This window comes from Kluyvera intermedia (assembly GCF_021440345.1).
Classification (GTDB): Bacteria; Pseudomonadota; Gammaproteobacteria; order Enterobacterales; family Enterobacteriaceae; genus Kluyvera; species Kluyvera intermedia_A.
Genome location: NZ_JAKCNS010000024.1, coordinates 1 through 57,305 on the forward strand (window position 1 = coordinate 1; position 57,305 = coordinate 57,305).

Consider the following 57,305-nt stretch of genomic DNA (forward strand, 5'->3'; position numbering starts at 1 on the left):
TGGGGGTGCTGATATTTCAATAGGAAATAATACCCCCTAAAGTACCCCCAAAAGCAACTTGATACGGGGTGAAGTCGGTTGACTTCTGGATACAAAGGAATCCTGATATACAAGGGATTAGAAGGGGTGGTTGACATCGGGAGAGTTCAGAAGATGTTAATTGGCGGAAGATCACAGGAGTCGAACCTGCCCAGGACCGCTGGCGGCCCCAACTGGATTTGAAGTCCAGCCGCCTCACCGGAGACGACGATCTTCCGCGCCTCGATTGCTACATGGAGGCGGGGCGCATTATAGCTACTTTCAATCATTTACCACATCCCCCCCGGCATATTATTTCTTGCCTGAATGGCGTTATGCGGCGGGTGTACGGATAAAACCCTTCCTTTTCCAGAGGTTACCTTTTTACGCTGCTGGGTAGCGTTCTTCACTCATGCTCATTATCTCGTCATGACCCCGACGATTACCGAAAATCTCCGCTAAATCGCCCATTTTTTAACCCTACCCGTCAACCTCAGGCGTAGCTTTTTGAGTCACTGGCCGCGCTGGTGTACGGCGTAAACGAAGCGGGACAGTGGCGATGTGTTTTAACTGCAGCAGGACGGACAATGAGCTTTGGTCAGGGGAAATTCAGTGACTAAACGGCAAACGAACAAGGGAGAAGAGGGCTGGAGCGTAGCGAATTTTGGCGGAGATCGCAGGAGTCGAACCTGCCGGGAGCCATTGGCGGCTACCACTGGAATTAAGAACCAATCGTCTCACCGGAGACGACGATCTTCCGCGCCTCGACTGCTACATGGAGGCGGGGCGCATTATAGCTACTTTCAATCAGTTACCACATCTTTACTTACCGTTTTCAGCATCTTTTTTCTGCCTGACAGACGGCATTGATAGAAACCTCAATAAATTCCGTAATTTACACTTCGACATACTCTATCCGCTATCCCAGATCACAGAAATTAAGAAACGTAATTTGATAACGAGATATCGCAATTCATCTTATGGCGCGGATGGTTTACAAAACGGTAACCGGTTCCGGAGTGGTCTCGGCGCAAAGGGGTTTGCAAGATGAAGAGTGAAATATTATCCGTCAAAGAAAAAATCGGTTACGGCATGGGCGACGCTGCCAGCCATATTATTTTCGATAACGTCATGCTGTATATGATGTTCTTCTATACCGATATCTTCGGTATACCCGCAGGTTACGTTGGCACCATGTTCCTGCTGGCGCGCGCGCTGGACGCCATTTCCGACCCGTGCATGGGGCTGCTGGCCGACCGTACGCGCAGCCGCTGGGGCAAGTTCCGCCCGTGGGTGCTGTTTGGCGCGCTGCCGTTCGGCCTCGTCTGCGTGCTGGCCTACAGCACACCGGATCTCAGCTATAACGGCAAACTAATTTATGCCGCCGTCACCTACACGCTGCTGACTCTGCTCTATACCGTGGTGAATATCCCGTACTGCGCGCTTGGCGGGGTGATCACCAACGACCCAACGCAGCGCATCTCGCTGCAATCCTGGCGCTTCGTGCTGGCAACCGCCGGTGGCATGCTCTCTACCGTGCTGATGATGCCGCTGGTGAATCTGATTGGCGGTGAAAACAAAGCGCTCGGCTTCCAGGGCGGCATTGCGGTGCTGTCGGTGATCGCCTTTATGATGCTGGCCTTCTGTTTCTTCACCACCAAAGAGCGTGTTGAAGCGCCGCCAACCAACAACTCGATGCGTGAAGACCTGCGTGACATCTGGCAAAACGACCAATGGCGTATCGTCGGCCTGCTGACCATCCTCAACATCATGGCGGTCTGCGTCCGCGGCGGCGCGATGATGTATTACGTCACCTGGATTCTGGGCTCCCCGGCGCTGTTTACCGCCTTCCTCACCACCTACTGCGTCGGCAACCTGATTGGATCGGCGTTGGCCAAACCGCTGACCGACTGGAAATGCAAAGTGAGCGTCTTCTGGTGGACCAACGCCATTCTGGCGGTGCTGAGCCTGGCGATGTTCTTTGTACCGATGAACGCCAGCGTGCTGATGTTCGCCTTCATCTTCGTGATTGGCGTGCTGCACCAGCTGGTGACGCCGATTCAGTGGGTGATGATGTCCGACACCGTCGACTACGGCGAATGGTGTAACGGCAAACGCCTCACCGGCATTAGCTTTGCGGGCACGCTGTTCGTGCTGAAGCTGGGCCTGGCGCTGGGCGGCGCAATGATTGGCTGGATGCTGGCAGGCGGCGGCTACAACGCTGCGGCAACCACGCAAAACTCAGCCACCATCAGCATCATTATTGCCCTGTTCACTATTGTACCGGCTATTTGCTACCTGCTGAGCGCCGTGGTGGCGAAGCGCTTCTACACCCTGAAAACGCCGTTCCTGGTCAAGATGATGGCCGAACTGTCGCAGGGCGCGCACCGCAATCAGCAGGACTTTGAAAACGTATCCATGAAGCAATCTTTAGAGAATTAAGAGGACGAGCTATGAAAATCAGTGATGGAAACTGGCTGATCCAACCGGGCCTGAATTTAATTCAACCTGTTCAGGTGTTTGACGTTGAACAGCATGGCAATGAGATGGTGGTGTACGTGGCGCCACGTGATGTCCGCGAACGCACCTGGCAGCTGGATACGCCACTGTTTACCCTGCGCTTGTTCTCGCCACAGGAAGGGGTCATCGGGGTGCGTATCGAGCACTTCCAGGGCGCGCTGGAGACCGGCCCGAACTATCCGCTGAACGTGCTGAAGGATGTGCACGTGGAGATGCAGAATACGGCTGAATTTGCCGAGCTGAAAAGCAGCAACCTCAGCGTGCGCGTCACCAAAGGTGAGTTCTGGGCGCTGGATTTCCTGCGAGACGGCGTGCGTATCACCGGTAGCCAACTGAAAAACAACGGCTACGTGCAGGACACTAACGATAATCGCAACTACATGTTCGAACGCCTGGATCTGGGCGTTGGCGAAACGGTGTATGGCCTTGGTGAGCGCTTTACCGCGCTGGTGCGCAACGGCCAGAACGTGGAAACCTGGAACAAAGACGGTGGCACCAGCACCGAGCAATCCTACAAAAATATTCCGTTCTACCTGACCAACCGTGGCTACGGCGTGCTGGTGAATCACCCGGAAAACGTCTCCTTTGAGATTGGCTCTGAGAAGGTGTCCAAGGTGCAGTTCAGCGTGGAAGGCGAGCATCTGGAATACTTCGTCATCGACGGCCCCACCCCGAAAGAGGTGTTGAACCGCTATACCCAGTTCACCGGGCGTCCGGCACTGCCGCCGGCCTGGTCATTCGGCCTGTGGCTGACCACCTCGTTCACCACCAACTACGACGAAGCGACGGTGAACAGCTTTATCGACGGCATGGCCGAGCGCGACCTGCCGCTGCACGTGTTCCACTTCGACTGTTTCTGGATGAAAGCCTTCCAGTGGTGCGATTTCGAATGGGATCCGGTGACCTTCCCCGATCCAAAAGGGATGATTCAGCGCCTGAAAGAAAAAGGGCTGAAGGTGTGCGTATGGATAAACCCGTACATCGGCCAGAAATCCCCGATTTTCAAAGAGCTGAAAGAGAAAGGCTATTTGCTTAAACGCCCGGACGGTTCTCTGTGGCAGTGGGATAAATGGCAGCCGGGGCTGGCGATTTATGATTTCACCAACCCGGAAGCCTGCGCGTGGTACGCCGATAAACTCAAAGAGCTGGTGGCGATGGGCGTCGACTGCTTCAAAACGGACTTCGGCGAGCGTATCCCGACCGACGTGCAGTGGTTTGATGGCTCCAACCCGCAGAAAATGCACAACCATTACGCCTTTATCTACAACGAACTGGTGTGGAACGTGCTGAAAGAAACGCTCGGCGAGAAAGAAGCGGTGCTGTTCGCCCGCTCTGCCTCGGTGGGCGGCCAGCAGTTCCCGGTGCACTGGGGCGGCGACTGCTACGCCAACTACGAATCGATGGCGGAAAGCCTGCGCGGCGGCCTGTCGATTGGCCTCTCTGGCTTTGGCTTCTGGAGCCACGATATCGGGGGCTTCGAAAACACCGCGCCGGCGGATGTGTACAAGCGCTGGTGCGCGTTCGGTCTGTTCTCCAGCCATAGCCGCCTGCACGGTAGCAAATCCTATCGTGTGCCATGGGCGTACGACAGCGAGTCCTGCGACGTGGTGCGTTTCTTCACCGAAATGAAGTGCCGCATGATGCCGTACCTGTACCGCCAGGCCGCGTTAGCCAATGAACAGGGCACGCCAATGCTGCGCGCCATGATGCTGGAGTTTCCGGACGATCCGGCCTGTGATTATCTCGACCGCCAGTACATGTTGGGCGATTCCCTGGCCGTTGCACCGGTCTTCACCGAAGCGGGCGACGTGCAGTTCTACCTGCCGGAAGGCCGCTGGACGCACCTGTGGCACAACGATGAGGTGCAGGGCAGCCGCTGGCATAAACAGCAGCATGATTTTATGAGTCTGCCGGTTTATGTCCGCGATAACACCCTGCTGGCGTTGGGCAACAACAGCCAGAAGCCTGACTATGCATGGCACGAAGGCACTGAATTCCAGCTGTTCCATTTGGAAGATGGGCGTGAAGCGGTGTGCGAAGTCCCGGCGCTGGACGGCTCTGTGGCCTTTACGCTGAGCGCCAAACGCCAGGGTAATGTCATCACCGTGAAGGGCAACGGCAAAGCAACCGGCTGGACGCTGTGCTTGCGCAATATCCAGCAGGTTGCTGGTGTGCAGGGGGGATCTCAGGCGGGTAGCGAGCTGGGCGTGGTGGTGACCGCACAGGGTAACGAGCTGGTAGTGACGCTTTAAGTCCGGAGACGCCCCCTCACCCTAACCCTCTCCCCGTGGGGGAGAGGGGACCGTTTTGTGCGGGTAGCGATTGCGGTTCACCCCTGTTGCTTTGCGTGAAACTTTTTGTGCGGCTTGCGGGTGGGGTCACCCTAGTTGCTTTGAGTTGAACTGTTTGTGCGGGTGGCGGGTGAGGTTTATGGGAGGAAGCCGTTTGGTACAGGTGTTGGAATTTGTGCACTGAATGGTTTGCTCCCTCTCCCTTTGGGAGAGGGCCGGGGTGAGGGGAAGCACGCACGCCCCCCCTTAATTCAGCCCGTTACTTCGTTTCAGAAACCACGCCGCCGACCATCTGCTGCGTGACTTCCTGTTTATTCATATTCACCGCGTGCAACTGTCCATTCACCGTGGGTTTCAGCGCGGCATTGGCCTGCACGCTGCCGCTGGCGGTGAGCTGAATATTACCGTCACCGTCAATCGACAGCGGCGGCCATCCCCACTGTTGCAGGATGTTGAGCGGTACGCCGCGTCCGTTAAGGGTCACGCTGGTGTGGCGCGGCGGCTGTTGCGATACCGTAGCGGTGGCTTCAAGAATGCCTTTTTCAGTAAAGGCGCTCAGCTCCGTCACGTTGACGTTCGAGGCATCAGCATTCAGCGCAATCGATGGGCGACGCACGTCGATGCGGTTGAAGGTCGCCGCCGCGCCGTTCAACGTTGCGCTACCGCTCCAGACGCCCCACTGACCATTTTTCGCCAGCTGGAGATTGGCACCGTAGCCGTCCAGCGCGGTGACCTGCCACGGGAATTCAGGATCGATGTCGATAACCAGGTTGCGGTTAGCGCCAAACTTTTTCAGCGTCACGCTTTGCAGCCATGCTGGCAGCGGCTCCATCCACAGCGTTTTCCAGTTTTGCGGCAGCGTATATTCCAGCCCCGCGAAAACCAAATCGTCCAGTACCAGCGCATTACCGGCGCGGAACCAGTTGCCGGCGCTGCGCACCATGCCGCCTTCCCAACGGGAGGTGAACTGGCGCAGCGCAATGCCCTGCTCGGAGAACTCGGCGTTGAGGATCGGGTCGAGCAGATGCAGCGAGCCGTAGATAAACTCGCTCGCGTTCAAGGATATCTTACCGTCGGTGCTTTGCCATCCGCCGTTGCTGAGCGTCAGGTTGCGCAAATTCAGATCCAGGTCGGTTACCGCCCAGTCCGGACCTTGCAGGCTGGCATCGGTCACGTCGAGACGGCCAATTTGCAGCGACGGCACGGTAGTGAGCGGAGCGAGGAAGTCGAGCAGCGACTTGTCGCTTTGCAGACGAATATCGTTGAGGCGCAAATTATCCACTAACCAACTGCCGTCGCTATTGCGCCGCGCGTTGCCGGTGAGCGAGCCGCGCGCCATGTCGGCACCGACGGTGGTTAGGTTCACTTCACCGCCGTTGATATCGCCCTCAATCAGCGCATTGGTTGCCGGAATACCGTTCAGCGACAGCGAACCTGCGCTCATCTGGATATGCGCTTTTTGGCCGAGCACATTGCCTGCTTCCGGCGCCCACGGCATCACGCCGCCGAAAACACGCTGTGCGCTCAGCTCCCAGCCGGTTTCCGGGCTGTTTAGCGCCATATTCTTCAGCTGCAGGCGATCGGCGGCAAACGGCAGCGGTGCATTAGAAGGAGAGAGGTTCAGCGTGCCGTCCTGCAATAAAATCGTATCGACGTGCAGCGGGTCGGTTATCTGGCGGGAACTCAGGCCGATATCGACGTCTTTTGCGACCAGCGTGGCGGGCTTGCCGTCGCGGCCAAAGGTGACGTTTTTCAGCAGGATATGTGAAGGCGAAGAGAAGCGATGATCCATCGCGTCAAACGTGACCTGATAGGCGGTGTTGTCGGTTAACCAGTGGCTAATCTGACGGGCACCCCAGCGCGTTTGCAGCAGAAAATAGAAGGCTACAATCACCAACAGCAGGGCAATCAGCAGCCAGATAATGAGCTTTCCAAGAAATTTCATGATCTTCCGTCCTGAGAAGGGCACATAAACCTGTTATGCATGATTTATGCGCAATCCTCAAGGCAGGATTCGTATTATTCGATGTCAGCGGCAGTGGCGATGACCACTGCCGCATCGGGGTTACTCTTTTTCTGGCGGGAAGACGAGGTTCAGAATAATCGCCGTGATCCCACCGGCAGCAATGCCGGAAGAGAGCAGGTTTTTCAGCCAGTCCGGGGCGAACTGGAGGATTTGCGGCTGCTGGGAAACGCCGAGGCCGACGGCCAGCGACAGTGCAATAATCAGGATCGCGCGGCGGTTCAGCGGCTCGCGGGAGACGATGCGCACGCCGGATGCGGCGATGGTACCGAACATCACCAGCGTTGCGCCGCCGAGTACCGGTTCTGGAATATGCTGCACAAAACCGCTCACCGCCGGGAACAGGCCCAGTACGATAAGCATCAGCGCCACCACAAAACCAACGTAGCGGCTGGCAACGCCGGTCAACTGGATAACGCCGTTGTTCTGTCCGAAACAGGAGTTCGGGAAGGTATTGAATACCGCCGAAACGCAGGAATTCAGGCCGTTAGCCAGCACGCCGCCTTTCAGGCGCTTCATGTACAGCGGGCCAGACACCGGCTGCTCGGAGACGTCAGAGGTTGCGGTGATATCGCCGATGGTTTCCAACGAGGTGATCATAAACACCAGCATCAGCGGCAGCAGGAGATTCCAGTCGATGCCTAAACCGTAGTACAGAGGCGTTGGAACCATAATCAGGTTGCCGTTGGTCGGCGCGGTGTTTTCCGGCAGCATGCCGAGAGCCCAGGCCGTCAGGTAGCCTGCCGCCATGGCAATCACCAGCGAAGCGATACGCAGATAAGGGTTACGCTGACGGTTAAGCAGGATAATGATGGCCAGCACAATGCCCGCCAGCAGCAGGTTTTTAGGGGCGCCAAAGGTGTTGTTTGCTATCGCCGCGTAGCCGCCGCCGATAGACGTCAGGCCGACCTGAATCAGCGACAGGCCGATAATCATCACGACCACGCCTGAGACCAGCGGGGTGATCACGCGGCGCGCCAGGTGCAGAACACGGGATAACACCATTTCGGTGCAGCTTGCCAGCATCAACGTACCGAACAGCGCGGCCATCATCGTTGGCACGTCAGCGCCGCCGGTTTTCAGCGCGGTACCGCCCATGATCAGCGGGGCGACAAAGTTGAAGCTGGTACCCTGGATAGACAGCAGACCGGAGCCTACTGGGCCCCAGGCTTTAATTTGAATGATGGATGCCACGCCGGAGGCGAACAGCGACATGCTGATAATGTGTTGGGTATCTTCGGCTGGCAGACCCAGCGCCTGACAAATCAGCAGCGCGGGGGTGATCACCGCGACAAACATCGCCAGCAGGTGCTGGAGTGCGGCGAAAAGCGTTTGTGGAAGCGGCGGACGGTCTTCCAGACGGTAAATTAGTTCGCTGTTCTGCTTCTGCGCAACCGGTTGCGCATCGGCTTGATCGAGGGTGTTAGAGGACATCTCTTCTGGCAATCCCGTGGTGGAAAAGTGGCGATTTTAGCGGACTGGCCGGTAAAAGCAATCGGTTGCTTTCATTGAGGGAAAATTATTGCGGAAAATACCCTTATAACCTGCATGTATTTAACGGGAAGAGTTAACAAAATTAATGAGGAAAAAACCTTTTTCTATCATTTTCCTACCGTTCTTGCTTACACTTTCGGCCGAAGCCTCATGATGAGGCCATCACGACATCGGAAATTTGTCGCGTGTGAATGGATCATGCGTTTAGTAAGGAGCTGCATTTATGTTTCATCTCGATACCCTATCGACGCTCGTTGCCGCAACGCTGGTGTTGCTGCTCGGACGAAAGCTGGTCCAGAGCGTTCCCTTCCTGAAGAAATACACTATCCCTGAACCCGTCGCGGGTGGCTTGCTGGTAGCGCTGGCGTTATTGGTGCTGAAGAAAAGCATGGGCTGGGAAATTGATTTTGATATGGGGCTGAAAGACCCGCTGATGCTGGCGTTCTTTGCCACTATCGGTCTTAACGCCAATATTGCAAGCCTGCGCGCAGGCGGGAAAGTGGTCGGCACCTTCCTGATTGTCGTCGTAGGGTTGTTATTGCTGCAAAACACGCTCGGCATTGGCATGGCGAAAATCCTCGGGCTGGATCCGCTAATGGGTCTGCTGGCTGGCTCCATTACGCTGTCGGGCGGGCACGGTACTGGTGCCGCGTGGAGTAAGCTGTTCATCGAGCGCTACGGCTTTAGCAATGCCACTGAAGTGGCGATGGCCTGCGCCACGTTTGGTCTGGTTCTTGGCGGGTTGATTGGCGGTCCTGTTGCGCGTTACCTGGTAAAACATTCATCGTCCCCGAACGGTACCCCGGATGACCAGGAAGTCCCTACGGCGTTTGAAAAACCGGACGTTGGCCGCGTCATCACCTCGCTGGTGCTGATTGAAACCATTGCACTGATTGCGATTTGCTTGACCTTAGGGCGGGTGATTGCGCAACTGCTGGCGGGCAGCGCGCTGGAGCTACCGACGTTTGTCTGCGTGCTGTTTGTTGGGGTCATTCTGAGTAACGGTCTGGCGCTGGTCGGCTTTTATCGTGTCTTTGAACGTGCGGTATCGGTGTTGGGTAACGTGAGCCTGTCGCTGTTTCTGGCGATGGCGCTGATGAGCCTGAAGCTGTGGGAGCTGGCGGATTTAGCGTTGCCAATGCTGGTTATCCTGGCGGTACAGACGCTGGCAATGGCGCTATATGCTATTTTCGTCACCTATCGATTGATGGGCAAAAACTACGATGCGGCTGTGCTGGCGGCGGGTCACTGCGGTTTTGGCCTTGGCGCAACGCCGACGGCGATTGCCAACATGCAGGCGATTACCGAGCGTTTCGGCCCATCGCATACCGCTTTCCTGGTGGTGCCGATGGTGGGGGCGTTCTTTATTGATATCGTCAACGCGCTGGTGATTAAGCTGTTCCTGATGCTGCCGATGTTTGGCTGATAAAAAAGCCGGAGCGGTGCTCCGGCTTTATTTTACCGTTGGCGGGGGCGCTTCGCTTACCCGCCCTACAAAGATGGTGTGTCGGTTTACTCTTCGTGATCTTCCCACGCTAATGCGCGTTTCACCGCTTTCTTCCAGCCGCTGTAGCGGAAGTTACGCTCGGTGGTTTCAATCCCCGGACGGAATTCGCGCTCAATCACCGCTTTTTCCTGCAGTTCGTCGAGGTTCTGCCAGAAACCAACCGCCAGACCGGCAAGGTAGGCCGCGCCGAGTGCTGTGACTTCACGCACTTCCGGACGTTCTACGCGGGTGCCGAGGATATCGGACTGGAACTGCATCAGGAAGTTGTTGGCTACCGCGCCACCGTCCACGCGCAGGGCGTGCAGACGAATACCGGAGTCAGCCTGCATCGCTTCAAGTACGTCGCGCGTCTGATAGGCGATGGATTCCAGCGTTGCACGGATGATGTGGTTAGAGTTCACGCCGCGGGTCAGACCGAAAATCGCACCACGCGCATACGGGTCCCAGTAAGGTGCGCCGAGGCCGGTAAAGGCAGGCACCACGTACACGCCATTGGTGTCTTTCACCTTAGTGGCGAAGTATTCGGAGTCGAACGCGTCGCTAATCAGCTTCATCTCATCGCGCAGCCACTGAATGGAGGCGCCTGCCATAAACACCGCACCTTCCAGCGCATAGTTCACTTCACCGCGTGGGCCGCAGGCGATAGTGGTCAGCAGGCCGTGACTGGAAGCCACCGCTTTCTCACCGGTGTTCATCAGCATAAAGCAGCCGGTGCCGTAGGTGTTTTTCGCCATCCCTTCTTTGACGCACAGTTGGCCGAACAGCGCCGCCTGCTGGTCACCGGCGATGCCGGAGATAGGAATACGGGTGCCGCCTTTACCGCCAATGTTGGTCTGACCGTACACTTCTGATGACTTGCGCACTTCTGGCAGCATAGCGCGTGGGATGTCCAGCACCTCCAACATCTTGTCATCCCATTCGAGGGTATTGATGTTGAACAGCATGGTACGCGAGGCGTTGGTGTAGTCGGTAACGTGCACGCGGCCCTGAGTCATTTTCCAGACCAGCCAGGTATCGACGGTGCCGAACAGCAGCTCGCCACGGCGTGCGCGCTCACGGGAGCCTTCGACGTGGTCGAGGATCCACTTCACTTTGGTGCCGGAGAAGTACGGGTCAACCACCAGGCCAGTGGCGCTGCGTACGTACTCTTCCATGCCGTCACGCTTGAGTTGCTCGCAGATGTCCGCCGTACGACGGCACTGCCAGACAATGGCGTTGTAGATCGGTTTACCGCTTTCACGCTCCCACACCACGGTGGTTTCGCGTTGGTTGGTGATGCCGATAGCGGCAATCTCGTCGGAGCTAATGTCCGCTTTTGCCAGCACTTCAACCAGGGTAGAGCTTTGGGTCGCCCAGATCTCCATTGGGTCATGCTCAACCCAGCCTGGCTTAGGGTAAATTTGTTCGAATTCGCGCTGTGACACGCTGACGATGTTGGCGTCATGATCCATAACGACGGCGCGTGAGCTGGTGGTGCCCTGGTCGAGCGCAACGATATATTTTTTGTCAGTCATAATGAACGTTCCGTAGTCAGATTACAGCGAAGCATTGTGTTGATTTTGGTTGGCGGCCGCTTTCGGCTCTTCAACCTCGCAGGTGTCGCACGGCAGGTGGCGGCCAATCAGTTTACGATAGCTGAATGCACCCAGTGCGGCACCGACGATTGGCGCACACAGCGGCACCAGGAAATAAGGAATATCTTTGCCGCCGGTGAAGGCAACGTCGCCCCAGCCTGCCAGCCAGGCGAAGGCTTTTGGCCCGATATCACGCGCTGGGTTCATTGCAAATCCGGTCAGTGGTCCCATGGAGGCGCCGATAACCGCAATTAGCAGGCCAATCAGCAGCGGTGCCAGTGGCCCGCGTGGAATACCGTTGCCGTCGTCGGTCAGCGCCAGAATCACGCCCATCAGGATAGCGGTAATCACCATTTCTACCGCGAAGGTCTGCACAAAATTGATATGCGGATTCGGATAGGTAGAGAAAATGCCAGCCAGTTCAAGACTTTCGACGCTGCCGCGCACCATATTGTGCGTGTGTTCGAAGTCGAAGAAAAGGTTGTAGTAAAGTCCGTACACCAGCGCGGCGGCACAGAATGCGCCGGCAAACTGGGCGGCAATGAACGGGACAACTTTACGTCCGTCGAAACAGGCAAACAGCCAAAGGGCGATGGTGACGGCGGGATTAAGATGTGCACCAGATACGCCTGCGGTCAGGTAGATGGCCATTGCCACACCCAAACCCCAAATGATGCTGATTTCCCACTGCCCAAAACTTGCGCCCGCTACTTTAAGCGCCGCAACGCACCCCACGCCGAAAAAAATCAACAACCCGGTACCAAGAAACTCTGCGATGCACTGGCCTTTTAAGGTCGATGTCTGGCTCATAATCGGAATCCTGAAGACAATTTGATGATTATTGTATGCATGAGCATTCATGACGCTCACGTTGCCATGTAGGCATAGTGTTAATTTATCGTTAACGAGCGTAAACGAGAAATATCGAAATCAAAATGTGTGTACCTCGTCAAGAAATGAGCGTTTTCGCGCCAAATAATGTCCGTTTCCAGAGCAAAAAGTGTGAAGGCGGAAACATTCGATTCGCTAATTCGTTAACAATCGAACGGGAATGTGCGCAAACAGGCCAGGACCAGGCCGAAAATTGCGGACAACCGCAATCTACAGGCTCTGGCGCTGGACAGGGGCGACGGGGCTTCATACAATCGACTTCAAGCCGTGCGCTTATTTGGGTTAAGGCGTCGCCGGGGTTCCGGGACGATATCAACGCCTTGCAAGATTCAGGAGATAGGACGATGTCATTAGAAGTGTTTGAGAAACTGGAAGCAAAAGTTCAGCAGGCGATTGATACCATCACGCTGTTGCAGATGGAAATCGAAGAGCTGAAAGAAAAGAACAATACGCTGGAGCAGGACGTTCAGGCTGCACAGCATAACCGTGAAGAGCTGGAGCGTGAAAATGGCCAGCTGAAAGAACAGCAGAACGGCTGGCAGGATCGTCTGCAGGCGCTGCTGGGCCGCATGGAAGAAGTTTGATTCCAACTCTCCCTGGGCCGTTTTCTACGGTCTGGGGAAGCTTTACCCTCCTGATTTTCTCCCCTGAGTGAATTCGAGCAAACGCGCATCATCGCGCTTTCGTCTCTTATATTTCAAAACTGCATAATCAATCTTTTTTTATTCTTTAATCATCGGTTCGATTTCTGGCAGGCTAGCCTCATTACAACACAACAGATAAGAGAGCGGGCGATGAACAAGTGGGGCGTAGGGTTAACTCTTTTGCTGGCTTCCACCAGCGTACTGGCTAAGGATATTCAGTTACTTAACGTGTCTTACGATCCAACGCGTGAGCTGTACGATCAGTACAACAAGGCTTTCAGCGCGCACTGGAAGAAAGAGACCGGCGATAACGTGGTTATCCGCCAATCGCACGGTGGCTCTGGTAAACAAGCCACTTCCGTCATCAACGGCATTGACGCTGATGTGGTGACCCTGGCGCTGGCCTACGATGTTGACGCGATTGCCGAGCGCGGCCGTATCGACAAAAACTGGATTAAACGTCTGCCGGATAACTCCGCACCGTACACCTCCACCATAGTGTTCCTGGTACGTAAAGGCAACCCGAAACAGATTCATGACTGGAACGACCTGATTAAACCGGGCGTTTCCGTTATCACCCCGAACCCGAAAAGCTCCGGCGGCGCACGCTGGAACTATCTGGCGGCCTGGGGTTACGCGCTGCACCACAACAACAACGATCAGGCCAAAGCTCAGGACTTCGTGAAGGCGCTGTATAAGAACGTGGAAGTACTGGACTCCGGCGCGCGCGGCTCAACCAATACCTTTGTTGAACGTGGTATCGGCGACGTGCTGATTGCGTGGGAAAACGAAGCGCTGCTGGCGACGAACCAACTGGGCAAAGACAAGTTTGAAATCGTCACGCCGAGCGAATCTATCCTTGCTGAGCCGACCGTCTCAGTTGTTGATAAAGTCGCCGAGAAGAAAGGGACTACCGCGGTGGCTGAAGCCTATCTGAAGTACCTCTACTCGCCGGAAGGCCAGGAAATCGCGGCGAAGAACTACTACCGCCCGCGTGACTCGCAGGTTGCGAAGAAGTACGAAAACGCGTTCCCGAAACTGAAACTCTTTACGATTGATGAAGAGTTCGGCGGCTGGACCAAAGCGCAGAAAGATCACTTCTCTAACGGCGGCACTTTCGACCAGATCAGTAAACGTTAATTTTCCCCAAACGCCCGGCAAACCCGCCGGGCGTTTTCTTTTGGTCATCAAAGTACGTTACTCTTCCCCCTCGGTTTGATATGGGGAGACATAATGACAAGGTTAAAATACCTGCTGGCGGCGCTACTGGTTGTGCTGATTGTTATAGCCGCTGGTGGCTGGTACTGGCTGAACTCAGGCAACCCGGACGCGTTGCGCCAGATTGTGCTGCAGCAGTGCGTACCAAATCAGGAACAGCACCGGACGCCTAAACCGTGCGTCGACGTCAACCCAAAGGGCGGCTACGTGCTGTTTAAAGATCGCAACGGCCCGCTGCAATATCTGCTGATGCCGACCTACCGTATTAATGGGACCGAAAGCCCGCTGCTGCTCGACCCGCTGACGCCGAACTTCTTTTGGCAGGCGTGGCAAAGGCGCGCCATCATGAGCGATAAACGGGGATCGGAAGTCCCGGACAATGCGGTCTCACTGACCATCAACTCCCGTACCGGGCGTACGCAAAACCATTTCCATATCCATATCTCCTGCCTGCGCAAAGATGTCCGTGAGCAGCTTGATGCCGATCAGGCGGCCATCAGCAGTCGCTGGCTGCCGCTGCCGGGAGGCCTGCTGGGGCATGAGTATCTGGCGCGCCGGGTGACCGAAAACGAGCTGGCGAAACGCAGCCCGTTCCTGATGCTGGCGGAAGAAGTACCGGAGGCACGCGGCCATATGGGGCGCTTTGCTCTGGCGTTGGCGCAACAAAGCGACGGCTCTTTGGTGCTGCTCGCAACGGAGCGCAATCTGCTGACTCTGAACCGCGCCTCTGCGGAGGAAATTCAGGATCATCAGTGCGAAATCCTGCAATAACCCCACCTAATCTGGCGTTTACCTGTCACTCTTGTCGTCGTATTCTTGCTGAAAAAAACGACAGGAGACAGGTATGTCGCTCTGGTTTTCTCACCCTCTGTTCCTCCCCTCTATTATTGTTGGCGTAACCATCGTGCTGTGGGCAACTTCGCTGTTGCCGGAGTTCATCACCGCGCTGCTGTTCTTCGCCGCCGCGATGACGGCCAAAATTGCCCCGCCGGATGTGATTTTCGGCGGCTTTGCCTCGTCAGCTTTCTGGCTGGTATTCAGTGGGTTTGTGCTTGGCATTGCCATTCGTAAGACCGGGCTTGCCGACCGTGCGGCCCGAGCGCTCTCGTCGCGGCTCACCGACTCCTGGCTGCTGATGGTCGGTAGCGTGGTGCTGCTGAGCTATGCGCTGGCGTTCGTCATGCCCTCGAATATGGGACGTATTGCGCTGCTTATGCCCATCGTGGCGGCGATGGCGAAACGCGCCGGTATTGAGGATGGCACCCGCGCGTGGTACGGCCTGGCGCTGGCGGTGGGGTTTGGAACCTTCCAGCTTTCCGCGACCATTTTGCCCGCCAACGTGCCAAACCTGGTGATGAGCGGCGCGGCGGAAGGGGCTTATGGTATTCACCTGAACTATGTCCCATATCTGCTGCTGCATACGCCGGTGCTGGGGTGGCTCAAAGGCGCTGCGCTGATAGGCCTGATTTGCTGGCTGTTCCCGGGGAAACCGCATCCGCCGCGCGAACTGGAGCCGCTGCCGCCAATGAGCGGCGATGAAAAGCGTCTGGCATGGCTATTGGCAGTGGTGCTGAGTCTGTGGGTGAGCGAGAGCCTGCACGGCATTGGGCCTGCCTGGACTGGGCTGGTGGCCGCTGTGGTGACATTGCTGCCGCGCATCGGGTTTATCAATGGAGAAGAGTTTGCCAGCGGGGTGAATATCCGCACCTGTATCTACGTTGCCGGTATTCTGGGGCTGGCTATCACCGTGACCCAGACCGGTATTGGCGCGGTGGTGGGTAATGCGCTATTGCATTTTATGCCGCTTCGTGAAGATGCGCCGTTTACCAGTTTCCTTGCGCTGACTGGCATCACCAGTGCGCTGAACTTTATTATGACCGCCAACGGCGTTCCGGCACTGTATACCACCTTTGCGCAGAGCTTCTCGGACGCCACCGGTTTCCCGCTGCTGAGCGTGATTATGATTCAGGTGCTGGGATATTCCACGCCATTGCTGCCATATCAGGCGTCGCCAATCGTGGTGGCGATGGCGCTGGGAAAAGTGCCTGCGCGGGCGGGGATGCTGTTGTGTCTGGCGCTTGCGGCGGTGAGCTATCTGCTGCTGTTACCGCTGGACTACGCGTGGTATCAGGTGCTGGGGAAACTGTGAGAACTTATCGGATAGCGCGGTGCCTATCCGGCCTACAAAAAGAATAAACCGGCCTGAGGGCCGGTTTATTTAGACGTCACAAACCCGGCGCGATGGCCGGGTTTATCGCATTATGCGTTTTTTGCTGCTTCTGCTGCTTTAACGATTACCGCGAAAGCGTCAGCTTTCAGGGATGCACCACCAACCAGCGCGCCGTCGATGTCCGGCTGGGTGAACAGTTCAGCGGCGTTGGATGCGTTAACGGAACCGCCGTACTGGATGATGACCTGCTGAGCGATTTTCGCGTCAGCTTTAGCAATGTGGTCACGGATGAATTTGTGAACCGCCTGAGCCTGAGCTGGGGTTGCAGATTTGCCGGTACCGATAGCCCATACTGGTTCGTAAGCGATAACTACGCCTTCGAACGCCGCTGCGCCCTGAGTTTTCAGCACGGCGTCGATCTGACGTGCGCAAACTTCTTCAGTTTTGCCCGCTTCGTTTTCTGCTTCGGTTTCACCGATGCACAGAACTGGGATCAGACCCTGTTCTTTCAGCACAGCAAATTTCTTGGCGATCAGCTCGTCAGATTCTTTGTGATAAGTACGACGCTCGGAGTGGCCGATGATGATGTAGGTTGCGCCAACATCTTTGAGCATTTCAGCGGAGGTTTCGCCGGTGAATGCGCCAGACAGGTTCAGGTCAACGTTCTGCGCGCCCAGGTGAATGTGGCTGCCAGCAGCCGCGTGTTTAGCCAGATCGATGTACATTTCTGGCGGAGCGATAGCTACGCCACAGCCAGAAACACCAGCCAGCTCGGTACGCAGGTTAGCAACCAGCTCGTTTACCATGTGGCGGCTGCCGTTCAGTTTCCAGTTACCCATCACTAAAGGATGTCGCATTTCGATTCTCCACGCTTGTCAGCGAATTAAGGAATATGGCCGCCCGTCAGGGCAGCATGGTCTGTGAAACAGTATAGAGATTGAAAGGCATGAAGGCTTTGCTTTTTATCATTTATTCTGCCCCTCAAGATTTTGAGATAACGCCAGCTTAATCGGTTCAACGGCGAAGGTCAGCCCCTTTTCGCCATTATCTGCGACAACATAGCGAACCGCGCCTTCGGTGCTGGCGAAGTAGTGCTTACCTTTGCCCTGGGTCAGCAGTTTTTGCAGCTTTTGCAGACTCTGCGGTTTCGTCAGCGTCGGCAGCACCGCGCGCATTAAGGCACTCATATATTCCTGCGCTTTAAGCTTCGCCGCTTTTTGCTCCGGCCCTTGAATCGGCAGCCAGGTTATCTGTATCGATTTGATTTTCAACGTACCGCGTTCAAGCGCGGCGGAGGCGTATAAATTTTCATTAATTTTGCTGGCGGCGCGGGTAATCGTCAGCTGGTCGCGGCTTGAAGTTATCGAGCGGAACTCGCCAAGCGACAGGGTAGGGTTGTCGGTATTGAATTTTTCCCGAAACTGGCTGATAGAGAGATCAAATGCCGGGGCACCCGTCAGCAGATACGGGGCAACGACCGTGGACGTTTCCGCCGACAGCACAGCCTGACCGGTACAGAGCGTGACGAGCCCAACCAGACATAGCGTTATCCATTTTTTCATGCCAATCGTTCTCCTCTTTGCAGATGACGATTAAAACGGGAACCGACGCGCTTGTCAAAATGTGCCCGCTTCAGGGTAAACTACGCGCACGAAGAGAAAAGGAAACGGTGCATGACTTTACAGCAGTGGTTGTTTTCTATTAAAGGGCGCATTGGACGTCGTGATTTTTGGATCTGGATTGTCATCTGGGCAGTCACGATGGTGGCGCTGTTTAGCCTCGCGGGCGGCGGTCTTATTGACCTGCAGACGGCGGCATTTATGCTGGTGTGTCTGTTGTGGCCAACGGCGGCGGTGACGATTAAACGGCTGCACGATCGCGGAAAGTCTGGCCTCTGGGCACTGCTAATGGTGCTGGCGTGGATGTTACTGGCTGGAAACTGGGCGATGTTGCCGAGCGTCTGGCAGTGGGGCGTTGGGCGTTTTATCCCAACGCTGATTATCGTGATGATGCTAACCGATCTGGGCGCATTTGTTGGCACCCAGGGCGAAAACAAATACGGCAAAGAGACGTTGCCGGTGAAGTACCGCGCCGATCACCAGTAGTGTTCGGCGGTCATATGGCCCGGCCGACGACGCAAATGTTTGGTCATCTGTCGGGTCTCTTTCAGCAGCTGCTGGGTATCGCGCACCATCTGCGGGTTGCCGCACAGCATCACATGGCTGGTTTCAGCGCTCATCGGTAGGCCAACCGCCGCTTCCAGCGCACCGCTTTCAATCAGTGCGGGAACTCGCCCGGTTAACATCCCCGGCGCGTTTTCACGGCTGACAACGGTTTGAATCCGCAGTTTACCGGCGTAGCGTTCCTCAAGGGCGCGCATCTGCGGCAGATAGCTCAGGTCAGCGGCATAGCGCGCGGCGTGGACCAGCACCAGGTTTTTGAAGCGTTCGAGGTCTTTGCCTTCTTCCAGAATCGACAGATATGGGCCTATCGCGGTGCCTGTTGCCAGCATCCACAGAGTGTCGCAGTCGGGAACCTCTTCCAGCACAAAAAAGCCTGCCGCTTCGCTGACGATCAACACATCATCGCCCGGCTTTAGCGCGGCCAGTCGTGGGCTGAGTTTGCCTTCCGGAACGGTGACCAGGTAGAACTCGAGATCGGGATTGCTGGGGGCATTAACATAGGAGTAGGCGCGCTGTACGCGTTCGCCGTCGACGTCTAACGCCAGCTTGGCAAATTGCCCGGCGGTAAACGGTTGAACCGGCGCGTGAACGGTGAGGCTAAACAGTGCGTCGGTCCAGTTGTGCACCTTGACTACTTTGCCTGTAATCCAGTCTGCCATGGCTTTTCTCCTCTCAATCTCATTGTCTTATCTTCACAGCGACGAGAGAAGATTTCCAGCCCGAAAGGGCTGGAAAGCTCTATTGATCAAATGATTTACAGAATGTGGCGTTGGATTTCAGTGTCTTTGCGATCCAGGTAGTGAATCGACTGAATGCGGCGGATGGTGCGTGATTTACCGCGAATCAGCAGTGTCTCGGTGGTCGCAATATTGCCCTTGCGAGTGATGCCGTCCAACAGGTCGCCTTTGGTGATACCGGTGGCGGAGAAGATAACGTTATCGCTGCGCGCCATATCGTCCAGCGTCAGGACTACGCCGGCTTCAATGCCCATCTCTTTGCAACGAGCCAGCTCGTTTTCCCCGATACGACGGTTCTCTTCGCTGTCGCCTTTAACGTGGTGACGCGCCAGCAGACGACCGTGCATATCACCATCAAGCGCGCGAATGACGGCGGCTGAAACCACGCCCTCTGGCGCGCCACCGATACCGTACATCACGTCGACTTCGCTGTCCGGCATGCAGGTCAGAATGGAGGCCGCTACGTCGCCGTCAGGGATGGCGAATACGCGCATGCCCAGTTTTTGCAGCTCAACAATCACGTCGTCGTGGCGCGGCTTGGCCAGAATAGTGACCGTCAGTTCGCTCAGCGGCTTGTCCAGCGCACGAGCGATATTGCGTAGGTTCTCTTCCAGCGGTTTGTTCAGGTCGATAGTGCCTTTCGCGCCTGGGCCGACAATCAGCTTTTCCATGTACATGTCAGGTGCGTTCAGGAAGCAGCCTTTGTCGCCGACGGCGAGAACGGCCAGGGCATTGGCCTGGCCCATGGCGATCATACGGGTGCCTTCGATAGGATCGACCGCGATATCCACCGCGTCGCCGTTGCCGGTACCGACAGATTCACCGATATAAAGCATTGGTGCTTCGTCGATTTCACCTTCGCCAATGACGATAGTACCGTCAATATTGACCTTATTGAGCATAATGCGCATGGCGTTGACCGCTGCGCCGTCGGCGGTGTTTTTATCGCCGCGACCCAGCCATTTGTAGCCTGCCAGCGCCGCCGCTTCGGTGACGCGCGAAAATTCGATAGCCAGTTCTCGTCTCATTACAAACTCGTCCAGGAAGTAAAATTGTGCGAAGTTTAGCACAGCCCTACGCGGGCTGCGGGTATCGCTACGCGTTGGAATAGCGTTCGGTTTCCGGCATCCAACGCTCAATAAGGGCATTGGCCTGCTGCGGATAACGTTCGTGAATATGACGGGCCAGGCGCTGTACTTCGGGGATCATGGCCTGATCGCGCAGTAAATCCGCCACTTTAAATTCGGCGTTACCGGTCTGACGCGTGCCAAGCAGTTCACCCGGGCCGCGAATCTCGAGATCTTTTTGCGCAATGACAAAGCCGTCGTTGCTGTCGCGAAGCACCTGTAGGCGCAGCTGCGCGGTTTTCGATAGCGGTGACTTGTACAGCAGCACGCAGTGGGAAGCCACCGCGCCACGGCCTACGCGGCCGCGTAGCTGGTGGAGCTGTGCCAGTCCAAGACGTTCGGGGTTTTCGATGATCATCAGGCTGGCGTTGGGGACATCGACGCCAACTTCAATCACCGTAGTGGCAATCAACAGATGCAGCTCGCCCTGCTTGAAGGATTGCATGACGGCCTGCTTCTCGGCGGGCTTCATGCGGCCGTGAACCAGGCCGACGTTGAGCTCCGGCAGAGCCAGTTTTAGCTCTTCCCAGGTGGCTTCTGCCGCCTGCGCTTCCAGCAGTTCAGACTCTTCAATCAGCGTGCAGACCCAGTAGGCCTGGCGGCCTTCGGTGGTACAGGCGTTGCGTACCCGGTTAATGATGTCGGGACGACGAGTATCCGGGATGGCGACGGTGGTTACCGGCGTCCTGCCCGGCGGCAGTTCGTCAATTACCGAGGTATCAAGATCGGCATAGGCCGTCATCGCCAGGGTACGTGGAATCGGGGTTGCGGTCATGATCAGCTGATGCGGATGGAAGCCCTGCTGCTGGCCTTTCTCCCACAGCGCCAGACGCTGGTGGACGCCGAAGCGGTGCTGCTCATCAATGATGACCAGCGCCAGACCGTTAAACTGCACCTGCTCCTGGAAGATGGCGTGGGTACCGACAATCATCTGTACCTGACCGCTGGCGATGGCGTCCTGCTGTACCTGACGCGCTTTGCCTTTCTGCTTACCGGCAAGCCAGCCGACTTCAATACCGAGCGGTTCAAACCAGCTGCGGAAGTTGTTGGCATGCTGCTCGGCGAGCAGCTCGGTCGGCGCCATTAGCGCCACCTGTTTGCCGTGAGCAATGGCGCGCAGCGCGGCAAGGGCTGCGACCAGCGTTTTACCGGAGCCGACATCGCCTTGTACCAACCGCATCATCGGCACATCAAGCGCCATGTCGTGTTCGATTTCCGCCACGACGCGCGTTTGTGCGCCGGTAGGTTTAAATGGCAGAGAATCAAGAAAGCGGTTTTTTAGTTCGCCCTGAGCGTTGAGGGGCAGAGCGTGATAGCGCTGCGCGCCAGCGCGCAGTGCCAGCATGCTGAGATTATGCGCTAATAGTTCTTCAAGGATCAGGCGCTGCTGTGCCGGATGTTTACCGGTTTCTAAATCGACGAGCTGCAAAGACGGCGGTGGGCGATGCAGCGTGCGCAGCGCCTCCGGCAGGCTCATCATGCCCTGCGACAGCTCTGGGGGCAGCAGTTCGCTAATAGCGCAGGTATCCAGCAGGTCCAGTGCCTGGTCGGTGAGCTTGCGCAGCGTCGCCTGTTTAATGCCTTCGGTGGTGGGGTAGACCGGGGTTAAGGTCTCCTGCAAATCTGGAGTGCTGAGATCGCCCTGCACGCGGTATTCCGGGTGGATCATCTCCGCGCCGTACTTCCCACGCTTGGCTTCGCCGTAGGCCAGCACGCGCTTGCCGGTAGCAAGGCTATTTTTCATCGCCGCGTTGAAGTTGAAAAAGCGCATCGTCAGGATGCCGGTGCCGTCGCTTATCTGACAGGTCATCATCCGGCGGCCGCCGAACGTGATGTTGCTGTTCAGGACTTCGCCTTCAACGCTGGCATACACCCCGGGAAGCAGTTCACCGATAGGGTAGAGATGGGTGCGGTCTTCGTAACGTAATGGCAGATGCAGGAGGAGGTCCTGAACCGTGTGAAGGCCAATTTTTGCCAGCCGGCTGCTCTGCGCGGCACCGACGCCGGTCAATGTGTTGAGCGGAACGGCATCCAGCAGACGGCTTTGCATAGCGTTTACCCCTTGGCCTGCATGGTGGCCCACCACGAGGCATCGGCCTCGACTTCACCCAATTCGTTGACACGAGGGTAGGGCAGGCCTTTACGTTTAGCGACGTTTGCCAGCACCGGGTAGCCACCTTCAAACAGCAGGCGCTGCTGTTCTTCATCGGGCAGCATGCTGTTATCGCGGCGATACATGCCGGCGTTTTGCCGCTGGCGCTGGGCTTCATAGAGGATGAGTGCGGAAGCAACGGAGACGTTCAGCGACTGCACCATCCCAATCATTGGGATGATAATGTCCTGATCTGCCAGGTCTAACGCTTCCTGAGTGATACCGGTTTTTTCCTGACCCATTAAAATACAGGTCGGGCGAGTGTAGTCGATTTCGCGGAAATCTACTGCTTTATCAGAGAGGTGAGTTGCCAGGATCTGCATGCCCTGACCCTTCAGGTGGCTGACGGCGTCGCTGATGGTGGGATGCGTTTTTACCTGAACCCAGCTGTTGCTGCCTGCTGCCGCAGAGACCATCGTGCGCATACGGCTGCCAGGCCAGACGGCGTGAACTTCGTGTACGCCGACCGCATCAGCGGTGCGAACGATCGCCGAGACATTATGAGGTTTGTGGACCTGCTCCATGCAGACCGTCAGATCAGGCTGGCGCCTGGCGAGCATCTCACAAATTCGCGCATAACGCTGTGGATTCATTGGCACTTCATCCTTCAAATTACCTCGGCGTTAGCTGCACTCACCCCGGAAACGCACCGCTGTACGTCCCGGGGAAATCATTCCTCTGCCGCCTTACGCAGTGGGAATGACGTTGTGTCTAAAACTAGTTACGGTTACGGGTGACTTTGATGACGTCTGGCATGACGCGGATTTTGCGCATGATATTAGCCAGATGCACGCGGTCGCGAGCGGTCAGACGGATAAAGGCGCTGTAGACGCGGCCGTCTTTTTCTTCCGTATTCAAACTCTGAATATTGGATGTCGCGGTGTTGATGGCGGCAGTCAGGTTGGCTAACGCCCCCTGATGGTTGAACATATCGACCTTAATCTCGGTGATAAATTCCTGTGCCGTCTCTTTGTCCCACTCTACCGCCATGAATTTCTCAGGTTCTTTCTGATAGCCGCGAATGTTGCGGCAGGATTCATGGTGGATGACCAACCCTTTACCCGGGCTGACGTGAGCAATGATCGGGTCGCCTGGAATTGGACGACAGCATTTCGCAAAGGTGATCAGCACGCCATCTGCGCCTTTAATCGGCAGATGGGTAAGCCCAGAGGCTCCCGGCGCCAGCGGCGTGGGGGGGGCCGGGGGGGGGGTGGGGGCGCGGCCTCGCGCGCCGCCCGCCCCCGGGGGGGCGCCCCCCCCCCCCCCCCCCGCGGGGGCGCCCCCCCCCGGCCGCTGAGGTTCATAAACAGCGTCGATTTTCCACAGCCGTTGGCCCCCACCAGACCGGTGACGGCCTGGCGGGAGAAATCCAGCGTCAGCCCTTTGAGCGTCGGTTCATCCTGGTAACGAAACCAGAGATCGCGGGTCGCCAGCATGGTAGTCCTTACAGGTGAAAATCACCCTGATACAGTTTGATATCAAGCGAAGTGCTCATCTGTTGATAACGCATAAGCACGCGGGTAAACAGCAGCCCAACCAGCATCGACAGCGAGCGGTAGCCCAGGCGGACATTGCGGTAGCCAAAACGCAGCGTTTGCGCCCGGTGAATGGCCATCGCCTCATCAAGCAGAATAAAGATAAAACGCCAGGTCAGCAGGATTTGCTCGGTGAGCAGGCGCGGCACGCGCGCCCGTTTGAGCAGTACGATAAGCTGCGGAAACGGCAGGTTCAGCACCAGCCAAAAGGTGGCCGATAGCGCCGCCAGGCTACGCCAAAAGGTCTCATTGGCGGTGGTCAGCCCAACCTGAGTGATGCCCAGGTGAAACCCGCCGAGCGACACACTCGCCAGCAGCGTATGCGCATCCCGGCTCACGCTAAACACGATAGTCAGCACGCCCACCAGCAGAAATCCCAGCGGCAGCGCCATCCAGCGACACCAGCGCCAAAAGGAGATACGCAGCAGCCAGCAGGTCAGCGCCGCCGTGACCGCCATCAGCAGAGCCTGCCCCAGCGGCGGCAGGCTAAAGGCCAGAATCATCAGCAGCAGCCAGAACAGGAATTTCCGTTCTGGCGCGATGTGAAACCAACGGCTTTGGTAGCTGAGTCGGTCAAGCCCGGTCATCATTGCGCTGACGGCCTTTGTAGTAGCCCAGAATGTAGAAAATCACCGCCGCCCCCAGCGATCCCTGCAGGGTAAACAGCAGGCTTTCAATCTCCCCGCTCGCCGGTTCATACAGCGGCTGGAACCACGGTTCATAGTGCGGCGCCACCGCTTGGATCTGATTTTCCGCTTCGCCGTCGGAGCCCCCGTATTCACCGCCGTGATTGATAAAGAACGGCAGGACCACCAGGCCAATCACCATCGCCAGTAGAATCAGTGTCTTTTTCATCTTAATGCCCTCGTGCAGGGATCAGCTGACGCTTGGTCAACTGGTCGTAGATCATCACCGTCAGCAGCCCTTCGGCAATGGCGATCGGGATCTGCGTCAGACAGAAGATCCCCATAAATTTCAGGCTCGATCCGGTAAACCCGCTTTGCGGATCCGGGAAAGCGGCCCCCAGCTGGAGCGAGGTGACAAAATAGGTAGCTAGATCCGCCAGCATGGCGCAGAGGAATACCGACACATCGCGACGGAATCCGGCCTTACAGGCCATTTTCCACACCAGATAGCCGACGATAGGCCCAATAACCGCCATCGACATACCGTTAGCACCCAGCGTCGTTAATCCGCCGTGCGCCAACAGCAGCGCCTGGAATAACAGTACGATGGCGCCAAGGATCGCTACCACGCCTGGCCCAAACAGGATCACCGCCAGCCCTACGCCCGTCGGGTGTGAGCAGCTTCCGGTAACAGACGGAATCTTCAGCGCTGAAAGGACAAAAATAAACGCTCCGCACAGCGCCAGCAGCACCTTCTGGTTACTGTCGTCCTGCACAATACGGCGCAGACGCACCAGCCCGTACCACAGGCACGGCAGAAACAGCAGCCACCACGCCAGCGCCCACATTGGCGGCAAAAAGCCTTCCATAATGTGCATCGCAAAGGCCTGCTCCGGCACCACCAGCAGAAGCAGCGCTGCCGCCGCACCGCTCAACGAAAGCTTTTTAAGCTGTTGTTCTAAATTCACTGTCCTTGCCCCCACTGTTTATTCACCAGAATGGTTGAGAAATAAGGCAGCGGCTGGTCGTCGCTCACCTCCGCCAGATTTCGCCAGCACTGTTCACCAGGCAGCGTCGCCTCGGCCATCAACACGGCATGGTCCAATAGCCCTGCTCTGGCCAGCAGCGCTTTGATGCGCGGGAAACGCCCGTAAACCTTCATCAGCACCAGGCTGTCGTGCTGCGCCAGCGCGCGTTCAATCTCTGCCTCCGGTGCGGTGCAGGCGACCACGGCCAGTGACTGCTGTTCCATGGCCAGCGGCATCTGCGCACGGGCGGCAATCGCCGCAAATGAGGTCACGCCGGGCACAATCTCCAGCCACTCCGGGCTGCCAATCCGTTGCAGTAAAAAGACCCAGGTGCTGAAGAGCATGGCATCACCGAGGGTGATAAATCCCACCCGTTTTCCGGCTTCCACTTCGTGCACCAGCGCACGGGAAACGTCATCCCACACCGCCTCTTTTTCCGCGCTGTCGGCGCTCATCGGGAAATGGCAGCAGCGCACTTCGGTATGCTCGCCTAAATATTCACGCACGATAGAGAGCGCGAGGCTGTCGCCGCCTTTACGCCCCGCCGGAGCATAAAGGATATCGAGCGAGCCCAGAATGCGCGCCGCGCGCACGGTAATCAGATCTGCAGCGCCAGGCCCGGTGCTCAGGGCATACAGTTTTCCGCTCATGCGACCTCCAGCGACTGTTGCAGGTGTTCCACAAACATCGCCCGCACCGCCGGGTTCTCACCCAGCCCTTGCAGCCACGGCGTTGCCGCGATGCCGGCGGCGGTAAATAGCGTTTTCCACGAGTCCTCTTCATCGGAGGCCATATCGTTAATCGCATGGTCACCCGCGACCAGCATTAGCGGCATCAGGTGCACACCGCGCACGCCTTCCTGATTCAGGCTTTCAATCAGCACGTCAACTTCCGGGTAGCTCTCAACTGCCCCCACCCGCGCCGGGAAGCGCTGGACGCTCATCATATGGTCAAGGCAGGCGTAGGCGGCAAAGGCATGGTGGCTGGCACCGTGGCCCATAAACACCACTTTTTCGTCGGCGTTCAGCGCCGGCATCTGCTGCTCCAGCGCCTGCATTAAACACACATAGTCGTCATGGCCGCTCAACAGCGGCGTGCCGATCGTCAGACGACGAAACAGCGGGCGCAGGCTTTGCACTTCGCGGGCAATCTTCTCGTACTCATCGCCGTTGATAATGTGCAGCGACTGTACCGCGACGTCTTCGTAGCCCTGCTCGGCCAGCTTTTGCAGCGCCTCCAGCGGCGTGTCGGTTTCGATGCCGTCACGCTGTTTCAGCTTGCGAATAATCATGCCGGAGGTGAAGGCGCGAAACAGGTCGCGGTCGGGACAGCTTGCCGCCAGTTCACGTTCGCAGGCGACGATGTTCTTCTCACAGGTATCGTGATAGCTGGTGCCGAAGCTCACCACTAAAAGCGCTTTTTTCATTGTTGTTTCCTTGATTCCGTGGCCTGCCAGCGCGCTAAACGCTCGGCAAACGCAGTCAAACTATCCAGTCGTTCGTCGCCGGTCACCAGCGGTGCCGGACGGGTAATCACCACGCAGGGAATGCCAGCATCGAGGCAAGGCTGAACCTTTTCCCGATAGCCGCCTTCCGCACCGGAAGCCTTGGTGACCATCACATCAGCGCGGCAGTGGCGGTAGAACGCCGCGTTAAACTCGGCGCTAAACGGCGCGCAAATCGCAAAAATTTCCCCGACGCCAAAACCTAATTCAGCGCACTGTTGCACCACCTCTGGGACCGGCAGCACGCGGGCAAGCAGCGTTTTTTCCGGCAGCCCTGCGCGCCACAGCGCCAGGTCTTTACTGCCGGTGGTTAGCAGGACGCGATCGCCCATCCCGCGAATTAACGCGCAGGCATCGTCGATGCTGGCTACGTAGTGCAGCAGCGGATGCGTCAGGGAGTCGAGCTGCTCCGGGCGCTGGTAGCGGCTGAGCAACACACCTGTCTGCTCGCAGGCCGCCTGCACGTTACGGCTCACTACTTCGGCGTACGGGTGCGAAGCATCAATCACCCAGCGAGTGTGCTGCTCGCGTAGCCAGGCGACCATCTCTGCTAGCTCAAGCCGCCCGCAGCGCACCTGGCCTGCAATATCACCGGCCAGCGCGGCACCGGTGGGCGTCGCCACCGACACGGTGTAGCGCACGCCTGCGGCATCCAGCTGCTGGCAAATCGCCCGCGCATCGCTGGTGCCGCCCACCACCAGAACATCGCCGTAATTCACAGCACGTAGCCTCTTGGGGTGATCATCAGGCCGTCCTGCACGTAGGTGGTTTTGTTGCCAACAATCACCAGGCTGGTCATATCCACCGGTGCAAAATCCATCTCGCCCAGCGTGGTCAGCCATTTCTCCTGTTTCTTCCGCCCGGCGGATTTCACCACCCCCACCGGCGTATCGGCGCTTTTACTGGCGGCGAGCAGTTCAAAGGCGCGCGCCAGATGCCCTTCGCGGCCGCGGCTGCGCGGGTTGTAGAAGCAAATAACAAAGTCCGCTTCTCCGGCGGCGATAATGCGTTTTTCAATCACCGGCCACGGCGTCAGCAGGTCGCTGAGGCTGATATGGCAAAAGTCGTGCATCAACGGCGCGCCAAGAAGCGACGCGGCAGCAATACTCGCGGTCATGCCGGGGATCAGGCGCACTTCGACGTCCAACTTCTGCTTGCTGACCAGCTCCAGTACCAGCCCCGCCATGCCGTAAATCCCGGCGTCGCCGCTGCTGATAAGCGCAACGTTGTGGCCCGCCTGCGCCAGCTCAATTGCCGCCTGGCAGCGCTCAATCTCTTTGCACATCCCGGTTTTGATAACCTGCTTGTCGCCGGTAAAGGCCTTCACCAGGTGGGTATAGGTTTTGTAGCCGACGACGATTTCTGCGGCCTGCAAGGCTTCGACGGCCTCCATGGTCATCATCGCCTGCGAGCCAGGGCCGATTCCAATTACGCTTAACATCAGTGTGTAACTCCCAAAGTGATAGTGACGCCCTGTTCTCGCAGGTTCTCGCCAATTAGATGTCCGTTGCTCAGCAGCCACGCCGCCGGGCCAGATACGCTGCCAACCCCTACCGTTTGCTTCACAAACAGCGAGGAGGGAAAGCGGTGTTCGTGCTCGCTAAGCGCGGCCACGCTAAAAATTTCAAACGGCACGTCGAAGTCGCTCGCCAGCTGGATTAGCCCCAGTTCATCCTGCTTCACCACGATGCTGCCGATGGCTTTCAGAGCTAGCGGGTCCAGCCGCTGAGCAGCCAGCTGGCGCAACAGCAGATCGGTGATAACGCCGCAGTCGGTGCCGCGTCGGCAGCCAATACCGGCGACAATGCGTCGCGGTACCAGCTTCCAGTGGGGAAGCGGCAGTTCAGGTAATTCATCGCGCAGCGTGATACACACCAGCGCGTCAAGTTCCGGCAGTTGCTGAAGATTGCCGACGGTGATAAACCCGCGACGATCGCAGCGGCTGACCTCTTCGGCCAGCGACTCGTCCCACCACAGCCCTACCCGCTTCTGGCTCACCAGCATCTGGTTAACGGTTTTCACCGCCTGACGAAAACCCGTCATTCGTGCATCAAGCTGGCAGGCCAGGGTATCGAGCGCCGCCACCTCGTTAACGTCGGTGGCGGTCGTTATCACCGGGTCTACGCCGAGAAGGCCCGCCAGATGACGCGCCAGCGCGTTGGCGCCGCCAATGTGACCGGAGAGCAGGCTGATAACATGCTGGCCGCGCTCGTCGATAACCACTACCGCCGGGTCGAGGAATTTATCCACCAGCAGCGGTGCCAGCACCCGCACCGCAATGCCGGTCGCACCAATAAAAATCAGCGCAGAGTAACGCGTAAACGCCTGCTGCACGCTATGGGCAAAGCTGCCGTCAAACGCCACGAAACCGTCTTCAACCAGCGTTTCGCGGGTCAGACAGGTCATCGGCAGCGCCGTGCTCAGCCGTTTGGCCAGCGCCACGCCGCCGGGCGTCAGGCAGAACAGCGCAATGCCGTCAGGCTTTACGGTATTCATGGCTGAAATCCGCCGCATACAGCCGCGAGTAGTGGTATTCATCGCCCAGGAAATTGCCGACCAGAATCAGCGCCGTTTTACGAATGTTCGCGTCGCGCACCTTGTCAGCGATATCCGCCAGCGTGCCGCGCACCGTCTGGCTTTCCGGCCAGGTGGCCTTATAGATCACCGCCACCGGCGTGGTGGCGGGATAGCCGCCGTCAATCAGTCGCTCCGCCACTTTATGGATGCGCTGTACCGAGAGGTAAATCGCCATTGAAGTTTGGTGCTGAGCAAAAGATTCCAGCTGTTCGCGCTCGGGCACCGGCGTGCGTCCTTCCAGACGAGTGATGATCAAACTCTGCGACACTTCCGGAACGGTGTACTCGACGCCCAGCTCCGCCGCCGCGCCCAGAAAAGCGCTGACGCCGGGCACCACCTGATAGGAGATGCCGCGACGGGTCAGCTCTTCGCCTTGTTCACGCACCGAACCGTACAGCGAAACATCACCCGTTTGCAGGCGCACCACCGTTTTTCCGGCTTTCACGCCCTCTTCCATTAGCGTGAGGATCTGCTCCAGATGCAGCTCGGCGCTGTCGTGGCATTCCGCTTCCGCCGGGCAGTATTCCAGCAGCTCAGTATTAATTAACGATCCGGCGTAAATCACCACCTGCGCCTGTTGCAGCAGGCGATAGCCCTTGAGGGTAATCAGGTCGCGGTCGCCGGGCCCGGCGCCAACGAACCAAACGCAGCGAGAGTCAAAGGCTTCAGCCATGGTTTTCTTCCTTCTGGCAGGCAATAACAAAAACGGGGTTATGCGGTTTGAAATAGTGGCCGCTGCCCAGCGCAGTCAGCGCCGAGACGTTGAGCTGCTGGCAGTCCACGCTTCTGATGCCCGACTGACGCAAATGGTCGAGGGCGCAATGCAGGTTCTCCTGCAAAATAAAGGTCATCACCAGCCGTCCGCCGGGATGCAGCTGGCGCAAAGACCAGTCAATCAGTTCGCACAGATGACCGCCGCTGCCGCCCATAAACACCGCGTCGGCGGCTTCCTCAACGGCCAGCGGGGCCACACCCTCAACGATGCGCACATTGTCGCAGGCAAAATGCCGGCAATTTTCTGCCAGCAGCCGCAGCGCCGCGGGATTGCGCTCGATGGCGGTTATCCTAAGCGTCGGGTTTTGCAGCGCCGCCTCAATCGAGACGCTGCCGGTTCCGGCACCGATATCAATCAGGTGGCGCGCCTGGTGCAGCTCAAGCTTCGACAGCGCCAGCGCCCGTACGGCCTCTTTGGTCATCGGCACCTTTTCGCCGCGTAAAAACAGCTCATCTTTCATCGAGGATCACCACCGTGTTCATCTCATAGTCCTGCTCCACCGCGCTGACCGGCAGCCAGTGGATGCGTTCGTCGTCCTGCGCCAGGTTCTCGCCAATCACCATCCAGCGATGTCCCTTGCCGCGCGCCATCAGTTCAGCGGCAATGGCTTTTGGCCCGCAGCGTTTGTCAGTGACCATCGCCACTTTGCGATGCGCGGCGAGGGCGTCAAAGTCGACCTCACGCCCGTGGCTGCTGGTGAGCCACATATCATTCATGTCGACGCCCGCCCGCGCGCACAGGTACTGCACGGCGCTGACGCCGGGGATCACCTGCACATTATCGCGGCCGAAATGGGCGATAAGCCGCGTGCCGATGCCGTAAAACAGCGGGTCGCCGGACGCCAGCACCACCACGTTTTGCCCCTGACGCTCGCCAATCCACGCCAGCACTTCGGCAATGTTGGCGCCCAGCGCACAGCGTTCGCCGGAAAACTCCGCGAACTGCGCCAGATGTCGCGCGCCGCCCACCAGCGCATCGGCGCGTTGTACCGCTTCTTTGGCCAGCGGCGTCATCAGCAGTACGCCCGCCGGGCCCATCCCCACCACCGTCAGCATTGCATCGCCTCCACAATCTCACTTACCGGGCGGTTGCTGCCGAGGATCTGGTTATCAAACGAGAACATAATGGCGTCGCAGATCGGCGGCGTTTTAGTAAAGCGCAGGCGCTGCATCACGCGCTGGCAGATACGTTCGGCGAGGTGGTTGTAGATACGCTGGAAACCAAACGCATCGATGTGCTCCATCGCGGCTTCGGTGGTGTCGCAGTCGCTGACCAGCGTCAGAAGCTCCAGCGGCGCCCCAAGCAGCGCCAAATGAGCAACAAGCGTTTCCATACGCGCATCGGCGATATGGCTATGGGTGTGGAAAATCCCGGCGGCGATTTTAATCAGCTTGCCCGGATGCCCAATCAGCACAATCTGGCGGAAACCAAGACGCACGGACTCTTCAATCATGTAGCCCACGAAGTTGCTCATGGTGACCACCACCTGCGAGTCGATGCCCATCTGCTCGCGTACAAAGCGTTCGCCGTGATTACCGGGAACCAGCACCACGCGTTCCAGCCCCGCGGCGCGTTTCATCTCCAGCTCCAGCGCCAGCGAGCGTTTCCAGCTCTCTTCCGACATCGGCGTGACGATACCGGTGGTGCCGATTATCGAAATGCCGCCCAGAATACCGAGCCGTGAGTTATAAGTTTTCTGCGCCCGCTCTTCGCCTTCCGGGGCAAAGATTTCCACCTCCGCGCCGCGCGCCGGGCCAATGGCTTCGCGGACGGCGGTTTCAATGGTGTGGCGCGGAGTGCGGTTAATGGCCGAACTCCCGATTGGCAAGCCGATACCTTTGCGGGTGACGGTGCCCACCCCCTCGCCGCCGCGCAGCGTAATATCGCCGTTGTCGGTTAAGGTCACGCGGGCGAAAATCAGCATTCCGTGGGTCGCATCGACATCGTCGCCGCCGTCTTTACGAATCGCGGCAATCCCCTGCTGCCCCTCGACGTGCGGCGATTCAACGTTCAGATTCAGCGTCACGCCGGAAGGGGTAACGATCGACACCTGGTGAATCAGGTGCTGGCGCATCACCATCAGCGCGGCGACTTTGGCCGCTGCCGTGGCGCAGGAGCCGGTGGTGTAGCCTTTACGCAGCGCCTTGCCGTTATGCCACACCGGGGCGTCGAAGGAGGGTTCACTCATTGGCCGGCCTGCAGCTGATAGAGAATGGCGTTGACGATGGCCGCCGCCACGTTGCTGCCGCCTTTGCGCCCCAGCGCGGCAATGCCCGGCAGGCCGCTGTGGCTCAGCGCTTCTTTCGACTCTGCCGCGCCGACAAAACCGACCGGCACGCCAATCACGCCGCTTACTTCCAGCTCTTTGTGCTCCAGCAGGCGGAACAGCGCCGTCGGCGCATTACCGAAGACAAACACCTTATCGCCTTCCTCTTTTGCGGCGATATCCACCGCCGCCATCGAACGGGTAATGCCCTGAGCTTTGGCCTCGCGCACCACGCGCGGGTCGCTGATATAGCAGCGGCATTCGCCGCCAAAGGTCGCCAGCAGATTTTTATTGATCCCCGAGAGCGCCATGGTGGTGTCGGTATACAACGTGCACGGGCGGCTTAACGCCGCGCTCAGACGGGCAAGTGCATCCGGGGCGAACCACAAAATATCCAGCCATTCAAAGTCGGCGGTGGTGTGGATCACCCGTTTGATAATGGCCTCGTGCAGCGGGCTGTCGAAGCGGTACTCCGGGCGAGTTTCCGCGATAATCTCGCTGATGATTTCAAAGCTTTTGCGCTCAATCGCCTGCGGTTGCTGGATATAGTTCATTACTGCTCTCCTTAGGCCGCGCCAATCAGCCAGAACCTGACCGCCATAAACAGCAGCAGGGCCAGCGTTGACGCCACCCACATCAGTCGAATCGTTCGGGAAATATCATCAATGGCGATATCGCGTCTGGCGTCACCAATCCACGGCTTGTCCACGCGCTGGCCAAAATAGTCGTTCGGGCCGCCAAGGCGGATCCCCAGCGCACCGGCCACCGCCGCCTCCGACCAGGCGCAGTTGGGGCTGCTGTGGTTATAGCGGTCACGCCAGCCGATACGCAGCGCACGCGCGGCATCGAGACGGCAAAGCCAGGCGGCAGCGCTTATCAGCAGCCAGCTCAGGCGGGCGGGAATAAAGTTAGCGGCATCATCCAGGCGGGCGCTGACCATGCCGATGGCGCGGTATTTTTCGTGCTTATAGCCGACCATCGAATCGAGGGTATTCACCGCTTTGTAGGCCATCGCCAGCGGCGCGCCGCCGAGCAGCAGGAAGAACAGCGGCGCGATAATGCCGTCGACGGTGTTTTCCGCCACCGTTTCCACCACCGCGCGGTTGATCTGCTCGGGTTGAAGCGCGGAGGTATCGCGCCCCACAATCCATGACAGCTTGATGCGGCTTTCAGCAAGGTCATTTTCCCGCAGCGGACGCGCGACATCTTCGGCAGAGCGCGCCAGGCAGCGCCCGGCGAGCACGGTGAAAATCATCCACACTTCAACGCCCCACCCCAGCCACGGATGCACCCATGCCGCGAGCCTGAGTGCGCCCCAGGCCACGCCATAGGTCAGCCCCACCACCGCCAGCCACATCACGCCGCCACCAATGCGCAGCGCGCGATCGCTGTGGCATCGGCGCCGAACCGCACGCTGTACAACGTTAATCAGATTGCCAATCCAGCGCACCGGATGCGGCCAGCGCTGCGGGTCGCCGATGACAAAATCAATCAGCCACGCCAGACACCAGGCGAGCAGCGTCATTGCGCACTCCTTGCGGCAGCAAACCAGTGGTTGAGCATGGCCGGACGCTGGGCAAAATGCAGGTGCAGGTAGCTGGCGAAGGTATTGCCTATCTGCCAACCGCCTTGCCATTGCTGGAGAACCGCGCCGTCGCGGGTTTTGCGGCAGGCCATCGTCGCCGGAAGCTGTGCGGTAAAATCGGAGTAGTGGAATTCATGCCCGCGCAGCACCTCACCGGGCGCGGCCAGCAGAGTCTGGCGCTCAGCCTGCGCTTCGCAGTAGCCAAAACGGGTCAGTCGTTTGCCCATTTTGCTCGCGCCGGGAAGAATATCGGCCATTGCGTGGATGTCGCCCTGAGCGTCCTCAAGCGTGCTGCCGAGGTACATCAACCCGCCGCATTCCGCGTAAATTGGCACGCCACGCCGATGCGCAGCGCGCAGTTGTTCCAGCATGGGCGTATTAGCCGCCAGCGCGCGGGCGTGCAGTTCAGGGTAGCCGCCGCCCAGCCACAGCATCTGACAATCCGGCAGTACGCTATCGTGCAGTGGGCTAAAACGAACAATCGTTACCCCGGCTCGTTCCAGCAGCACCAGATTGTCCGGGTAGTAGAAATTGAAGGCTTCGTCATCGGCCAGCGCCAGCGTGAGCCCGTTGCCGTGAAGCGGCGCGGCGGGCCATTCACCTGCCGGCAGCTCCGCCAGCTCGCTCAGCGCTAACAGCCTGTCGATATCGAGTGTGCGTTCAAGACCGGCGGCAAAATCCAGCCACGGCTGGCTATCCAGCGTCGATTCACGGGCGGTGACCAGCCCCAGGTGACGCTCAGGTAGCGATACGCCTTCGGCGCGCGGAACATAGCCCAGCACCGGCAGGTTGCAGTAGCGCTCGATGGCGCTTTTCAGCAGCTGAAAATGGCTGTCGCTGTTGACCCGGTTGACGATGACTCCGGCAATATTGAGACTCGGGTCAAAGTGCTGAAATCCCATTACCGTGGCGGCAATCGAGGTAGAAACGGCTTTGCCATCCACCAGCAAAATCACCGGGCAGCCCAGCTGTTTCGCCATCGCCGCGCTGCTGCAATAGTTTGGGTCGGTGCCGTAGCCGTCGTACAGGCCCATTACGCCTTCAATGACGGCGATATCAGCCTGCTGCATATGTTCGCAGAACAGCGCATTGAGAATGGCAGGGGGCAGCATAAAGCTGTCGAGGTTACGTGAGGGGACGCCGCACAGCGCGGTATGCCAGCCGGTATCGAGGTAGTCAGGGCCAACCTTGTACGGCTGAACCCGCAGCCCGCGCTGCTGAAGCAGTTTGAGCAGGCCGAGCGTCACCGTGGTTTTACCACAGCCGCTGCCGGTACCTGCGAGAACAAATGCGTGCTGTCTGGCTGCCATACCCTGACCCTTTTCAGGCAGGATCGGGGATAGCCGCACGTCTGCCCGGCCAAATGACCGTGCATCGCAAAGCAACCCACTTCCCACCGAAGTTGTTGTTAATGGCCAACAGGCAGGTCTTCTGGCTTAGCGTCATCCTCGCCCGTCCTTCCCGATCTGGCGATCAGTGGTGTTTACGGGGTCGTCAGCATCACAGCAGCGGGGGCTGCGGAGGATTTATACACGGGTGTATTCACCTCCTTCCCTGACACATAATGTGTCAAACCTATTGGTTGCAGATTTATGCCGGCGCAGCGCCCGCATAAAATAAGAGCACTTTACTCTAGCGCCGTGGATGAATGATTTCGTTGCGCTATGACAATACCGGTATATTTATTTACGCTAGTTATATTTCGTTCGACAAGACAAGGATAATCATGAGCGTGGCACGCTGTCCCGGCTCCTGCGGGGAACTCATTCAGGGCTGGATCCTGGGCAGTGAAAAACTCATCTCCTGCCCGATAGACTGGTACAGCACGGTGGAAGTGCGCGACGGCGCGCCGTTGGCAAACGAGCGTCCGCTCACGCGGGCGATGGTTGAAGCGCTGCTCGCCTACTTCGGCTATCCGCTGGGAATGAGCGCAACGCTGCGCATTGAGGTCGATTCGACGCTGCCGATTGCCAAAGGGATGGCCAGCAGCACCGCCGATATCGCCGCCACCGCCGTGGCCGCCGCCCACCACCTCGGTCATTCGCTGGATGAAACCACGCTTGCCGCGCTGTGCGTGGCGCTGGAGCCGACCGACAGCACGCTGTTTCGCCAGCTGACGCTGTTCGATCACCATCACGCGGGCACGCAGATTGCCTGCGCGCCCGCGCCGCATTTTGACCTGCTGGTGCTGGAAAGCCCGGTGATTTTGCGCACCGCAGATTATCACCGACTTCCCCGTGAGGCCGCGCTAAAAGCGCATGCCGGAGAGTTGCAACAAGCCTGGAAAAAGGTGCAGAGCGCCTGCATTCAGCAGGATGCCAGCCTGCTCGGCGAGGCGGCGACCCTCAGCGCTATCGCCAGCCAGACGCTGCTGCCCAAACCGGGTTTTTCGGCGCTGATGGCGCTGGTCGAATCCTGTGACTTATACGGCCTGAACGTGGCGCACAGCGGCAGCGTGGTTGGGCTGATGCTCGACCCGCGTCGCCATGATGTGGAGTATGTGAAGTGGGCGCTGACGCAGAAAAAGCTGACCGACCACTGGCCGAAGCAGCACTTGCTCCGCGCAGTGCCCGGCGGGGTTCAGCTAAGCACCTGACGCAGAGCCGCCAGCAGCCGCTGGTTTTCTGCTTCGCTACGCACCGCCACGCGGAAATAGCGCCCATCAAGACCTGGGTAGTTGGCGCAGCTGCGGATCAGCACCCTCTGTTGCAGCAGCGCATATTGCAGTTCGATATCCGCACGTTCGCAGCGTAAAAACAGATAGTTCGCGCGCCCCGGATAAACGCTCAGACCGTCAATTTCGCCCAGCGCCTGATACAAACGCTGACCTTCGCGCGCCAGCCAGCGCAGAGTCGCCTGCTGATAATCGCGGTCGTTAAGCACGCACTCGCCGGCCAGCGCGGCAAAGGCGTTGATTGACCACGGCATCTGATGCTTGCGCAGACGCGCTACCGCCTGTTCGTCACCGTTGAGCACATAGCCCAGCCGCAGACCGGGAATGGCATAAAACTTAGTCAGCGATCGCAGCACCCAGATATGTGGGTTGTGTTGAAGCTCGCCAATAAAACCCTGCTCATCGGCAATAAAGTCGATAAATGCTTCATCGAGAATCAGTGCGATCCCAAGCGTTCGGCAGCGCGCCGCGATGGCTTCCAGCAGCGCGCGTTCCGGCAGCAGCCCGGTCGGGTTGTTCGGTGTACATAAAAACAGGCAGTCGAGATCCGCCGTCAGCGCCGACAAAATGTGCTCGGTGAGCTGCCAGCCGTCTTCCTCGCGCAGCGCGTAGGTTTCTATTTCACAATCGATCGTTTCCAGCGCCCGGCGATATTCAGCAAAGCCCGGCGCCACCACCATTGCCCGGCGCGGCTTCAGGCCGTGAACGAGAGTAAAAATAGACTCGGTTTCGCCGTTACCCGCCAGTATCCACGACGCGGGTACGCCGTGATGCGCCGCCAGCGCCTGATGCAGCTGCTGATACTCAACATCGGGATAACGCTCGGCGCAGGCGAGATTATCAATGATCGCCTGCTTGAGGCTTTCCGGCATGCCCAGCGGATTAATATTGGCGCTGAAATCCAACAGCGTATCGGCACTGATGCCCATTAAGGCTGCCGCTTCGCGGATATTGCCGCCGTGGGCGCTTTTTAGCCGTGACATGTCTGATTACCCGCGTCTTGCCAGCGTTGCGCCGTCGGCAAAATAGGCTTTAATCCCGGCAAGGATCGACTCGGCAACCTCCTGCTGGAACTTGGCGGTTTTCAGCTTACGTTCCTCTTCAACGTTACTGATAAACGCCGTTTCGACGAGGATCGACGGAATGTCCGGGGCTTTAAGCACCGCAAAGCCGGCCTGCTCGACCTGGTTTTTATGCAGGTTGTTGACCTGTCCCAGGCGTTTCAGCACCGCTTTGCCAAATTTCAGGCTGTCGGTGATGGTCAGCGACTGCACCATGTCGAACATGGTGTGGTCGACGTAGCGGTCGCCGCTCTTACTCACGCCACCCACTAAGTCGGCGGCGTTCTGCGTTTGCGCAAGGTATTTGGCCGCCGTACTGGTGGCCCCTTTGGTCGACAGCGCAAACACTGACGAACCGCTTGGCTGACGGCTGGTAAAGGCGTCGGCGTGAATTGAGACGAACAGGTCGGCGCGCTGCTTTTGCGCTTTCGCCACCCGAACTTTGAGCGGAATAAAAATATCTTCGTTGCGCGTCATGTAGGCTTTCATATTGCCTTCTTTCTCAATCAGCGTGCGCAGGCGGCGGGCGATTTGCAGCACCACGTCCTTCTCCCGCGTTTTATACAGCCCAACCGCACCGGAGTCTTCGCCGCCGTGTCCTGGGTCGAGCATGATAACAATCGGCCGGTCGCGCCCGGCTTTGCCAGGCTGCGGGCCGCTTTGAGCAGGTGGCACCTGCTTTTCGAGGCCGTCTTTGTTGTACTCTTCCAGCAGCGCCAGGAGCGGATCCTGCACATCCTGGCTGCTGGCGGGATAGAGATCCATCACCAGACGTTCTTTAAACCCGGCAACCGGCGCCAGCGCAAACAGCTGCGGTTTGACGTCTTGCTTTAGCTCAAACACCATGCGCACAGTTTGCGGATCAAACTGCCCCACACGGGCCGATTTAATATAGGGATCGTCACCGCGAATTTGCGCTCCCATGCCTTTAAGCACCGAGTTCAGATTGACCCCTTCGAGATCGACCACCAGACGGTCAGGATTGCTCAACGCAAACTGTCGATAATTAATCACACGGTTGGACTCCACCGTGACGCGCGTGTAGCTGGACGCCGGCCAGATGCGCACTGCCACCACCTGACTAACGGCGGCAAGACCAACCTGACTCACGCTCAATAACCACATGGCGCCCGCCCCTTTTAACAAGCGACGACGACTTAACGACTGACTTCCCGACATGCTCCATCCCAGGCAAAAAAAGATAATTTTGGTTCACGCATAATACGATTGACCGAAAACTTTAACCAAAGGCGAATAAACTGTCATCTATAAAAGGGTAAACATTCGTAGGATCAACGAAATTGGCCGCAAGCTTTTCCGTTATTTAGGCAAATTCCGGCTTGCGTTTCCGGCAAAAACAGAATAAAAATACACTAATTACGAATAATCATGCATTGAGGGTTGTGCCGTGGTGAAGGAACGTAGAACCGAACTGGTAGAGGGGTTTCGTCATTCTGTCCCCTATATTAATGCCCACCGGGGGAAGACGTTTGTCATCATGCTTGGCGGCGAAGCCATTGAGCATGAAAACTTTTCCAGTATCGTCAGCGATATTGGCCTGCTCCACAGCTTAGGTATTCGCCTGGTGCTGGTCTACGGCGCGCGTCCGCAAATTGATGCCAATCTGGCGGAGCATAACCACGAACCGACTTACCACAAGCATATCCGCGTAACGGATAGTAAAACGCTTGAACTGGTCAAGCAGGCGGCCGGTCTGCTGCAGCTGGATATTACCGCCAGACTGTCGATGAGCCTCAACAACACTCCGCTTCAGGGTGCGCACATCAACGTGGTGAGCGGGAACTTTATTATTGCTCAGCCGCTCGGCGTGGACGATGGTATCGACTACTGCCACAGCGGGCGTATTCGTCGTATTGATGAAGAGGCGATCCATCGCCAGCTCGACAACGGCGCAATTGTGCTGATGGGGCCGGTGGCGGTGTCGGTGACCGGCGAAAGCTTTAACCTGACCTCAGAAGAGATTGCTACCCAGCTGGCGATTAAGCTCAAAGCCGAGAAGATGATCGGTTTTTGCTCCTCGCAAGGGGTGTACAACGAGAACGGCGATATTGTTCCTGAACTGTTCCCGAACGAAGCGCAGGCGCGCATCGAAGAGCTGGAGCAGGAAGGCGACTACCTTTCCGGCACCGCGCGTTTCCTGCGCGGCGCGGTGAAAGCCTGCCGCAGCGGTGTGCGTCGTAGCCACCTGATAAGCTACCAGGAAGACGGCGCGCTGTTGCAGGAGCTGTTCTCGCGCGACGGTATCGGGACGCAGATTGTGATGGAAAGCGCCGAGCAAATTCGCCGCGCGACCATTAACGATATCGGGGGGATTCTGGATCTTATTGCGCCGCTGGAGCAACAAGGGATTCTGGTGCGCCGCTCTCGCGAGCAGCTAGAGATGGAGATCGACAAGTTCACCATTATTCAGCGGGATAACACCACCATCGCCTGCGCCGCGCTCTATCCCTTCCCGGAAGAGAAGATTGGCGAGATGGCCTGCGTGGCGGTCCACCCGGACTACCGCAGCTCATCGCGAGGTGAAGTGCTGCTGGAGCGCATCGCCGCTCAGGCGAAGCAGATGGGGTTAAATCACCTGTTTGTGCTGACTACCCGCAGCATTCACTGGTTCCAGGAGCGCGGCTTTAAACCGGTGGATGTGGAGCTGCTGCCAGAGAGTAAGAAGCAGCTGTATAACTATCAGCGTCGGTCTAAGGTGCTGATGACGGACCTGGCGTAACGCCGGGGTCGGAGTCAAACCCTCACCCCAGCCCTCTCCCTTAAAAAGGGAGAGGGAGCACAACGAGCCCGTACTCATATCTGAATTCCGCTTTGGCACCGAGGCACCAGCGGTCCCCTCGCCCCTTTGGGGAGAGGGTTAGGGTGAGGGGTATTTCGAGCTACGCCATTTCGGCGAAAATCGCCGTTAGCCCGCTGCGTCGTTCAGTGCGGGTCGCGATGGCCTGCGTCAGCAGATGTTCATCGGCATACAGCGACAGTCTGGATTTTGCACGTGTGATAGCGGTGTAGATAAGCTCGCGGCTCACCACCGGGACAATCTGCGTCGGCAGCACCAGCGCCGCGTGGGTGAACTCTGAGCCCTGAGATTTGTGTACCGTCATCACCCATGCGGTGTCGTGCTCCGGCAGGCGGCTGGGCTGCACGGATTTAATGGTACCGTCCGGCATCGGGAACCAGACGCGCGTCCCCTGCCCGCGATCCAATGCGATGCCGATATCACCGTTAAACAGCCCCAGCGCGCTATCGTTGCGGGTGATCATCACCGGCCGCCCTTCATACCAGCGCGAATGGCGCTGCGGCACAATCTGTCGATGGCGCGTCAATATCTGTTCGAATTGCGTATTCAGCCCCGCGACGCCCCACGGCCCCTCGCGCAGCGCACACAGCAGCTGATATTCACCAAAGGCGGCCAGTATCACCGCCGGCTCAGCCTGTTCACGCAGCAGCTGGAGATAATGCCCATAGCCGGCGCGCGCATCGTCGAGCATCGCGCCGTAATCTTCCGTTGTGCGCAGCGGCTTGAGTTCGATATCGCTAAATCCACGAGCAAAAACATCAGCAACGGCTTTTTTGTCGCCACGGTTTACCACGCTGGCAAGCTGCCCAATGCCGGAATCGCTGCCGAAACGGTAGCTGGTACGCAGCAGGCACAGGCTGTCACGCAGCGCGCTCGCCGCGTTGCCCTCTCCGGCAGGAACCGGCGCGCCGACTAAACGACTCAGCTCATGCGCACGTTCTTCGGTATAACCCGCGCTCACCCAGCCACAGATATCGCCCAGCACCGCTCCGGCTTCCACCGACGCCAGCTGGTCACGGTCGCCGAGGAAAATCACCCGCCCATGCGGCGGCAGCGCGTCAATCAGCCGCGCCATCATCGGCAGGTCAATCATTGAGGCTTCATCTACCACCAGCACATCAAGGTGCAGCGGGTTATCCGCGTGGTAACGTAGCCTTTGGCTGCCGGGCTGCGCGCCCAGCAGGCGGTGCAGCGTGCTGGCATCCGTTGGCAGCATCGCCTTTTGTTCATCGCTCAGATCCAGCTTGCGCAGCGCGGCACCGAGTGATTCGGTTAATCGGGCCGCCGCTTTTCCGGTCGGCGCCGCCAGACGAATTCGGCACTTTTCCGTACCGGACATCTGCACCAGCGCCGCCAGCAGTTTGGCGACAGTCGTCGTTTTCCCGGTACCCGGACCACCGGAGATCACCGAAATTCGCCGCGTCAGCGCAACGGCGGCGGCAACTTTCTGCCAGTCCACCGTATCACTTGCCGGGAACAGCGCATTCAGCGTCGTCGCCAGCTGTCCCTCATCAACGGCAAACGGTGCCTGGGTATCACTAAAGAAACGCGCGACGGTCAGTTCGTTGTGCCACATGCGGTTTAAGTAGAGGCGCTCGCGGCTTAAAATCAGCGGTGACGGGCGCTCTCCGTTGCTGACCGCCTGCGAATCCCGCAGCAACGTTTCCCAGTTCTCAGGCGCACCGGCGTCCGCGAACAGCTGTTGCCACAGCTCACGCGCGCGGCCTTTCGCCTGCATCGCTGGATTCAGGTGGGAAAGCGGCAGACAGACGTGCCCTTCCCCGGTATCGCGGCTCAGCATCGCAGCCGCCAGCATCACCGCCGGATGTTCGTTCTGCGCCACCATTAGCGCAAACTGCACGTCCAGCGGGCGCAGCAACTTCAATTCGGCAGCCTCGAGTAGGCGTTGTTCGAGCGTCATGCTTTTACATCCTCTCCCGCAAACAGTGCATCCATTGCCGTAATCAGCGCTGGGTCAGGTCGGGTGGTGAAAATCCCCTGCTGTCCGGCCTCGCCGTCTACACCACGCAGGAACAGATAAATGACGCCACCAAAGTGCCGCTCGTAATCATAATCCGCAATGCGGTGGCGCAGATAGCGGTGCAGCGCCAGGGTATAGAGCTGATATTGCAGGTCATAGCGGTGCGCCTGCATGGCTTGCGCCATTGCCTGCGGGGTGTAGGCTTCACCGTTTTCCCCCAGATAGTTGGACTTGTAGTCCAGCAGGTAATAGCGCCCATCGTGACGGAAGACCAGGTCGATAAAGCCCTTCAGCATGCCGCGAACCTGGCGGAAATCCAGCTCTGGGCAGCCCGCGGATAACGGATCATAGCGGCGGGTTAAGGCGTCCAGCGCGCGCGCATCGAGCGCTTTGGTAATCGGTAGATAAAATTCCATCTCGACCTGTTTTTGCCGGGCGCTGAGCTGATTGAGTGCAATCCCGCTTTCTGCCAGCGGGGCTGCCAGCACCTGCGAAATCCACTCGGTTAACACCGGCTCCCACTCTTCGCCGAAGCCATTGCTTTGCAGCTTTTCACGCATCCATGCCGGGTCAATCGGCTGGGTGAAGTCGAGATCTTCAAACAGACTATGCAGGAAAGTCCCCGGTGAAGCCCCGCGCGGGAAGTTGTGCGGCGTCATCGCCGGCTCCGGCTGAGCATCACCGGTACCCACGGCATCGATATCCAGGCGCGGCAGCAAATCCTGCGCCACGCTGTGCCCGCTTTGCTGCAGGCCGGAATAGCTGGTCACCCGCCAGTCATCGAATACCCGGCGAAGCACCTGCCGCGCCGCCAGTTCAGGCATCCCGGCCTGCTCCGGCTGCCAGCGGCTATCGTCCGGCGGCGTGACGGGTGTTAGCGCAATATGTTCGTCGCACAACGCGCGTAGACAGGCTTCAAGGCCAGCGGCGGTCAGCACCTCGCCTTTTTGCAGCAGCCGCCCCGGCGCGCTGTGATGTAATTCGGTATCAGTCGGTTTATCGCTACGCCGCGCGGTTAACGGCGCAATGCCAAGGCTACAGTGCCAGACGGCGCGGGTTAAGGCCACGTACAGCAGGCGCAGATCCTCCGCCAGGCGTTCGGCTTCCGCCAGCTCAAGGCTCTCATCGCTTTCGTTGAGATCGAGTACCGCAGCAAAGGATTCCCGGTCGTGATAAAACGCCTGCTTCTCTTTACGGAAACGGGCGATAAACGGCAGCCAGACCAGCGGATACTCCAGCCCTTTCGATTTGTGTATGGTGACAATCTGCACCAGGTGTTTGTCGCTCTCCAGACGCATCTGCTGGCTGGAAGCGTTGGTGTCCGGCTCAGCCACCTGTTGGTTCAGCCAGCGCACCAGCGCATGCTCGCTTTCAAGCTGGGTCGCCGCTTCTTGCAGCAGCTCACTGAGATGCAGGATATCGGTTAAACGCCGCTCGCCGCCGTGGGTGGCCAGCAGGTTTTCCGCCAGCGAGCGCGCACTCATCAGGGCGCGAATCATCGGCATCACGCCGCGGCGCTGCCAGATATTACGGTACTCGGTAAATTCTTCCACCAGCGTATCCCAGGCGTTCTCGTCCAGGTTTAGCCGTTCGATATCCCGCGCATTGAGGCCAAACATTGATGTTGCCAGCGCACTGCGCAGGGTATTTTCGCGCTCCGGCGTCAACACCGCCTGCAGCACCCACAGCAGCTCCTGCGCTTCCGGGGTTTCAAATACGCTGTCGCGGTTTGACAGATACACCGACGGGATTGCCAGCGCATTCAACGCATCGCGAATCAGCGACGCTTCCTGGCGATTACGCACCAGCACCGTGATATCAGAAGCCTGAACCGGGTGAGCTTTATCACCACGCCACAGCAGCGCCGTGCCGCGCTGGCCAGCGGTGAGCCAGTCACGAATTTGCGCCGCGCACTGCTGGGCCATCACGTTTTGGTAATCCCCCGCGCTGACCCCTTCACCGGGCATCAACCACAGGTTCATTGCCGGCTGTTTTTCACCGTCGATCTCAAAGCGCAGCGAGGCGTTTTTATCCGCCGATTGGACCGGCAGGAACGGAATATCGCGGAACATAAAGGGGTTATCAACCAGCCCAAACAGGCGGTTGACGCTCTCAACCATCCCCGGCGCCGAACGCCAGTTGGTGTCGAGCGTGTAATGCGCGGCCACGTCGCTGCGCGCGCGCATGTAGGTGAAGATATCGGCGCCGCGGAAGGCGTAGATGGCCTGTTTTGGGTCGCCAATCAGCAGCAGCGCGGTCTCCGGCTGCTGTCGCCAGATACGGCGGAAAATACGGTACTGCTGCGGGTCGGTATCCTGGAATTCATCAATCATCGCCACCGGGAAACGCTGGCGAATGGCGGCCGCCAGCGCATCACCGCTGTCGCCGTGCAGGGCTTCATCGAGACGGCTCAGCATATCATCAAAGCCCAGCTCACCGCGACGGCGCTTCTCACGCGCCACCGCATCACGTATTTCCGTCATCGCCTGGGCAATAACCAGATCGTTAAGAGTCAGCGGCGAATCCAGCAGCCGTTCGATAGCGCTGAATAAGGGGTGCGTTGGTACTTCCCCGCCCGCTTTGGTGCGTTCGACGAGGAACGGCTGGCTGAATTTTTCCAGCGCATCGGGCAACTGGTAGTTTTGCGTCTCTTCCTGCGCCCAGCTGCTGATTTTGTCGATCCACTTGCCCTGATTGCCCCGGTTAAACTTACGCCTATCAATACCTGAGTTTTCCAGCAGCGCATCCAGCTCGCCTACGTGCGTTAGCCACAGCTGTTTGATCTCCCCGATCTGCGCGAGGATCTTTTGATGGCGGGATTCCAGCGTTTCCGCATCGCTTATCGGCATTTTGAGCTGCGGCGCTTCGCCCTGCAGGTAGCGATCGATGGACTTCAGCAGATCCTGCGGCCCTTTCCAGGACTCGACAATCACCTGTGCGATCTCGCGGTTCAACGGATAGCAGTGGCGTCGCCAGAAGTCAGCGCAGGCCTGGTAGCGCAGCTGAGATTCGTCTTCGATCAGCTGCTGTTCAAACAGCATGCCGGATTCAAAAGCGTTAAGGCTGAGCATCCGCTGGCAGAAGCCGTGAATGGTAAAGACCGCCGCATCGTCCATCTGACGCTCGGCCAGCAGCAGCACGCTCGCCGCCTGCTGGAGATCGTCGATTTCTGCCAGCAAGCTGGCATAGAGGGGATTATCGGTGGCGTTACGCAGGCAGGCGACGCGCAGTTCGTGGATGTTGCTACGAATGCGCCCGCGCAGCTCTTCGGTGGCGGCCTCGGTGAAGGTCACCACCAGCAGTTCTTCAACGTTGACCGGCCGGGGATAGGCAGCCTCGCCGCCAAGCCCCAGCAGAAGCCGCAGGTAGAGTGCGGCGATGGTGAAGGTTTTTCCGGTGCCCGCTGAGGCTTCAATCAGGCGCTCGCCAAGAAGGGGTAAGCGCAGGGGATCAAGGGACTCGGCGGTATCGGTCATTCGTTCTCTCGTCTTAAGGGTAAGGATTGCTGCAACGCGGTGATGCTCTGCCACACCTTCCAGCCTTCAGGGTGCGCATAGTCAACTTTGCCGTTCTGGCTGCCGGAAACCTGTGACAGTACCGTCATCCCCTGCGGCGCAACCACCGCCTGGTGGAAGAAGTCGGCCAGCTTTTGCGGCGTTAACAGCTTAATTTGGGCCACTACTTTAGCACGTGAATCAAAAGCCATATTACCGCGATCGAAATCTTTGCTCAGCTGCGAGGCTTCATCGCCGAGGGTTTGCGGCGCTTGCAGCATGTCGGCAATCACCGCCTGTTGGATTTGGGCAAACTCTTCCGGTTTCATCGTCCGCAGCTTCTGTTCCGCAGTCGGGAAGAAGGCCTTAAAGCGTTCCCACAGGAAGGCCGGCTGTTTTTCGTTACTTTGCAGCAGGAAGCCCATGCCCCACTGGCGACCAATGTTCATGGAGAAGGCAAACACCGCATAGCCCAGCTGCTCTTCGGTACGCAGTTGGGTGTAGAACCACGGCTGGATGATTTGCGCCAGCATTGCGCTTGCCGCCGAACTTGAGAATTCATCGACATTTGCTGGAACGAACACCGCCGCCAGCGCCGAGTCAGTGCTGCTACCCGTTTTCTCAAAGATGGCGTTCTGCTGTTTATCGACCAGTACGTCTTTGTTACGACACCATTCGTTGCCGTGAGCGCCAAGCTGCAACTGCACGTTACGTGCAAGCGTTGTCGACTGCTCGCGGCTCAGGTTGCCAATCACCATAAATTCAGGACGCCCGCCCGCTTTAAGCTGGTCGCGATAATCCATCACCTCTTTTAAGGTGATGGACGGCAGCAGCGCTTTGCGTTCGTCGCGCTGGAAATACGGCACCTGGGAGACCATCTGAATCGGCATAATGGCCTGTTCGTAGGCTTTGCCCTTCTCCGCCGAATCCATCATCTGCTTGTACCAGGACTTGGCCTGCTCAAGCTGTTCTTCGGTTGCCGTGTAGCTGAAATAGCCCTGCAGCAGCGCATCGAAAAGCTGCGGCAGACGCTGGGTGTAGCCGTTGGCGTTGAGCATCAAACCATTGTTGGCACCGGTTGAGAAGCTGATCCCGCCGACGGCGGCCTGATTGCTGAGCTGATCCAGCGCAATGCCCGCCAGATAATCATTGAGGGCAAACATCACCTGACTTTTGGCGCTATCCATCGCCTGCGGGTTACGCAAGATCATGGTGATATCAGCCTTCGGTTCGAGGCCGAAATAGCGGCTTGGCATGTACACCAGACGCAGTTCGGGCTCATCAACGATAAGCTGCGGATGATCGGCGCTTTTCTCAGGCTTAATCAGCGTGAAGTCGTCCGGAATATACGGGTTCAGTTGCGGCAGGCTAAGGTCAATAGCACCAGACTCTTTCTGCCATTTGGCGAAGGTATCGGCGCTGATTTTGTCGACCTGATACGGTGCATCAACGAAGTAGGCCACTTTGTTATGCGGCTCTTTCGGGCTGATGTACCAGATACGGGCATTCTGTGGGGTCATCATCGCCAGACGCTCTTTTACCGCCTGCGGGTCATAGCGGTCAGCGATGTTGACGACATCCAGTGTGTGCTGCACCGGCACGCGGATCATCGTGTCAGCCAGCCACTCAACGTAGTCCATGTTGCGGTTAATCGATGGATAGCGGAAGTCGAGATCCAGCACATGGGCCAGTTCGTCGAAGTAGCTCTTGTCGATACCTTTGTCACGCATCACATCAAGGTAGCGGAAAATAGCGGCGACAACTTCGTCGCGATGGGCAAGGCCTTTGTCGGTCAGAGTCGCAGAGATCGCCAGCACGCCGCTGTTGCCGTTCACTACCGGATCGGAGTCGGCGCGAATACCTTCCACCAGCCCCTGCTTTTGCAACCAGTCGGATAAGGTTCCCGGCGTACGGTTGCCGATCATATAGGTGATCAATTCATCGGTTTTACTGCGGAATTGGGCGGAGTTGTTGTCGATACGAAACTCGACGCGCAGCACTTTGCGCGGCAGCGCCGGCACGTAGTGAATGACGATGCCCTTTTGCGCATCGGTGACGACAGGAACGGTGATTTCCGGGCGTTCAATGTCTTTATTTGGTACGCGGCCATAGGTCTGTGCAGCCATTTTTGCCAGCTCAGGCAGCGGCTTATTGCTGTAAATCACCGCCTTCATCAGGTTGGCGGAGTAGTACTTGTCACGGAATGCCAGCAGCGCATCGTAGACCGGGCTATTAGGTTTGTCGCTCAGCGTTTCCAGATTGCCGCCAGAGAAGCGCGCGCCGGGGTGCGCCGGGTTGATGGTTTCGGCACTCACCTGCGCCATGCGCATACCGTCACGGGTACGCGCCATGGTCAGCTCGGCATTCACCGCGTTGCGCTCGCGGTCGACGTATTTTTTATCCAGCAGCGGCGCAGCAATGGCATCGGCAAGCCGGTCGACCGCGCCTTGAAGAGCATCGTTCTCCACTTCCAGATAGAAAGCGGTGCGGTACGGCGCGGTACTCGCATTGTGGCTGCCGCCGTGCATTTTTAAGAATTCGGCAAGATTGTCAGGCTGCGGGTAGTTTTTTGAGCCCATCAGCGTCATGTGCTCAAGATAGTGCGCCAGACCCGGATGAGAGTCAGGATCTTCCAGCGAGCCGATTGGCACCACCAGCGCCGACAGTGATTTCACCGCCTGCGGGTCGGAGACCAGCAGAACAACCATGTTGTTATCCAGCGTAATCGCCTGATACTGGCGAGTATCCTTTTCGCTCTTACGGATGGTTTCCTTAATCGGTTGCCACCCGGTGTCTGCCTGACCGACGGTCGCCCAAAGGGCAGTGACTAAAACAACAATACTCAACCAGATACTGCGGGGCATTCACGGACCTCACCATTAACAAATACTGCTAACAAATCTTAATGCTTGTGCAGGTAGCCCGGTCAGCGCACCTTACCGGGGGCGTCCCGGAACAGGGCAAACAGCCTGGTCCGGGCTACCTCTCATCAGTCCGTGACGCGTTGCGCATAGTAATTCAACGGCTAGATTTGCGCAATTTTTATACAATCATGTTGACTGATTAAAGCGAAATACGGGAAGCAAGTACGGCGTCGTTTGTTCGATAACAGCCTCATACTGCGCGGGTTCCAGGGTACGCCACAGGCGTTGATACCAGACATCGGCCCCTTCGCCGCTTACCACCATATTGCCTTCGTACGCTTGCAAAAATTTACTGCGCGCTTTTTGCAGCGTCTCTGTATCTCTTAAGATGGCATCATTTTCGGCATCGTAACAGGCTTTTATCCACGCCCCGCCGCTCTCAGGTAAAAACAGCAGCGGCTGGCACATCCCCTGACGATAGCCTTTAACCAACTGGGCCAGATAGGCGTTAGCCTCATCAACCGCCAGCGGAGGGAAGCACCATTCACCCTCTTTTCTCAGCAGCAGCCGGCTTTCACCCTTGCCGCCGCTAGCACAGTAGACAAGGTGTTCCAGCCAAAGTTGCATCCCTTGTGAAACGCTAAGCAAAGATGGCCGCCAGCGCAACAGCCCATTCTCCTGAACCTGCGGCAACCATCCGGTTATGTTAACCCCGTCGCATTCGAGATCGATTTCCATACTCTGCCCTGCCCGGCGGTATTCAATTACCCGGCTGGCTAGCGCACTCATCTCCTGATGCTGTGCCTGCCAGGCTATTTCACCAAACGGGCCGTAGGGCAACTCACCTGCCGCACGATAACGACGGTACATCCGATCCGGCTCCTGCTGTTCAATCAGGGTATTCAGCAGTTGCTGGTTAAGCTGATAACGCGTCAGCCCTTCAAGAGTGAACGGTTCAGTATCGGGGATATCGCTCTCTTCGCTGCGGAAATTGACCTGAAGCCGTAGCTGGAAGAACGCCCGCACCGGGTGACGCCAGAAGCGCTGCAGCTGCTCCAGCGGCAGCGTGGGGAGATCCTGCGGTGCCAGCGGCTGGATAAAGTCGGCGTGGGCCTCTCCCTGCTGGCTGGCCGCCGCCAGCCACTCCCGGGCATAGCTTTGCTGTTCATCGGCCTGATAGTTTTCGGCGTCGAACGGCATACGGCTGTGCTGGTGCATAATGTGCTTCTTGACCCGCTGTTCGCTTTCGTCGCAGTTCAGCGTTTCATCACCCGCCAGGCAGTGGCTCTGACCGATGTAGTCTAAGAGTTCCTGAACCAGCACCGACGGATAGCGTTCACTGTTGTCCTGGATGGAACGGCCGATGTAGCTAATATAGAGCGCTTTCTCTGCCGACATCATCGCTTCAAGGAACAGGTAGCGGTCATCGTCACGGCGGCTACGGTCACCACGCACCGGCTTTTGGCTCATCAGGTCAAAGCCGAGCGGCGCCAGCGCACGCGGGTAAATACCGTCGTTCATCCCCAGCAGGCACACCACTTTGAAGGGGATTGAACGCATTGGCATCAGGGTACAAATATTGATAGGCCCGGCGAGGAAGCGCTGGCTGATGCGCTCCTGGTCAAGACGCTGCCCCAGTTCATCACGCAGCAGCGACAGCGGCACTTCACCAGCGTACTGCGACTGAACGCCCTGAGCGATTATCGCCTGCCACTGCTGCTCAATCAGCGTCAGCGCCGCTTCCGTGTCCTGATCCGGTAAGAAGAAATCATTGAGCATTTCACGGCACACCGGCAGCCACTCTTCCAGCGAACGCGCCTGCGTCAGCACCTGCCGCCAGCGGTTAAGCTGCATCAGCAATGAGGCCAGATGGCCTACCAGTTCGGCAATCAGGCCGCTGGATTCGTCGTACGGCAAAACATCCTGCCATTCGCCCTGACTGCTCTCCATGGCATAGCCCAGTAACATACGCGTCAGGCCAAAGCGCCAGGTGTGTTGCCCGGTGGCTGGCAGATCCAGTTCGCGGACGTTATCGTCGTCCATCCCCCAGCGCACGCCGGATTCGTTAACCCACTGACGAAGATACAAAAGCCCCGCTTCATCAATATTAAAGCGCACGGCCAGTACCGGAACGTCGAGCAGCGCCAGCACATCTTCACTGGTAAAGCGGCTATCCGGCAGCGACAGCAGGGTGATAAAGGCCTGCATCGCCGGGTGCGCCTGGCGGGCGCGGCGGTCAGAAATCGCGTACGGCAAATAGCGCTCGCCGGTAGCGCTGCCGAATACGGCCTGGATGAACGGGCTGTAGCTGTCGATATCCGCCACCATCACGATGATGTCGCGCGGCGTCAGCGTAGGGTCTGCTTCCAGCATTGCGAGCAGACGATCGTGCAGAATTTCCACCTCGCGCTGCGGGCTATGGCAGACATGAACGGTCAGGCTACGGTCATCCAACGCCAGCGGGCGTTTGTTGCCGCTGTGGGCAAACTCTTCGGCTGTCCGCCCGGCGATAGCGCTATTTTTCAGCTCCAGTACGTCGTACTGGAGGTTGTGTAGCAGATTATCCGGTTCGATATCGACAAACGCATCCAGCTCCTGATAGCGCTCAAGCTCCGCCAGCAGGTAGATATAGTCGCGCCCCAACTTGCCCCAGGAGGCCAGCATCGGGTTGCCCACATCCTGTTCACCGTCGTCGTTAAATAGCCCCGGCGCGCTTTGAGAGTCCTGGAACAGCGGCAGTTCCCGCTGTTCGCGGTAGTGGCGACGCTGACGCGCCATTAATCGGGCCAGAAACGCAGGATCTTTAATATCGCCCCAGTAATAGCGGCATGGGTTGGTGAACAGCACGTAGATATCGATGTGCTTGCCGAGCGCCTGTAGCGCGTGCAGATACACCGGCGGCAGCGCGGAGATACCGCAAATAAACACCCGTGGCGGCAAACCGGCCGGCGGCTCGCTGCTGTTTTCCAGCGTATCGATAAAGCGTTGATAGAGGTTGGCACGGTGCCACAGCGGTTGTCCGAGCGCCGCGGTGTGCTCCACCAGCGCTTTCCACAGCGGCGCCTGCCACTGCTGGGCTTCACCCACGCCGTCAACCAATTGCCCAGCCTCCCACTCGGTCAGCCACTGAGGACGGTAAACCAGATATTGGTCGTAGAGATCCGCTACGCGCGAAGCCAACTGGAACAGTTTGCGCTTGTCGGCGTCATCGGTCAGATAATGGCGCAATGGCGTAAAAGCTTCGTTATCAAGCATCCCCGGCAGCAGCGTCATCAGCTTCCAGCTCATACTCTGCTTGTTAAAGGCGCTTTCGCCGGGGATCTCGGGCAACACGCGGGTGAACATGTCCCAGATAAAACTCGCAGGAAGCGGGAAGTCGATGTTGGCAGCAATACCGAAACGCTGCGATAGCGTCATCTGTAGCCACTGCGCCATCCCGGTACTTTGCACGAGGATCATTTCAGGCTCGAAAGGGTCAGCCAGCCGGTCCTGCTCAACGATAAATTCCATCAATGCTTCCAGCACATCCAGACGGTTGGAGTGGTAGACCCGTAACATATTCGCTCCTGACTACTGACTGACCGGACAATGCAGACGCGTCATGCGTCCCTGCTTGCCCATGGGGGTGATAATAGTAGCATTGATGCTGACACAAGATGCTGATGATGTCTGTAGCCGCTGGCTGTGCCAACCTTCTGGTAATGCCGCTGCCTGCTGCTGGGTCTGCCCCCAGGCATAACGCCACAGCTGGCGATACTGGTTAAGCTGTACGCTAGTGGTCGCCAGCGCACGATAGTAACCGCCCAGCGCCGTCACTACGCTAACCATCAGGAACATCGCCAGCATCACTTCTGGCAGACTGAACCCTCGCGATTTTAAAGCGGCTGACATAATGACACCTCCTTTAAAGGGCAGAAGTCGCTCCAGCTGTGCGCAGAAAAGTGAATGTGACCCAAAGTCCAGATTCCGGATTGCCAGAGGCGCAGCGCTTCGCTTTGAGCAATCAACAATAGGGTACCGTCGGCAAATAACCGCAGACAAACCCGACTGACTTCGTCATATCCCCGACATTGCTGCCCTGCCGCCACATTCCATGACTGCATTTTCCCCCACTGTAGCGCCGAATGGACGCTCGCTGTTTTTCGCAACGCGCGGGTTTCATCGTTTACCATTGCCAGCTGTTGCCGCTGAATCTGATTAAGCCCTTGCAGCATCAGGCTACCCAACAGCAAAAGCATCAACACCATCGCCAGCGAAGAGATGCCCCGTTGACGATTCATAGGTTATAGCCCGTCACGCTGTACTGCGCGCTGGCTGTTTCACCTCGCCCGGTAGCCGCCGTAAGCGCAATGGAAAATTCCGGCGGGAAACTATTGTGCGTTTTACGTATCACCTGAAAACCGGTAACGGTCATGGTCGCCGGGTCACTCATTTTGTACCAGCCATTACCCTCACAGTTCATCGCGCCACGCAGCGTTTCCAGTACGCCTGACTTCAGGCGAAAACCAATGCTGTCCGCTTCATCCGCAGGCGATATTTCCCAGCGGCCGTTACTGTTACTGTCCCAGCGGGCAATGAGACATTCGCCTTGCGCCGAAAGATGCAGCGGCTCACCGCTACAGCTATCTCCCCCGCAATATCCTGTACGCTGCAAATGTTTGGCTACCGTAAATAGCTGCTGCCAGAGATCGTCCTCCAGCGCCTGCTGACGCATCTGCTGCATAATGCCGAACTGCAAAGCGGGCAAAAAGCGCGAGGCCCCCAACAGCAAAATGCTGCTAATCGCCATGGCAATCAGGACTTCTAACAGTGAAAAACCGCGCATTAGCATGCTGCCTCCTCGCATAAACGAACGCGCCCCCAGCCTGAAACCACTATGCTCCAGCTGCCCGCCGCGCTTGCCAGCATGATGCTCCCCGCCCATGCGGTGTTTCGCAGGCCGAAGAAGGCCAGGTTGGGGGTTATTTTGCTAATGGCGACTTCCGTCCATAGCGGGCTGAAGACGGCGGGATTCCCTGATGGGCAACCTACCAACACCGTATCATCCGCCACCACGCACCAGTGCTGCGCCGTCCGGTTAATCCGCAACCGACGGTCGATATTGTGCCAGTTAGCGTCGTTTCGGAGATAAATCATGTAATCCTTTAGCGCGCTGGCGGTTTGCCACAACCGCTGTGATTGCTGCCAGCGTTGCCAGCCATTCAGGCCGGAAACGCTGAGGATAAGCACCAGCGTCATTGCCACTAAGGTTTCGATCAGGGTGTAACCGCGTTCTCTGTTCATGTCGGCGAGTATGCCGGGAAGGAGACGGCCTCACGAGCGTAGATTCTGCGTTTCACGTTGCGCAGCGAGAGAAGAAGTAAGGCTTGCTGTAACGGCTGAGACAGACTGGAATCCGTTACGCAAAATTGAAAGTGGAGTCTGGAACGACGTCGCTTTGCCGGGCTACAGGGCACAAAAAAACCGGCGCTCAGTGCGCCGGTTTGCGATGGGTGCTCGGTTAAATGGCCACCGGCGCTTTGATACCCGGGTACGGGTCGTAACCTTCGATTTCGAAGTCATCAAAGCGGTAGTCAAAAATCGACTCGGGTTTGCGCTTAATCACCAGCTTCGGCAGCGCGCGTGGTTCACGGGTTAACTGCAGCGCCGTCTGTTCCATGTGGTTGCTGTAGAGGTGGGTATCACCACCGGTCCAGACAAAGTCGCCCACTTCCAGGTCACACTGCTGCGCCATCATGTGCACCAGCAGCGCATAGCTGGCGATGTTAAACGGCAGACCGAGGAACACGTCGCAGGAGCGCTGGTAAAGCTGGCAGGACAGCTTGCCGTCCGCTACGTAGAACTGGAAGAACGCGTGGCATGGAGCCAGCGCCATTTTATCCAGCTCGCCAACGTTCCACGCGGAAACGATGATGCGGCGCGAGTCCGGGTCATTTTTCAGCTGGTTGACGACGGTGGTGATCTGGTCAATATGGCGGCCATCCGGCGTCGGCCATGCGCGCCATTGTTTACCGTATACCGGGCCCAGGTTGCCATTTTCATCAGCCCACTCGTCCCAGATACTGACGTTGTTTTCCTTCAGGTAGGCGATGTTGGTGTCGCCCTGCAGGAACCACAGCAGTTCATGGATGATGGAGCGCAAATGGCAGCGCTTAGTGGTCACTAGCGGGAAACCGTCTTTCAGGTTAAAGCGCATCTGGTGGCCAAAAATGGAGACCGTGCCAGTGCCGGTGCGGTCATTCTTCGGGGTGCCCTCATCGAGCACCTTTTGCATCAGTTCGAGATACTGTTTCATGCTTCCTCAGGAAATCTGTTTCTGCGGACGGCGAAACGCCCAGACCATCATAATGATACCCGCAAGTACCATCGGCAGGGAAAGGATCTGGCCCATGCTGATGAACTGAACCCATTCGCCGGTGAACTGCGCATCCGGCTGGCGGAAGAATTCACAGATGATACGGAACATACCGTAGCCAATCAGGAACAGGCCAGAGACCGAGCCCGCCGGGCGAGGTTTGCGGATAAAGAAGTTCAGGATCAGGAACAGAACGATGCCTTCCAGCGCCAGTTCATACAGCTGAGAAGCATGACGCGGCAGCGAGCCGTAGGTGTCAAACAGCGTTTGCCATTCCGGGTGAGACGGCAGCAGCGCGATATCTTCCGCACGGGAACCCGGGAACAGCATGGTGTAGTGGAAACCAGGGTCGACGCGGCCCCACAGCTCACCGTTGATAAAGTTGCCCAGACGCCCGCAGCCTAAGCCAAACGGGATCAGCGGCGCAATGAAATCAGAGACCTGGAAGAAGGTTCGCTTGGTGCGTTTGGCGAAGATAATCATCACCACGATCACCCCAATCAGGCCGCCGTGGAAGGACATCCCCCCGTCCCAAACGCGGAACAGATAAAGCGGGTCCTGTAAGAACAGGTCAAAGTTGTAGAACATGACGTAGCCGATGCGCCCGCCGAGGAAGACCCCGAGGAAGCCCGCATACAGCAGGTTTTCAACTTCGTTTTTGGTCCAGCCACTGTTCGGGCGATTGGCGCGACGCGTAGCCAGCCACATTGCGAAGATAAAACCTACAAGGTACATCATGCCATACCAATGCAGGGAGACCGGTCCGATGGAAAAAATTACCGGATCAATGTCCGGGAAACGCAGATAACCACTATTCATCTGTCACCACAAATGCTTGTTATTCCGCCGAAAGTGGACAGCGGTAGAGATGCGCGCCGAAAGCTTCAGACGCTCCAAAGGTGCGAATAATAGCACAAGGGCGATGAGAGATGATGCGTGGAAGATGTAAAAGATATGTATAGCGCGTAGACCCCCTCTCCCGCAAGGGAGAGGGAATCATCAGAGTCCGCCGCGAATCAGCCCGCCGAGACCACGGCGCTCCATAAACGCCGCCACCTGATGGCGCACTTCGGTCGCCATTTGCGCGTCGAGGCTGCGCTGTGCCAGCGTTTGCGCATCCTGAAGTTCGATATGGCGCAGCAGGTATTTCACACGCGGAACCGAACGGCCGTTCATCGAAAGATGGCGGAAACCGAGGCCAATCAGAATAGTGACACACATGGGATCACCGGCCATTTCGCCGCACAGACGCAAATCGATCCCGTGGCGTTCCGTTTCCTGCACGATCATCGACAGCACCCGGAGCATGCCTGGGTGCAGGCTGTCATAAATACTGGCAACCCGGGTATTGTTGCGATCCACCGCCAGTACGTACTGGGTCAGGTCATTGGTGCCAACCGAGATAAAATCGACGCGGCTTGCCAGATTTGGCAGCATGAACACCATTGATGGGACTTCAAGCATAATCCCCAGACGCGGCTTCGGAATGGCGTAGCCGATCATCTCTTCAACTTCACGACCGGCGCGATCGATAAGCCTACGGGCTTCGTCTACCTCTTCGAGGCTGGTGATCATCGGCAGCAGAATGCTCAGGTTGCCGGTCGCCGCATTGG

48 protein-coding genes, 2 tRNA genes, 2 pseudogenes and 1 riboswitch (1 of these 53 running past the window's edge) are annotated in these 57,305 nt (G+C 57.9%); of the genes and pseudogenes, 10 read left to right on the plus strand and 42 right to left on the minus strand.

Translation table 11 applies throughout. The features are described from left to right. Positions 1–161 precede the first annotated feature (161 nt). Positions 162–256, minus strand: a tRNA-Sec gene (locus tag LZ634_RS08000). A 427-nt stretch (positions 257–683) separates the two neighbouring features. Further along, a tRNA-OTHER gene (locus LZ634_RS08005) sits at positions 684–777 on the minus strand. Positions 778–1,065: 288 nt separating this feature from the next. Here LZ634_RS08005 and LZ634_RS08010 point away from each other — a divergent pair. After that, entirely contained in the window at positions 1,066–2,460 is a 1,395-nt protein-coding gene (locus LZ634_RS08010) for a glycoside-pentoside-hexuronide family transporter (RefSeq protein ID WP_234503743.1), read from the plus strand. 11 nt (positions 2,461–2,471) lie between these two features. Further along, positions 2,472–4,790 (plus strand): alpha-xylosidase, encoded by a 2,319-nt coding sequence (yicI, locus tag LZ634_RS08015; RefSeq protein ID WP_234503745.1) that lies wholly within the window; start codon positions 2,472–2,474, stop codon positions 4,788–4,790. A gap of 298 nt (positions 4,791–5,088) precedes the next feature. Here the strand turns inward: yicI and LZ634_RS08020 are convergent, their stop codons facing one another. Together LZ634_RS08020 and LZ634_RS08025 are read right to left on the minus strand one after the other, a co-directional pair. Further along, the gene (locus LZ634_RS08020; RefSeq protein WP_234503748.1) at positions 5,089–6,774 is read right to left on the minus strand and encodes an AsmA family protein; all 1,686 of its coding nucleotides are present in this window, start codon (positions 6,772–6,774) and stop codon (positions 5,089–5,091) included. Between the two features lie 120 nt (positions 6,775–6,894). Beyond that, on the minus strand, positions 6,895–8,286 hold the full coding sequence (locus LZ634_RS08025; RefSeq protein ID WP_234503751.1) for a nucleobase:cation symporter-2 family protein: 1,392 nt from the start codon (positions 8,284–8,286) through the stop codon (positions 6,895–6,897). A gap of 283 nt (positions 8,287–8,569) precedes the next feature. Between LZ634_RS08025 and gltS the strand changes: the two genes are divergently transcribed. Continuing rightward, positions 8,570–9,772 (plus strand): sodium/glutamate symporter, encoded by a 1,203-nt coding sequence (gene gltS / locus LZ634_RS08030; RefSeq protein ID WP_234503754.1) that lies wholly within the window; start codon positions 8,570–8,572, stop codon positions 9,770–9,772. Positions 9,773–9,858: 86 nt separating this feature from the next. Here the strand turns inward: gltS and glpK are convergent, their stop codons facing one another. Both glpK and LZ634_RS08040 read right to left on the minus strand, forming a co-directional pair. Next, a complete protein-coding gene (gene glpK / locus LZ634_RS08035) occupies positions 9,859–11,367 on the minus strand; it encodes a glycerol kinase GlpK (protein ID WP_234503757.1) in 1,509 nt (502 codons plus the stop codon). 21 nt (positions 11,368–11,388) lie between these two features. Continuing rightward, positions 11,389–12,237, minus strand: coding sequence for an MIP/aquaporin family protein (locus tag LZ634_RS08040; RefSeq protein ID WP_234503761.1), 849 nt, complete (start codon positions 12,235–12,237; stop codon positions 11,389–11,391). Positions 12,238–12,662: 425 nt separating this feature from the next. Between LZ634_RS08040 and zapB the strand changes: the two genes are divergently transcribed. The 4 genes from zapB to LZ634_RS08060 all read left to right on the plus strand — a co-directional run bounded on the left by zapB (position 12,663) and on the right by LZ634_RS08060 (position 16,329). Then, a complete protein-coding gene (zapB, locus tag LZ634_RS08045) occupies positions 12,663–12,902 on the plus strand; it encodes a septal ring assembly protein ZapB (protein WP_062775906.1) in 240 nt (79 codons plus the stop codon). Between the two features lie 210 nt (positions 12,903–13,112). After that, the gene (sbp, locus tag LZ634_RS08050) at positions 13,113–14,102 is read left to right on the plus strand and encodes a sulfate/thiosulfate ABC transporter substrate-binding protein Sbp (RefSeq protein ID WP_234503764.1); all 990 of its coding nucleotides are present in this window, start codon (positions 13,113–13,115) and stop codon (positions 14,100–14,102) included. 93 nt (positions 14,103–14,195) lie between these two features. Beyond that, entirely contained in the window at positions 14,196–14,951 is a 756-nt protein-coding gene (locus tag LZ634_RS08055) for a CDP-diacylglycerol diphosphatase (RefSeq protein ID WP_234503767.1), read from the plus strand. Between the two features lie 73 nt (positions 14,952–15,024). After that, complete coding sequence (locus LZ634_RS08060; RefSeq protein WP_234503770.1) at positions 15,025–16,329, plus strand: SLC13 family permease; 1,305 nt, start codon at positions 15,025–15,027, stop codon at positions 16,327–16,329. Between the two features lie 110 nt (positions 16,330–16,439). Here the strand turns inward: LZ634_RS08060 and tpiA are convergent, their stop codons facing one another. Together tpiA and LZ634_RS08070 are read right to left on the minus strand one after the other, a co-directional pair. Further along, entirely contained in the window at positions 16,440–17,207 is a 768-nt protein-coding gene (gene tpiA / locus LZ634_RS08065; protein WP_234503772.1) for a triose-phosphate isomerase, read from the minus strand. A 108-nt stretch (positions 17,208–17,315) separates the two neighbouring features. Further along, on the minus strand, positions 17,316–17,912 hold the full coding sequence (locus tag LZ634_RS08070; RefSeq protein ID WP_234503774.1) for a DUF1454 family protein: 597 nt from the start codon (positions 17,910–17,912) through the stop codon (positions 17,316–17,318). 111 nt (positions 17,913–18,023) lie between these two features. On the opposite strand from LZ634_RS08070, the gene LZ634_RS08075 reads away from it, so the two are divergent. After that, positions 18,024–18,455, plus strand: a complete 432-nt coding sequence (locus LZ634_RS08075; protein WP_234503777.1) for a DUF805 domain-containing protein — start codon at positions 18,024–18,026, stop codon at positions 18,453–18,455. On the opposite strand, the gene fpr is transcribed toward LZ634_RS08075, so the two are convergent. The 21 genes and pseudogenes from fpr to LZ634_RS08180 all read right to left on the minus strand — a co-directional run bounded on the left by fpr (position 18,446) and on the right by LZ634_RS08180 (position 35,755). Further along, positions 18,446–19,192 (minus strand): ferredoxin--NADP(+) reductase, encoded by a 747-nt coding sequence (fpr, locus tag LZ634_RS08080; protein WP_234503779.1) that lies wholly within the window; start codon positions 19,190–19,192, stop codon positions 18,446–18,448. The two genes, LZ634_RS08075 and fpr, sit on opposite strands and share 10 nt — an antisense overlap. A 95-nt stretch (positions 19,193–19,287) precedes the next feature. Beyond that, positions 19,288–20,298 (minus strand): class II fructose-bisphosphatase, encoded by a 1,011-nt coding sequence (gene glpX, locus LZ634_RS08085; RefSeq protein WP_234503782.1) that lies wholly within the window; start codon positions 20,296–20,298, stop codon positions 19,288–19,290. Between the two features lie 67 nt (positions 20,299–20,365). Next, positions 20,366–22,447 carry an ATP-dependent DNA helicase RecG gene (recG, locus tag LZ634_RS08090; RefSeq protein ID WP_234503784.1) on the minus strand — a complete coding sequence of 694 codons (2,082 nt, stop codon included), beginning with the start codon at positions 22,445–22,447 and terminating at the stop codon, positions 20,366–20,368. Positions 22,448–22,452: 5 nt separating this feature from the next. Beyond that, positions 22,453–23,142, minus strand: coding sequence for a tRNA (guanosine(18)-2'-O)-methyltransferase TrmH (trmH, locus tag LZ634_RS08095; RefSeq protein ID WP_234503786.1), 690 nt, complete (start codon positions 23,140–23,142; stop codon positions 22,453–22,455). 124 nt (positions 23,143–23,266) lie between these two features. Further along, positions 23,267–23,710: pseudogene (locus tag LZ634_RS08100) on the minus strand (ACT domain-containing protein); the annotation flags it as partial. Positions 23,711–23,838: 128 nt separating this feature from the next. Further along, a pseudogene (locus LZ634_RS08105) lies at positions 23,839–23,985 on the minus strand (ATP-binding cassette domain-containing protein); the annotation flags it as partial. An 8-nt stretch (positions 23,986–23,993) separates the two neighbouring features. Further along, positions 23,994–24,671: an energy-coupling factor ABC transporter transmembrane protein gene (locus LZ634_RS08110; protein ID WP_234503897.1), complete on the minus strand. Its 678-nt coding sequence runs from the start codon at positions 24,669–24,671 to the stop codon at positions 23,994–23,996. Beyond that, positions 24,658–24,939 (minus strand): energy-coupling factor ABC transporter substrate-binding protein, encoded by a 282-nt coding sequence (locus LZ634_RS08115; RefSeq protein WP_234503789.1) that lies wholly within the window; start codon positions 24,937–24,939, stop codon positions 24,658–24,660. Before LZ634_RS08115 ends, LZ634_RS08110 begins: the two co-directional genes overlap by 14 nt. Before the next feature lies 1 nt (position 24,940). Continuing rightward, a complete protein-coding gene (cbiM, locus tag LZ634_RS08120) occupies positions 24,941–25,678 on the minus strand; it encodes a cobalt ECF transporter S component CbiM (protein ID WP_234503791.1) in 738 nt (245 codons plus the stop codon). Further along, a complete protein-coding gene (locus LZ634_RS08125) occupies positions 25,675–26,388 on the minus strand; it encodes a cobalt-factor II C(20)-methyltransferase (RefSeq protein ID WP_234503793.1) in 714 nt (237 codons plus the stop codon). Before LZ634_RS08125 ends, cbiM begins: the two co-directional genes overlap by 4 nt. After that, positions 26,385–27,164: a sirohydrochlorin cobaltochelatase gene (cbiK, locus tag LZ634_RS08130; protein ID WP_234503794.1), complete on the minus strand. Its 780-nt coding sequence runs from the start codon at positions 27,162–27,164 to the stop codon at positions 26,385–26,387. The genes LZ634_RS08125 and cbiK overlap by 4 nt, the downstream gene beginning before the upstream one ends. Further along, positions 27,161–27,961 (minus strand): cobalt-precorrin-6A reductase, encoded by an 801-nt coding sequence (locus LZ634_RS08135; RefSeq protein WP_234503797.1) that lies wholly within the window; start codon positions 27,959–27,961, stop codon positions 27,161–27,163. The genes cbiK and LZ634_RS08135 overlap by 4 nt, the downstream gene beginning before the upstream one ends. Next, positions 27,958–28,683, minus strand: a complete 726-nt coding sequence (locus tag LZ634_RS08140) for a precorrin-3B C(17)-methyltransferase (protein WP_061283147.1) — start codon at positions 28,681–28,683, stop codon at positions 27,958–27,960. The genes LZ634_RS08135 and LZ634_RS08140 overlap by 4 nt, the downstream gene beginning before the upstream one ends. Further along, on the minus strand, positions 28,683–29,738 hold the full coding sequence (gene cbiG / locus LZ634_RS08145) for a cobalt-precorrin 5A hydrolase (protein WP_234503799.1): 1,056 nt from the start codon (positions 29,736–29,738) through the stop codon (positions 28,683–28,685). The genes LZ634_RS08140 and cbiG overlap by 1 nt, the downstream gene beginning before the upstream one ends. Then, positions 29,719–30,492, minus strand: a complete 774-nt coding sequence (locus LZ634_RS08150; RefSeq protein WP_234503802.1) for a cobalt-precorrin-4 methyltransferase — start codon at positions 30,490–30,492, stop codon at positions 29,719–29,721. The genes cbiG and LZ634_RS08150 overlap by 20 nt, the downstream gene beginning before the upstream one ends. Then, positions 30,485–31,054 (minus strand): decarboxylating cobalt-precorrin-6B (C(15))-methyltransferase, encoded by a 570-nt coding sequence (locus LZ634_RS08155; protein ID WP_234503804.1) that lies wholly within the window; start codon positions 31,052–31,054, stop codon positions 30,485–30,487. Before LZ634_RS08155 ends, LZ634_RS08150 begins: the two co-directional genes overlap by 8 nt. Then, positions 31,044–31,649 carry a cobalt-precorrin-7 (C(5))-methyltransferase gene (locus tag LZ634_RS08160; RefSeq protein ID WP_234503806.1) on the minus strand — a complete coding sequence of 202 codons (606 nt, stop codon included), beginning with the start codon at positions 31,647–31,649 and terminating at the stop codon, positions 31,044–31,046. The genes LZ634_RS08155 and LZ634_RS08160 overlap by 11 nt, the downstream gene beginning before the upstream one ends. Next, positions 31,643–32,782 carry a cobalt-precorrin-5B (C(1))-methyltransferase CbiD gene (cbiD, locus tag LZ634_RS08165; protein WP_234503808.1) on the minus strand — a complete coding sequence of 380 codons (1,140 nt, stop codon included), beginning with the start codon at positions 32,780–32,782 and terminating at the stop codon, positions 31,643–31,645. The genes LZ634_RS08160 and cbiD overlap by 7 nt, the downstream gene beginning before the upstream one ends. After that, positions 32,779–33,414, minus strand: coding sequence for a cobalt-precorrin-8 methylmutase (locus LZ634_RS08170; protein WP_234503810.1), 636 nt, complete (start codon positions 33,412–33,414; stop codon positions 32,779–32,781). Before LZ634_RS08170 ends, cbiD begins: the two co-directional genes overlap by 4 nt. Positions 33,415–33,425: 11 nt before the next feature. Further along, entirely contained in the window at positions 33,426–34,385 is a 960-nt protein-coding gene (gene cbiB / locus LZ634_RS08175) for an adenosylcobinamide-phosphate synthase CbiB (RefSeq protein ID WP_234503811.1), read from the minus strand. Beyond that, the gene (locus tag LZ634_RS08180) at positions 34,382–35,755 is read right to left on the minus strand and encodes a cobyrinate a,c-diamide synthase (protein ID WP_234503812.1); all 1,374 of its coding nucleotides are present in this window, start codon (positions 35,753–35,755) and stop codon (positions 34,382–34,384) included. Before LZ634_RS08180 ends, cbiB begins: the two co-directional genes overlap by 4 nt. Positions 35,756–35,848: 93 nt before the next feature. Next, positions 35,849–36,039, minus strand: a riboswitch (cobalamin riboswitch). Between the two features lie 132 nt (positions 36,040–36,171). Between LZ634_RS08180 and LZ634_RS08185 the strand changes: the two genes are divergently transcribed. Then, positions 36,172–37,041, plus strand: coding sequence for an L-threonine kinase (locus tag LZ634_RS08185; RefSeq protein ID WP_234503814.1), 870 nt, complete (start codon positions 36,172–36,174; stop codon positions 37,039–37,041). Here the strand turns inward: LZ634_RS08185 and cobD are convergent. Together cobD and amiC are read right to left on the minus strand one after the other, a co-directional pair. Beyond that, positions 37,026–38,102 carry a threonine-phosphate decarboxylase CobD gene (gene cobD / locus LZ634_RS08190; RefSeq protein WP_234503817.1) on the minus strand — a complete coding sequence of 359 codons (1,077 nt, stop codon included), beginning with the start codon at positions 38,100–38,102 and terminating at the stop codon, positions 37,026–37,028. The two genes, LZ634_RS08185 and cobD, sit on opposite strands and share 16 nt — an antisense overlap. A gap of 6 nt (positions 38,103–38,108) precedes the next feature. Then, a complete protein-coding gene (gene amiC, locus LZ634_RS08195; RefSeq protein ID WP_234503819.1) occupies positions 38,109–39,359 on the minus strand; it encodes an N-acetylmuramoyl-L-alanine amidase AmiC in 1,251 nt (416 codons plus the stop codon). Between the two features lie 229 nt (positions 39,360–39,588). Between amiC and argA the strand changes: the two genes are divergently transcribed. After that, the gene (gene argA / locus LZ634_RS08200; RefSeq protein ID WP_234503822.1) at positions 39,589–40,920 is read left to right on the plus strand and encodes an amino-acid N-acetyltransferase; all 1,332 of its coding nucleotides are present in this window, start codon (positions 39,589–39,591) and stop codon (positions 40,918–40,920) included. A 160-nt stretch (positions 40,921–41,080) separates the two neighbouring features. Here argA and recD read toward each other — a convergent pair whose 3' ends face one another. The 11 genes from recD to ptsP all read right to left on the minus strand — a co-directional run. Further along, entirely contained in the window at positions 41,081–42,919 is a 1,839-nt protein-coding gene (gene recD, locus LZ634_RS08205; protein ID WP_234503824.1) for an exodeoxyribonuclease V subunit alpha, read from the minus strand. Next, complete coding sequence (recB, locus tag LZ634_RS08210) at positions 42,916–46,455, minus strand: exodeoxyribonuclease V subunit beta (RefSeq protein WP_234503826.1); 3,540 nt, start codon at positions 46,453–46,455, stop codon at positions 42,916–42,918. Before recB ends, recD begins: the two co-directional genes overlap by 4 nt. Next, a complete protein-coding gene (gene ptrA, locus LZ634_RS08215; RefSeq protein ID WP_234503828.1) occupies positions 46,452–49,337 on the minus strand; it encodes a pitrilysin in 2,886 nt (961 codons plus the stop codon). The genes recB and ptrA overlap by 4 nt, the downstream gene beginning before the upstream one ends. A 186-nt stretch (positions 49,338–49,523) precedes the next feature. After that, the gene (recC, locus tag LZ634_RS08220) at positions 49,524–52,895 is read right to left on the minus strand and encodes an exodeoxyribonuclease V subunit gamma (protein ID WP_234503830.1); all 3,372 of its coding nucleotides are present in this window, start codon (positions 52,893–52,895) and stop codon (positions 49,524–49,526) included. 12 nt (positions 52,896–52,907) lie between these two features. Beyond that, entirely contained in the window at positions 52,908–53,228 is a 321-nt protein-coding gene (locus LZ634_RS08225; RefSeq protein ID WP_234503832.1) for a prepilin-type N-terminal cleavage/methylation domain-containing protein, read from the minus strand. Then, positions 53,213–53,617 (minus strand): DUF2509 family protein, encoded by a 405-nt coding sequence (locus LZ634_RS08230; protein WP_234503835.1) that lies wholly within the window; start codon positions 53,615–53,617, stop codon positions 53,213–53,215. The genes LZ634_RS08225 and LZ634_RS08230 overlap by 16 nt, the downstream gene beginning before the upstream one ends. After that, entirely contained in the window at positions 53,614–54,168 is a 555-nt protein-coding gene (locus LZ634_RS08235; RefSeq protein ID WP_234503838.1) for a prepilin peptidase-dependent protein, read from the minus strand. Before LZ634_RS08235 ends, LZ634_RS08230 begins: the two co-directional genes overlap by 4 nt. Further along, entirely contained in the window at positions 54,162–54,620 is a 459-nt protein-coding gene (locus LZ634_RS08240) for a prepilin peptidase-dependent protein (protein ID WP_234503842.1), read from the minus strand. Before LZ634_RS08240 ends, LZ634_RS08235 begins: the two co-directional genes overlap by 7 nt. A gap of 217 nt (positions 54,621–54,837) precedes the next feature. Next, the gene (thyA, locus tag LZ634_RS08245) at positions 54,838–55,632 is read right to left on the minus strand and encodes a thymidylate synthase (RefSeq protein WP_234503845.1); all 795 of its coding nucleotides are present in this window, start codon (positions 55,630–55,632) and stop codon (positions 54,838–54,840) included. Between the two features lie 6 nt (positions 55,633–55,638). Next, positions 55,639–56,511, minus strand: a complete 873-nt coding sequence (gene lgt / locus LZ634_RS08250; protein WP_234503848.1) for a prolipoprotein diacylglyceryl transferase — start codon at positions 56,509–56,511, stop codon at positions 55,639–55,641. Between the two features lie 180 nt (positions 56,512–56,691). Then, positions 56,692–57,305 carry the final stretch of a phosphoenolpyruvate--protein phosphotransferase gene (ptsP, locus tag LZ634_RS08255; protein WP_234503852.1) on the minus strand. It continues 1,633 nt past the right edge of the window, so 614 of the gene's 2,247 nt are visible here — the last part of the coding sequence; the start codon falls outside the window, past its right edge; the stop codon is at positions 56,692–56,694.

Bases quoted from the DNA above. Each gene is read 5' to 3' on its own strand.
- LZ634_RS08140 (WP_061283147.1), bottom strand. From the start codon at position 28,683: ATGTTAAGCGTAATTGGAATCGGCCCTGGCTCGCAGGCGATGATGACC.
- LZ634_RS08060 (WP_234503770.1), top strand. From the start codon at position 15,025: ATGTCGCTCTGGTTTTCTCACCCTCTGTTCCTCCCCTCTATTATTGTT.
- recG (WP_234503784.1), bottom strand. From the start codon at position 22,447: ATGCAAAGCCGTCTGCTGGATGCCGTTCCGCTCAACACATTGACCGGC.
- lgt (WP_234503848.1), bottom strand. From the start codon at position 56,511: ATGAATAGTGGTTATCTGCGTTTCCCGGACATTGATCCGGTAATTTTT.
- yicI (WP_234503745.1), top strand. From the start codon at position 2,472: ATGAAAATCAGTGATGGAAACTGGCTGATCCAACCGGGCCTGAATTTA.
- trmH (WP_234503786.1), bottom strand. From the start codon at position 23,142: ATGAATCCACAGCGTTATGCGCGAATTTGTGAGATGCTCGCCAGGCGC.
- LZ634_RS08040 (WP_234503761.1), bottom strand. From the start codon at position 12,237: ATGAGCCAGACATCGACCTTAAAAGGCCAGTGCATCGCAGAGTTTCTT.
- LZ634_RS08230 (WP_234503835.1), bottom strand. From the start codon at position 53,617: ATGAATCGTCAACGGGGCATCTCTTCGCTGGCGATGGTGTTGATGCTT.
- ptrA (WP_234503828.1), bottom strand. From the start codon at position 49,337: ATGCCCCGCAGTATCTGGTTGAGTATTGTTGTTTTAGTCACTGCCCTT.
- glpK (WP_234503757.1), bottom strand. From the start codon at position 11,367: ATGACTGACAAAAAATATATCGTTGCGCTCGACCAGGGCACCACCAGC.
- LZ634_RS08125 (WP_234503793.1), bottom strand. From the start codon at position 26,388: ATGAGCGGAAAACTGTATGCCCTGAGCACCGGGCCTGGCGCTGCAGAT.
- gltS (WP_234503754.1), top strand. From the start codon at position 8,570: ATGTTTCATCTCGATACCCTATCGACGCTCGTTGCCGCAACGCTGGTG.
- LZ634_RS08075 (WP_234503777.1), top strand. From the start codon at position 18,024: ATGACTTTACAGCAGTGGTTGTTTTCTATTAAAGGGCGCATTGGACGT.
- recC (WP_234503830.1), bottom strand. From the start codon at position 52,895: ATGTTACGGGTCTACCACTCCAACCGTCTGGATGTGCTGGAAGCATTG.
- amiC (WP_234503819.1), bottom strand. From the start codon at position 39,359: ATGTCGGGAAGTCAGTCGTTAAGTCGTCGTCGCTTGTTAAAAGGGGCG.
- glpX (WP_234503782.1), bottom strand. From the start codon at position 20,298: ATGAGACGAGAACTGGCTATCGAATTTTCGCGCGTCACCGAAGCGGCG.
- cbiK (WP_234503794.1), bottom strand. From the start codon at position 27,164: ATGAAAAAAGCGCTTTTAGTGGTGAGCTTCGGCACCAGCTATCACGAT.
- fpr (WP_234503779.1), bottom strand. From the start codon at position 19,192: ATGGCAGACTGGATTACAGGCAAAGTAGTCAAGGTGCACAACTGGACC.
- LZ634_RS08055 (WP_234503767.1), top strand. From the start codon at position 14,196: ATGACAAGGTTAAAATACCTGCTGGCGGCGCTACTGGTTGTGCTGATT.
- LZ634_RS08155 (WP_234503804.1), bottom strand. From the start codon at position 31,054: ATGAAAGATGAGCTGTTTTTACGCGGCGAAAAGGTGCCGATGACCAAA.
- LZ634_RS08150 (WP_234503802.1), bottom strand. From the start codon at position 30,492: ATGGCTGAAGCCTTTGACTCTCGCTGCGTTTGGTTCGTTGGCGCCGGG.
- LZ634_RS08020 (WP_234503748.1), bottom strand. From the start codon at position 6,774: ATGAAATTTCTTGGAAAGCTCATTATCTGGCTGCTGATTGCCCTGCTG.
- LZ634_RS08115 (WP_234503789.1), bottom strand. From the start codon at position 24,939: ATGAAAAAGACACTGATTCTACTGGCGATGGTGATTGGCCTGGTGGTC.
- cbiD (WP_234503808.1), bottom strand. From the start codon at position 32,782: ATGAGTGAACCCTCCTTCGACGCCCCGGTGTGGCATAACGGCAAGGCG.
- LZ634_RS08185 (WP_234503814.1), top strand. From the start codon at position 36,172: ATGAGCGTGGCACGCTGTCCCGGCTCCTGCGGGGAACTCATTCAGGGC.
- recD (WP_234503824.1), bottom strand. From the start codon at position 42,919: ATGACGCTCGAACAACGCCTACTCGAGGCTGCCGAATTGAAGTTGCTG.
- cbiB (WP_234503811.1), bottom strand. From the start codon at position 34,385: ATGACGCTGCTCGCCTGGTGTCTGGCGTGGCTGATTGATTTTGTCATC.
- LZ634_RS08025 (WP_234503751.1), bottom strand. From the start codon at position 8,286: ATGTCCTCTAACACCCTCGATCAAGCCGATGCGCAACCGGTTGCGCAG.
- zapB (WP_062775906.1), top strand. From the start codon at position 12,663: ATGTCATTAGAAGTGTTTGAGAAACTGGAAGCAAAAGTTCAGCAGGCG.
- recB (WP_234503826.1), bottom strand. From the start codon at position 46,455: ATGACCGATACCGCCGAGTCCCTTGATCCCCTGCGCTTACCCCTTCTT.
- LZ634_RS08240 (WP_234503842.1), bottom strand. From the start codon at position 54,620: ATGAACAGAGAACGCGGTTACACCCTGATCGAAACCTTAGTGGCAATG.
- LZ634_RS08170 (WP_234503810.1), bottom strand. From the start codon at position 33,414: ATGAACTATATCCAGCAACCGCAGGCGATTGAGCGCAAAAGCTTTGAA.
- tpiA (WP_234503772.1), bottom strand. From the start codon at position 17,207: ATGCGACATCCTTTAGTGATGGGTAACTGGAAACTGAACGGCAGCCGC.
- LZ634_RS08110 (WP_234503897.1), bottom strand. From the start codon at position 24,671: ATGACCGGGCTTGACCGACTCAGCTACCAAAGCCGTTGGTTTCACATC.
- LZ634_RS08225 (WP_234503832.1), bottom strand. From the start codon at position 53,228: ATGTCAGCCGCTTTAAAATCGCGAGGGTTCAGTCTGCCAGAAGTGATG.
- LZ634_RS08160 (WP_234503806.1), bottom strand. From the start codon at position 31,649: ATGCTGACGGTGGTGGGGATGGGCCCGGCGGGCGTACTGCTGATGACG.
- cobD (WP_234503817.1), bottom strand. From the start codon at position 38,102: ATGTCACGGCTAAAAAGCGCCCACGGCGGCAATATCCGCGAAGCGGCA.
- LZ634_RS08180 (WP_234503812.1), bottom strand. From the start codon at position 35,755: ATGGCAGCCAGACAGCACGCATTTGTTCTCGCAGGTACCGGCAGCGGC.
- sbp (WP_234503764.1), top strand. From the start codon at position 13,113: ATGAACAAGTGGGGCGTAGGGTTAACTCTTTTGCTGGCTTCCACCAGC.
- LZ634_RS08235 (WP_234503838.1), bottom strand. From the start codon at position 54,168: ATGCTAATGCGCGGTTTTTCACTGTTAGAAGTCCTGATTGCCATGGCG.
- thyA (WP_234503845.1), bottom strand. From the start codon at position 55,632: ATGAAACAGTATCTCGAACTGATGCAAAAGGTGCTCGATGAGGGCACC.
- cbiG (WP_234503799.1), bottom strand. From the start codon at position 29,738: ATGAATACCGTAAAGCCTGACGGCATTGCGCTGTTCTGCCTGACGCCC.
- LZ634_RS08010 (WP_234503743.1), top strand. From the start codon at position 1,066: ATGAAGAGTGAAATATTATCCGTCAAAGAAAAAATCGGTTACGGCATG.
- LZ634_RS08070 (WP_234503774.1), bottom strand. From the start codon at position 17,912: ATGAAAAAATGGATAACGCTATGTCTGGTTGGGCTCGTCACGCTCTGT.